Source organism: Brevibacillus invocatus, from assembly GCF_003710915.1.
Taxonomy (GTDB): domain Bacteria; phylum Bacillota; class Bacilli; order Brevibacillales; family Brevibacillaceae; genus Brevibacillus; species Brevibacillus invocatus.
Window position 1 is genome coordinate 1 of sequence record NZ_RHHR01000040.1, and the last position, 52699, is coordinate 52699.

The window sequence follows — 52699 nt, forward strand, 5'->3', positions numbered from 1 at the left end:
GCAATTATGAAATTGATTCATCTAATAACGAAGAATTAGAAGGTTATTCTGTATGCAATATTTATAACCTCGTGGATGCACTAGATTTGGCTAACTCAGATTATACAGAATTTGAATTAGATGAGAATGAAAAAGTCCTCTCTGTAAAAAAGTATGCGCTCAAATATAGTGAGTTGAAAGAAGTGCATCTTCTTAGACTAACTGATGATCCGTTTGGAATTTTTGTTTCGGAAATTGTAAAAAAAACGTTGAATGAGAATAATATTACTGGTTGCGATTTCTTAGAAGTAAGAGTTAGCTAAATCATTTTAGATCATTTCCCCCAAATGAGTAAACAACTACTTGTTTGGGGTTTCTTTTTGTTCATGCAGCCGCCCTCGAACAGGGGGTGGGGTAGCGAATGAATCACCTTACCTCTAGTTTAAGAACATAACCCTTGTTCTGTCCGTACCTATATTCACGAAATGGAAAAGTCTAAAACAATCTGGGGTAACGTACCAGTTTATATATAGCATTTGGGAAGGACATGTATAACGATAGCCGACTTTCCTACTTCTAAAGTGCTATTTATTATCTACGTTTTTTATCTCATCAATAGATTGTGTGAATGACGAACAATACAATAAAACATTGGAAATTAAGACGAGTGCAGGTATTGGGAGCTTAAGAGAAAGTTAGCGCACCAACAGATGTTACAAAAACACACAACAAAAAGTGAATCACAAACAAAACTTGTTCAATTAACACAAAAAACATTTAAAACCTTGACAAAATTGTTCAAAAAAAACATACTAACACTATAAAATGTTCGAAATGAACAAAGGGTGATGACTTTGTTACCACAAGAGCGAAGAAAATGGATTTTGGAACAGCTAAGCAAGGACGAGAAAATCGATATTGATCAACTTGCTGAACAGCTCAACGTATCAGCCATGACCATTCGCCGGGATCTCTCTACCCTGGAAGAAGAAGAGAAGATCATCCGTACATTCGGAGGGGCGATTCTCAACAAGCCCTTGATCATGGAAACACCTTTTCTCACAAAAGAGGGAAAATACAGCAGCCAAAAACGGCAAATCGCCCGAAAGGCTGTGACACTCGTTTCGGATCACTCGACGATACTATTGGATTCTGGAACAACCAACCTGGAGATTGCCAGATTGCTTAAGGATAAAAAACACCTGACTGTGATCACCAATGATATCAAAATCGCTGCCGAGCTGATGGACAGTGAGGTAAAGGTCATCGTGACAGGCGGGGAGCTGCAAAATGGTGTAGGCGCGTTGTTTGGCCCGCTCACGGAGCAGATCCTGAAAAATATCCACGTTGATCTGTTTTTCCTGGGTGCTCATGCAGTCCATCTGGACGCGGGTATTACGGTAACTACCTTTGAAAAGGCTTCCATTAAAAAAATGATGATAGAAGCAGCAGGAACCACCTGGTTAGTAGCGGATTCCAGCAAGTTTGACCAGAAGTCGTTTACGAAGGTCTGCGATCTTGCAAGTCTTGACGGATTGATTACAGATGATGGGTTAACAGCAGAAGACAAGGAAAAGCTAAAAGAACATCTGAAAGTTGTGACAGCAGAGGTGGGAGAGGCCACATGAAAATTGGAGTCATTGCAGATGACCTGACAGGGGCGAACGCGACTGGCGTGAGGCTCGCCCGGCAAGGCTTTGAGGCAGCGACGATGGTGCATTTCAACAATCATCCTACATCGGAATCGTACAACGCGGTATGCGTGGATACGGATAGCCGATATGCGAGAGCAGAAGTGGCGCAGCTGAGAGTCAAGACCGTTTTGGATAATCTCACAAAATGGGGCGCCGATGTCATCTGCAAGCGCATCGACAGTACAGTCCGGGGCAATATTGGTGTAGAAATCGATACCGTATTGTCCGAGCTTGGTGAAAAAGCGATTGCGGTGGTGGTAGCGTCCTACCCGGATTCGGGGCGAATTACCTCTGGGGGCTATCTGCTGGTAAATGGCATCCCCCTGCAGGCGACGGATGTAGCAAAAGATCCTGTCGCTCCGCTCACCGAATCGTATGTGCCGGCCATTGTGCAAAAACAAAGCAGCTATCCAGTTTCGTACATTCCGCTGGAGACGGTTTTGGCTGGCGCGCTGGAAACGGAACAGGCTATGCGCACGCTGATCTCAGAGGGCAAACGGATCTTGGTCATGGATGCCGTGACCGATGAGGAGATCGAATCGATTGCCAAAGCGATGGCCGCGATTAAGGATTACCAGATGATTCCCGTTGATCCTGGGCCGTTGTCCTCTATCTATTCCAAGGTGTATACCCGCCAGCATGCAAGCGACAAAAAGATTCTGGTGACGGTGGGGAGCATCACCTCCAATGCGGCAGGTCAATTGCAATATCTGGTGGAAAAAACGAATGCCCAACCGATCTACGTGGACGCTAAAAAGCTGGCGAGCATGAACGAATCGTGGGACGAAGAGACCAATCGTGTGATTCAGGTCGTTTTGGAGGAAATGAAGAAGCAGTCTATCCTGATCATCACGACGAATTCTCCCTTCGCCGAACCGCTGAACCTGAAGGAGATCGCCAAAGAGCAGCAGACGACACAGGAAAGTCTGGCGAAGCGCATTGCCGACGGGCTGGGGAAAATTACGCGCCTGGTGATTCAGAAGAGCGAGTACGAAATCGGCGGCTGCTTCACCAGTGGCGGAGATGTGACGGCATCCCTCTGCGCGATTGGCGGTGCAGAAGGAATCAAGCTGGAAGTAGAGGTACTCCCGCTGGTGGCATATGGTCACCTGATCGGAGGGTATCTGGATGGCATTCCTCTTGTCACCAAAGGCGGTATGGCAGGCGATAAGAAAGCCATCTACACAAGCATTCAATTTCTTTTGGCAAAATGTTAAGGAGGAACAAAAATGATGACAACACAGAGAGCGATTATTGCGATTCCGATGGGGGACCCGGCAGGGATTGGACCAGAGATTACGATGAAATCGCTGACGAAAAAAGAAATCTACGATGTATGCAAGCCGCTGGTCATTGGCGATGCCAAGGTTCTCGCCAAAGCCATTGAGATCGTACAAGCGGATTTGAAAATCAACAAAGTGAGCTCTCCTGCTGAAGGAAAATACGAGCTGGGAACAGTCGATGTCATCGACCTGGACAATATCGATATCGAGAAGCTGGAATACGGTCAAGTATCGGCACAAGGCGGCCAAGGCGCATTTGAATACATCAAAAAATCAGTAGATCTGGCCATGAATGGCGAAGTGAAAGCACTGGCGACAACACCGATCAACAAGGAGTCTCTGCAAGCGGCGAAGGTGCCTTTCATCGGTCATACCGAAATGCTCGAATCGCTCACGAACACCAAAGATCCGTTGACCATGTTTGAAGTGAACGGCATGCGCATCTTCTTCCTGACGCGCCATCTATCCTTGAAGGATGCGATTGCGCAGATGACCAAAGAACGCGTGCAGGACTACCTGGTTCGCTGCGATCAAGCTCTGAAGCGGCTGGGTGTCGAATCGAGGAAAATCGCGGTGGCCGGCCTGAATCCACATAGCGGTGAGGGCGGATTGTTCGGCAGGGAAGAAGTGGATGAAATCAAGCCGGGTGTTGAGGCAGGCAGACAGGCAGGTATTGATGCTGTAGGACCAGTACCAGCGGATTCTGTCTTCTTCCAGGCGCTGCATGGAAGATATGATGCCGTCTTGTCTCTCTACCATGACCAGGGACATATCGCGGCGAAAATGACAGATTTCCACAGAACCATCTCGATTACCAACGGATTGCCTTTCCTGCGCACCTCTGTTGACCACGGTACCGCTTTTGACATCGCTGGGAAAAACATCGCGGAGAGCATCAGTATGGAAGAGTGCATCAAGCTCGCAGCACAATACGCACCTAAGTTTACAAGCAATACGCTATAATTCAGGGACCGCGGGCTTGTTTGGCTAGAATGAGAGACTTGTGATGAAGGGCGAATAGCGCCCTTCATTACAAATCCATTCAAATGTAAACACTTTCACACAAAGGAGGATCAGAGGTATGGACGTTTCAGGAACGCAAATGGTGGTTGGCTTGGTTTTAGCGGTCGTTATCTTGATTTTTCTCGTATTAAGAACAAAGATTCATGCTTTTCTAGCGCTGATCATCGCAGCATCCATTGCAGGAATTGTAGGAGGAATGGCTCCGGTAAAAGTAGCGGACACCATTTCAGCAGGTTTTGGGAGTACCCTTGCATCCATCGGGATCATCATCGGTTTGGGTGTCATGATCGGGCGGATTCTTGAGGTGTCCGGGGCTGCTGAGACCCTTGCTTATTCCTTGATTCGATTTGTAGGCAAGAAAAAAGAAGAATGGGCGATGGCGATTGCTGGTTATATCGTTTCCATTCCGATCTTCGTGGACTCTGCCTTTGTTATTTTAAACCCATTGGTAAAAGCGCTTTCAAAGAAAACAGGGAAATCGGTCATCTCCTTAGGTGTAGCGTTGGCTGTCGGTCTTGTGATAACGCACTCGTTGGTGCCGCCTACGCCAGGTCCTTTGGGTGTTGCAGGGATTTTTGGAGTCGACATCGGACTGATGATCGCTTTGGGTCTGTTGTTCGGTATTCCGATCATGATCGTGGGCGTTTTGTATGCGAAATGGCTGGGCAACAGGATTTATCAAATTCCGGATGATTCAGATGCAGGTTTCTCCAGACCAGATACCAAAATCGCGTACCAGGAGTTTTTGGATTTGGCTGATAAAAAATCGGCTGAGCTGCCTTCTTTGTCAAAATCCTTGCTGCCGATTCTCATCCCGATCATTCTTATTTTCCTGAACACCACGCTTTCCGCGATGGAGCTGACTACCGGTTTCTATGAAATTTTGATCTTCTTGGGTAAACCGATTATCGCCGTCAGCATTGGCTTGATCGCAGCTATCTACGCGTTGGCTGGACATCTGAGCCGTTCCGCGACACTCGACCGGATGGAAGAGGGAATCCAAACAGCCGGGATCATTATTCTCGTTACCGGTGCAGGTGGCGCTCTTGGTGCCGTATTGCGTGAGAGCGGTGCAGGGGATTTCATCGCAGGTAAAATTGCGGAATTGCCTCTGCCAGCGATTCTCATCCCATTCTTTGTCGCTACGCTCGTCCGTCTGGTTCAAGGTAGCGGAACCGTAGCGATGGTGACAGCAGCTTCTATTTCCGCGCCGATTCTGGCTAACATGGAAGTGAATATGGCACTGGCAGCTCAAGCGGCTGCGATGGGTTCGATGATCTTCTCCTATTTCAACGACAGCTTGTTCTGGGTCGTAAACCGTATGCTGGGTATTAAAAATGTAAAAGAGCAAATCATGGTTTGGTCTGTTCCGACTACGATTTCCTGGTTTGTCGGTCTGGTTTGTCTCTTGATCGCGAATATGTTTATGTAAGACAGGCACTACGCACCCCCTAGCAGGACATGGGTATCACCTTTCGAGGTTGATCCGCTGTTCCAGCAGGGGGTGTTTTTTGCGTTTTGATCGGATGCGGAAGAGGCACATCTTTGCTTGAATAGCACAAAAATTTCGTTAATAGTTTGACAGAGTACTTAACGAACGCATACAATATGATTAATTAATTTCATGGTTAAGAAATATTTGAAAAAAATATTTCAAAGCAAATCAAGGGGGTAGACGATGAAAAAGACTGGCTTTCGATTTGGGGCATTTCTTCTATTATCTATGACTTTGGCTTTGACTGCTTGCAGCGGGGGGCAAGACTCTTCGGCTGTGCCGGGTGGAGGAGCGGCCAAGCAGGATGACTTCCGAACGGATATTCAGATTGGGACTGGGAGTACAGGCGGTACCTATTTTCCTTTAGGTCAGGAAATCTCCAATCTGCTGAATGCGAATGTGAAGGTGGATGGGTTTAATTCCAGTGCTGTTGCTTCTGGAGCTTCGGTAGACAATCTGGCGAAAATCGGGCGCGGCGAGATGCAAATGGGAATGACCGTGCATTTAACTGCGCTGGGAGCAGTAAATGGCAAAGATGATTTTGAGGGAACAAAGGTAGAAAACTTCGGTTTTATGGGCCACATCTACCCGGAGGTTATGCAGGTCGTTTCCTTGAAATCCAAGGGAATTCAATCGATTGCTGATCTGAAAGGCAAAAAAGTGGCAATCGGGCCAGCGGGGAGCGGAACACAATTCGCAGCAAAGCTGGTGTTGGAGGCTTACGGGATCAAAGACGGAGATTACGAGGCATTCCAGGAAGGCTTCGGCGATGCAAAAGGCAAACTGCAGGATGGGGTCATTGATGCTTCTTTCGGATTGCTGGGATTGCCCGCCTCCAGCATCGACGAGCTGCAAGCCCAGACGAAAAATGTGCAGTACTTGCCGATCGAAGGGGATGCACTGAAGTACGTGGAGGACCATAGCGATTACGGCGCATTTGAAATTCCGGCAGATACATACACCTGGTTGGATAAGCCGGTAAGCACGGTGTCCGCATATGCCATTATGGTAGGTTCCACCAACCAGATCAGCGAAGAGCTGGGATATGAGATTACCAAGGCCATGTTTGAGAATGCCGGGCAAATCACGCATCAGCAAGGAAGCAATCTGACAAAAGAAAATGCGCTGAAAGGCTCTGAGGGACTTCCTTTTCATCCAGGTGCTGAAAAATACTTTAAAGAAGCAGGAATCTTGAAGTAGCTTGCAAGAATGGACCGGATCGCTCGCTATCCGGTTCTCTTTGTTTGAACAAGTAAAAAAGGGGTGATTTGGTGGAAAAACGACACGAAGAATTGCAACAAGAATTGCTTGCGAAATACGATGCGGAAAGCGCCTATCGCACACAGCTGGGAAAATTCGCGGCGGTGGTTACGCTGCTTGGCATATCCTTGACTTTGTTTCACCTGTATACGGCCTTTAGGGGGCCATACGTTTCCATTATTCAAGGAGCCATTCATGTAGGAACGGCGCTTTCCCTGATTTTCATCTTGTACCCAGCGAAAAGATCGCTGCTGAAAAAGGGCGGCGTTCCCGTATACGATTTTGTACTCGCACTGGCTGCCATTTTTGCAAATTTTTATATTGTCTTTCATTATGAACGAATTACAACCAAAGCGATTATTCTAGGGTTTACATCGCTGGACATCGCAGTGGCGACGATCGGGATTCTCTTGCTCCTGGAAGCGACGCGTCGTTCTGTCGGCATGCCGATCGTCATCATTGCTGCGCTGGCCATGTCCTATGGATTATGGGGGAAAGGCATTCCGTATTTCGGGCATGCAGGCTTTAGCTGGAAGGTTCTGTCGACAGAGCTTTTCTTCAGCTCCAACGCAATCTTTGGCATCCCCATTCAAATTTCTTCTACCTATATCTTTCTGTTCTTATTTTTCGGCGTCATGTTAGCCAAGACTGGAATCAGCCAATTTTTCAACGACCTCTCTTTTGCGGCGACTGGAAGACTGACAGGAGGGACAGCGAAAGCAGCGGTCACGGCAAGTGCCTTGCAAGGCATGGTGACGGGGAGCTCGGTGGCCAATACGGTCGGCTCCGGTTCTTTTACCATCCCGATGATGAAGCGAGCTGGATTTAAGCCCGAATTTGCGGCGGCGACGGAGGCTTCTGCTTCAACAGGCGGGCAAATCATGCCGCCGATCATGGGCGCAGCTGCCTTTATCATGGCTGAGTATACGGGGATTCCGTACAACGAGATCATGATCATCGCCATCATTCCCGCTCTTCTCTACTTCATCGGCATTTACTTTGGAACCCATTTTGAAGCCAAAAAACATGGCATTTTGGGACTTCCCAAGGAAAAGCTTCCTCGTTTTGAAGGATTGTTCAAGAGAATGGATCTCCTGCTCCCGCTTCTGACCATCATTGGACTACTGCTCGTAGGCTACACGCCAACCTATGCGGCGCTTTGGGGAATTGCAGCTGCACTTTTGGTAAGCTCATTTCGCAAAGATACGCGATTATCCTTTCGCGAGCTGCTCGCTTCGCTAGAGCAAGGAGCGAGAACGGCATTGTCGGTGATTGCCGCTTGTGCAACGGCTGGAATTATTGTCGGGATTGTCGTGCTTACAGGTCTTGGCGGAAAGATTGCCGGAGGGATTCTGGAACTCGCCGGAGGCAGCTTCTTTTTGATCCTATTTTTCACGATGATTGCCTGTATCGTGCTGGGGATGGGACTCCCAACCACAGCGAATTACGTGGTGACTGCTACCATGGCGGCTCCAGCTCTAATGGAATTTGGCGTCCCGATGATCGCGGCCCATATGTTTGTGTTTTACTTCGGTATCGTAGCCGATATTACGCCGCCGGTATGCTTGGCTGCCTATGCCGGGGCGGGGATCGCCCAAGCCAACCCAATGAAGACAGGGTTTATTGCTGTAAAGCTGGCGATTGCCGCATTTATCATTCCGTATGTTTTCGTCTTTAATCCAATCCTACTATTAGAAGGTGAATCACTCTGGTTCCTGATCGTTCCTTTGATTACCGCTTTGATCGGCATGGCAAGCATCAGTGCGGGCATTATGGGCTACTTGATCCGAACCGCTAGTGTGTTTGAACGGAGCCTGCTGGTGCTCGCCGGATTGATGCTGGTGTATCCAGAGGGAATACTGGTCTCATTGATCGGGCTTGTGATCATGCTGGCTGTTGGCTTTTTCCAGTATCGCAAGGACAGAAAGCTGGAAGTCAGTGTAGGTTGATAAACGCATAGAAAGAATAGGAAATCCCCCTCCCTGAAAAGGAACAAAGAGGGGGATTTTCGCTTTTCTTTTTTTTATGCGATTGGTGCGTGCATCATCGCTCGCTCCAGTGTCACGAGATTTTTCTGTGTAATCTCTTCCCGACGAGGAATCGCTGGAAATGGTTCATCGAAAAGGTGGACGGGGAGTGGCAATTCGCTCTGAGGCTGCCATTTCTCTCGCCAGGCATCTGGAATCTTTGTCTCATCCGGCAGCTGCTGATCGCTCATTTCGCTCCACAGCAACGTCCAGGCTCGCGGAACGACGCGCCAGATGTCATAGCCACCGCCGCCGACGGCAATCCACCGCCCATTGCAGTAGGTATGGGCCAGCTGATGAGCCAGCCTAGGGATCTGCTGATAGATTTTCATGGAACAGGAAAGATGTGTCAACGGATCGTAGGCATGGGCGTCACAGCCGTTTTGCGTCAGGATCACATCCGGTTTAAAACCGCGCACCAGTTTGGGAATCAGCTCCGAATAGAGATCAATGAAAGACTGATCCTCCGTAAACGCTTCCAGCGGGATGTTGACGGAGAACCCGTATCCATTGCCATCGCCGCGTTCGGTTGTATTGCCAGTGCCCGGAAACAGGTATTTGCCTGTCTCGTGCAGGGAGACGGTCAGGACGTTGGGATCGTCGTAAAATGCCCATTGCACCCCATCTCCGTGGTGCGCATCGGTGTCGATATACAAGATTCGCGCATCCCAGTGCTTGCGCATATAGGCGATCGCGACGGAACAATCGTTGTAGATGCAGAAGCCGGAAGCCCGTCCGCGAAAAGCATGATGCAAGCCACCAGCTGGATTGAAGGCGTGATCGGCTTGTCCGTTCATGACGACATCTACAGCTTGCAAGGTTCCACCCACGATGAGCGAGGATGCTTCATGCATGTTGAGAAAGCAAGGCACATCTTCTGTTCCCAATCCATAGCTGGCAGCCAGCGGAAGAACCTCGCTCTGATGTCCCTGATCGCGTACGAACTGGATGTAGCGAGGATCGTGCACCAGCTCCAGTTCCGCTTCTGTCGCTTGACGGGGAGAGAGGATGTCCTCGTCACGGAGAAGCTGGTATGCCTGCATCAGTTCGTGGGTGAGCAACAGGCGGCGCTGATTGAAGGGATGGTCATCGTGAAAATAGTAATCCGTGTAGTTCGGCGAATAGATGAGACGAGCTTGGCGACTCACAAGTCAATCCCTCCATCCGTAGGCCCGACCACCGTAAAACCGCGATCAGCCAGCAATTGAAGAATACTCCTCGGATCGAAGGTTTGTACGCGGAAAACGAGATTTTTTGTAGCGGGCTTTTTCCCAGGATAGACGACCACGCTGTTGACATTCACCTGCGCTTCCCGAAAGATCTGGCTCACTTCTGCAAGCATTCCGACACGATCCTCCACTTCCACCTCAATGTGAGAGCTGGGCTTGTTGACGCCGAACAGCTCGATGAGACTGTTGAACAGATCGGATTCGGTGATCATGCCGACCAGGCGAGTTCCTTCTACGACCGGCAGGGAACCGATTTTGTTTTCGTAGATCTGTACGGCAGCATCCTCGATGAAATCAAGCGGGTGGGCCGTGATGACGTGTCTGCGCATGATGTCCGAGACGGGCTTGTGCAGGATCGTATCATCGTCATCGTGCGCGATTAGTCGAGAGGGAAGGGCATCTCGCAAATCTCGATCAGAGACGATCCCGATGAGCTGCTCTTTATCCAACACAGGGAGATGACGGATTCGGTTGATTCTGAGCAAAAGAAGGGCTTCACCAATGGGAGTGGCCGGATTCACCGTAACCAGATTTTTTCGCATCATATCTTCAATGCGCATGAAAGATTCCTCCATTGATTTCAGATAGGGAGAGGACTACTTTTAATATAAAAAGCGATTCTGAAAACGCATGGCATCAAAGGCTTCAACACTTTCTGGAGGTACGCGCCCTCCGATCTTCGCCATCAAACAGTTGGCCGGATGGCTGCAAATCTCCGGGTCGTCTGTAGCCAGCCAGATCATCCCGACACTTCCCATCACTTTTTCCATCACTTTTCGGTACTGCCAGACATCCAGTCCGGTTCCTTTCAAATCCCAGTGCCAGTAATACTCTGTCGTGATAATGATGTAGTCTTCCATCGCATCGTCGAGGAACGAGACCTCCAGCAGCTTTTTCGCCACTCCACCTGCTCGCACCAGGGGACTGATCTCGATAGCTCCCAGCTCCAGAAGGTCGGGCAATTTGGCTTGCGACCATCGCTCCAAAGGATCGGGATGGAGAAAGGTTACGTAGCCAAGAACGAGATCTTCTTCACGCGCTACGATGATCCGACCTTCGGGTAGATCGGCAATTTCCACTAAAGCTTTATGTTGCATTTCCGGTATTCGAAATGCTTTTAATCCGTCATCAAAACGATAGGCAGCCAATTCTGCACCAGAGATGGGACCCTCGATGATCAATTCTCTGCCGTTTACCTCCAAGGGTAGAGAATAATACCGCTTGATGTGATCCATCCGTTCACCTCCCAAAATGTAGAAAAAGAGAGATGGTGTTATCGCCATCTCTGCTCATTCTCGTGCGCTATCTATTCATGGTAGTCGTCCAGTTACGTTGTTTGAATGCGGTGACTCCCCGTAACTGTTCACTGCGGTGATGTAGTAATTCGGATTATCTACTCCAGCAGCATGGGTAAAGGTCGTGGTGGATACGGTCCCCAGGAGCAGATAACCACTGCTTGGATCAGGACTGAAGTAGACGTTATAGGCAATGACCTGTTCTGATGCTTTGTTTGCTCTCCACTGCAATTTCCAGCCGTTACCTGTGTCTGCGATCGTCACGGACTGTGGTGCAGATGGCGGCAATGTAGATGGTGAATCTATCGGATTCCCCGTATTGGGCTGCCCCAGAATTGGATCTGGCAGCTCGCCTGGATCTGTACCCGGTACCGTTCCTCCGTCAATCGGATTGTCGGTCGGTGATTGCGGCAGCTCCCAAGTTGTCGAAGAAGAGCCGACTGAAGCGATGATCGATGGTTGTGATTCCACTCCAGTAAGATCTACTGCGGTCACATAGTAAGCGGAATCGCCTTGCGAATTGGCGTCCGTGAGAGTGAGAACCGCAGGATCCTTGACGGTGCCAATGTGCGTGAAGCCGTGCAAGGCGTTTGCGCGATAAATGCGATAGCCGACCAGATCGGGTTCTTTTGCTGATTGCCAGGTCAACACGGCTTGCGTACCTGTCCGGTTGGCAACAAATCCGGTTGGCGAGGAAGGAGCACCGGCTACTTCTGTGCGCGGATCTTCGGCGTCTGGCAGCCTTTGCTCCCAATCCGGCGGTCTGACAGCTACCTTCGAATTGCTGGCCTGAATTATCTCTTTTGTCGGGAGCGGATCAGGGGAGCGGTAGAAGATGCCTTCCGTCACAAAGTCGTCAGGCGTACCTTCCTTGGCGAGATAACGCTCTCCTTCGTAGGTGATCACTCTAGCCTTCTGATGGGAATCGTCCACCTCTGACGGAACAAATTTGCGGTTAAAGATGTCGGAGATGACGTGGCCGGCTTCCTTGGAAAGCTCGCTTGGCAATTTTCCGGATTTGGAATCGACAGAAGCGCTGACGATACCCTCCGGTTTTTTGAATGTAGCATCAGGGGGTGAGAGGTTGGGATGTGCTTCAATTACTTCTTTCATCACCTTGCCCCAGACGATCATCGGTACGTACTTGTCGGCATCCGGCATCGGGTACGGTTCATCAAAGCCTACCCATACGCCCATCGATACCTCAGGTGTATAGCCGACAAACCACAAGTCGTTACTGCTATTCGTCGTACCTGTTTTCCCTGCGACGTCCACTTTGCGCGGTACGAATTTGCGGATATGGGTTCCGGTACCGGAGTTCACTACTGTGCGCATCATGTCGGTAATCAGGTATGCGGTTTGTTCGCTATATACCTGTACAGGCTGTGTCTGATGGTGGTAAATGACCTGTCCCCGGCTGTCCTCAATCCGTTCGATCAGATAGGCATCTACGAACGAACCGTTGTTGGCAAAGGTCGCATAGGCATTTGTCATTTCCTCTACAGTCGTACCGTAAGTCAAGCCTCCGATTACCCCGGTCTGCGCGTAATTGTCTGCATCAACCAGTGTGGTAATACCCGTTTTCTTCACGTATTCCAGTGCAGTTGGGATGCCCACCTTCAGATACGCTTTGATCGCCGGAATGTTCCAGGACTGACGAAGAGCTTCACGCGTACTCATGATCCCTTGCCATTTGTTGTTCCAGTTTTTCGGTAAGTGAGATCCTTTTTGTCCGTCACTGAGCAGCACAGGTGAATCGTCCAAAGGAGAGGCTGGCTGCAGCAGTCCCAGCTCAAAAGCGGGAGCGTAAGCGGCCAGTGGCTTCATCGCAGAACCAGGCTGTCTGGGTGCGGTAGCATGGTTGGTCTGCTCGACTGTAAAGTCTCGACCGCCGATCATGCCTAGGATCGCACCAGTCCGGTTGTGGATCATCATTGCGCCTACTTCTTCAAGCGCGTCTTCGATCTTCTCTGTCTTTCCATTGGAACGTTTGATTGTATAGGTCCGGTTTTTACCGAAATTGCTTGCGTCAGATGCCACAGACTGCATGATGTTATGTACGTTTTTATCAAACGTGGTGTAAACCTTGTAGCCTCTGCGCAGGATATCGCGGCGTTTTTCCTCGACCAGCAGGCGATACTCGTTGCGACCGATTGTTGATTTGTCTCGGCCCTTTTCCTTGAGCTCCGCGTCAACCAGCTGACGTGCTGCCCGTTCTTCAATCTCCATCATGAGGAAAGGAACTTCCCGATACGCTTGCTGTGTCGGTTTAGCCAATTGCGCTTTTAGATCGACAGCCAGAGCCGTATCGTATTGAGATTGCGTGATGTAGCCATTTTCCATCATGCGGTCGAGAACCATTTTTTGCCGCTCTTTACCGCGTTCGTAGCTTTCATTTCCAAACGGGGAGTAGGCACCCGGATTTTGAATCATCCCGGCCATATAAGAAGCTTCACTCAGGGTGAGTTCTTTTACTTCTTTGCCAAAGACACCCTTGGCGGCTGCCTGGACGCCGTAAATATTGGAGCCGTTGGCGTTCTTGCCCAGGTAGATTTCGTTCATGTAGGCTTCCAAAATCTCATCCTTGGAAAACATTTGCTCGATCCGCAGGGCATTGAAGATTTCACGCGCTTTTCTGGCGTGGCTCACTTCATGGGTCAGGATCGTGTTTTTGACGAGCTGTTGGGTAATGGTACTGCCGCCTGTCACGACTGGCTGATTGGTCAACTCCTGGTAAGTAGCTCGCAAGGTAGACTGTACGGCGATCCCTTTGTGCTGGTAATAGCCTTTGTCTTCTGTTGCGATGATAGCATTGATCAAATAGGGAGAAACGTCAGCCTTTTTCACCAAACGCCGGTCGCCTTCTTCAGCACGCAGCTGACCGATGAGCGAGCCGTCGTTGTAATAAGCGAATCCTGTCAAATAGTTGGTGAAAATTTTCTCTTCCAATTCCGCTTTGTTGCGAACGGGCTCGTCTTTAACGAGTGCTGCAACATAACCTGTCACGATTCCTCCGGCCATCGCCGCACCCATCAAGCCGAGCAAAAAGATCAGCTGGACCATGATCCAGACCAATCGTCTGCGACCACGGCGACGTTTTTTCTTTTTCGGTTCAGAGGAAGATGTTTGGTTATTCGACATAGATCTACGACCCCCTAGCATACAGCCTGATTATACCATAGGAGGAACGTGTAGGATAGAAATTGCGAAGCTGGCAGGGGAGAGAAGCTCAAGAAGTACAAAATCTTTACAGTCAGTGAATCAAGCTTCTGCACCGCTGCAGCTGCATTTTCTTGCTGCTCACAAAGGGATTCCTGTTATCGATCAGCCTTATGTAGTCATGGTTGATGAGGGGAGCGGCGATATCGTTGGCTTCCAGGGTGGATTTGCCCAGAAGCAGGTTGCGTTGCCTGATCCCCAAAATGCAGTGGCCGCTGAAATTGCTGTGGAAAAGATTTTAAAGGAGTCGCCGCTTCATCTGGTTTATGTCTGGTCCAAGCAGCTCGACAAGCCTGTTCTCGTCTACAAACCTTTGAAGGGATTCGCGGGCAATGTTTATTTCGATGCCATCAAGGGAGAATTCGTATCGATTGGTCCCTGAGCTATCACCCACGACCACCTGTGCCATTGTTCGCATGGGTGGTTGTTTTGTTTTTGCTAGGATTGGTGGAAATATCGCTGCACGGCCTGTTGCAGATATTGGTATTGTTCTCCATTCGTATCCGTAAAGGCTTCCTCGCGACTGGACGGAATGTCGTCATAGCTGATTGCTTCGGCAAACTGGGAATCTGTAAAATCCATTCGCTTGCCGGAAATCTCGTTGTAGTAGTGCCAGCCTTCTGAAAGCCGCGTTTTGCGGATCTCGCCTCCGAACAGGTCATGGATGACCAGAGCTGTCACACCGCATTGCCCTTTTGCCGGATTGGCGGATGTCCATTTCGTGCTGGAATGGATGGACCAGGACTTCCTTAATACTTCCCGTATCTCTTCCTCATGAAAGCTTGGCATATGCATCACCCTCCTTTTCCCAAATAAAAAAGAGTAGACCGATAAACGGCGCTACTCTTTTTACGATCAATCGATTAACGGCTGTAGAACTCAACGATCAGAACTTCGTTGATTTCAGCAGGCATTTCTTCGCGATCTGGCAGACGAGTGTAAGTTCCTTCCAACGCTGCATCATTGAATGTAACGTAGTTAGGCAGGAAGTTACGGCTTTCCAGGGAATCCTTGATCAGTTGCAGACCACGGGATTTTTCGCGAACGGAGATCACATCACCCGGTTGTACACGGTAGGATGGGATGTTTACTTTTTTGCCGTTTACCAGGAAGTGACCATGGTTTACCAGCTGACGAGCAGCAGGGCGAGATGGAGCAAAGCCCATGCGGTATACCAGGTTGTCCAGACGGGATTCCAGCAATTTCATGAAGTTTTCGCCCACTACGCCAGCCATTTTGTTAGCATGGTCGAAAGTGCGACGGAATTGTTTTTCGTTCAGGCCAAACATATGGCGCAGTTTTTGTTTTTCTTGCAACTGGATACCATACTCGCTGATTTTACGACGGGTGTTGTGACCGTGTTGACCAGGAGGGAAGTTGCGTTTGATATCCTTGCCAGTACCATCGAGGGAGATTCCCAGACGACGAGCAAGTTTGTGGCGTGGGCCTGTGTAACGTGACATGTTTTCAGTCTCCTTTAATGTGGATTCGCAGGTGTTTACTTCCGACAGGTTAGTTCCATCTTTATCTACACGAACTTCAGACGGTAGCGTTTCCGCATCGTGCTCCTCACAGATAGTTCAGCCGCTGCCTGTAAGGGAGGGAACTAAGAGGGTCGAGCCTTTCGTTTTTACCTGCAATCAATGCTACCCTGTACACATACACTCAATAATACTAGGCGAGATAAGGCAAAGTCAAGAGGTGAATAGCAAACGCCATCCAGCAGCATGAGCGGGATGGCGTTCCTCGAATTCCTTGATAGACAAGCTTGAAACGGCGTTTTTACCTATCTATACAGAATGGGTTTGGTGTCCTGTTCACTGCGCTTTTCCAGGAAGCGACTAAAGGAGATCGCAGCATCTGCTCGACTGACGCTTGCAGCAGGCTGGAACTTCTGCTTGTCGGTCGGAATGATGCCCAGCGTGGTTGCAATCACGATTGAACCGCGCTTTTTGGAATTCGCAATATCACTTAGATCGCTTTGGAACATTTCGGAGTATTGGGCAAGGTTGTGATAACCCAGGGCGCGAACGATCATATCAGCCAGCTCTTCTCTGGTAATCGCTTCGTCCGGATTGAGTTTAGACGATTGCTTGTCGAGAAGCCCCCTGTCTACTGCGCTTTCGACGGCGGCAAAGTAGCGGGATTGATTGGAAACATCGCTGAATGACGCTTTTCTTTCCGCAGAATAGACCGGGAAGAATCTTCCTTGATTGATGCTGATCATCAGCATTTCGATCATTTCTCCGCGAGTGATCGTCTTCTCGGGCACGATCTTGCCGTCGATGAGGGAAAGCGCGTCGTATTCATACATCAAGAGCAGCTCCTTGGCAGCAGGATGACCTTCTAGATCGCTTGGAGCAGCGCGATGCAGGGCAACGGTTTTTCCTGTCGATTGCGAACGCCAGTCTCCCGAGACCGCATCGAAGAAGTAGGGCTCATCGAAGAGCGTGGCACTGGCGCGATAGACAAGCTTGGCTTCCCGTTTTGGAATGTAGGATGGCTGTGTCTGAATTTTTTTCTGATCTTCCGGGCTGAGCTGCTCCATGACATAGACAGCTTCGATTTCAGCCTCATCCCACCAAGCATCAGCAGCCTTGTCAGCAGAGAGGTGCTTCGGCGGCTGAGAAGGGTACTTCTCCTTGCCAATCTCGGCGTGGTAGGAAACAATCTCGCCCGTTTGCGCATCGAAGGTGACGGATGCAGAGCCAGATGCGGCAAGAACATCTCCTACGTAACGCTGGAATACCAGTGTCTGTTCACTCGAATCGCCAGGACGAACATTCGCTGCGGAGTGCTCATTCCAGTAGAATTCGTGTGCAGTAGTAGGCGTCCATTTGCGGATGCTGTCCATCGCCTGTTCTTTTAGGGCATCAGTGTCCAGCTTGCGTGTCGTTCCATCTTTCGCCAGTGGTTTGTTCGGTCTCTTTGAATAGGAGTAGATATCTCCGGTTGCAGCATCGATGGACACATGTGCGTAATCATAATCCTGGCTTCCTTTTTTCTCATAGGAGAGATCCCAGACAGGACGATTTCCACGGTATTCACTTTCGCTGTATTGGGCAGAGCGCAGTTCGTAGCCGGAAAGGTTGAAGGTTTGCGAAGCCATCCTGATCGCTTCTTCCTGAGACAGGGCCTTGCCCTTGTGACGAGCGGATAGAGACTTGGCGCTGACTGGCTCAGGGTCACTAGCTTCGCTGCGCGGCGCCAGCAATTGGTTCAGAGCCGTTCCATCTTTTGCGTCAATCACAAATTGAAACGGATTGGTATACGCGAGCACAGGCTTTTCGCGCATTTCTCCTTGTGCTTCCCACGGAATGACGTAGGCGAGAGAAGGCTTCGTCTCTTCCTTCAGCAATTCCTTGGCCTCATCCTCAGAAATCGGTGAAGACGGTTTGTGGAATTGAATGTCATCGTTCCACATCAACGAGTAGCCAACTACCTTACCTGCGCTATTTACCGATACCTCAGCACTGTTTTCAATAAACCAGATCCCATCCACGACTCGGGCAAAACTGAAGGAATAGGTAGAATTGGCGTACAACGGTGTTTTGGGAGTTGGCGCCGAGCGCAGATAGAGCTTTGTTTGTGCTGCTTTTCCAGCGTTGTAGGTTGCAAGGAAGCTCTCGGCTTGTTTTCGTGCTTCATCATAAGAAATCCGTTTAGCGTAAGGGAGGTTGGCGTTTTCCTGATCGTGGTAGGAATAGGAGGTTAGTTCTCCGGTGTTCGCGTGGATACTGACGCTGTAATACGTTTGGACTTCATTTTTATCTGGTACTTTTTTCTCCCAACTAAAGGACCATTCAGGGAAGTTTCTCCAGCTGTCCGGTGATCGAAAAGATACAGATTTCAACTCCAATCCTTGGCTTGGAACAATGCGATTGGCGATGGCGAGTGCAGCATCTTTAGACAGCTTGGCGTCCTTGGATGCAGCCAGAGCAGCCAGATTTCCTTGAGCCGAAACGGAAACCGCTTTATTTGCAGCAATGGTATTTGCGTGTGCCGATGCAACAGGCAGGAGTAGACTGGTGGTAAGGAGAATAGCGCTAGAACGGTATAAAAATGGTTTCATAGTGATGACCTCCGATGTAGTTTGTGTCAACTTATTACGTGTGACGCACGATATATCGCTCCCGTTTCAGAGGTTGAAAAAAAGAGATGTACATTTTGGAAGGTTTCGTGAAGGAATGGGAATTTTGTCCCAAATGTTACGGGATCAATCTAGAATTGAGAACCGGCATCTTATATAATAAGAATTATTATTCTAATCAAGCTGTTAAGAAACCTCTAACGGGGTCTTCCCGAGGTTGAGTGAAGCGACGACCGCGTTTTAGAGTTATTCTTGCAGGTTCGGAAAGTGTTGCTCCTAGAAGTGTGTCCTTTCCGAAACTGTCAAAAAAGGAGATCACAGCCCTTGGAAACCATCATGTACCTTATTCGACACGGAGAAACGGACTGGAACTCATCTCGGCGTATCCAAGGACACAGCGATATTGAATTGAATGAGCTGGGATTGCACCAAGCCGAGCTGGTAGCTGGGAGATTTAAAGCCGAGGAATTTCATGGTATTTATTCCAGTGACCTCAGCAGAGCAAGAGTAACGGCAGCACAAATTGCAAAGCATAAAGATTTTGAAATCTCGACACACATTGCACTGCGTGAGCGTTGCTACGGCAGACTGGAAGGGCTCACTTATGAGGAGATCCGGGCTACCTTTACAGAGCAGGACGAAGCCGCACACGGCATCGAGACCTTCGAAGCCATGCAAGAGCGTGCAGTCACAGCTTTAACGGAAATAGCCAACAAGCACACCAATGAGGCCATTGTCGTTGTCTCGCACGGCGGGCTGATCAACAGCTTCCTTCATTATGTGACAGGAGGTTTGCAAGGTACGGGAATCACAAAAATTGACAATACAGGTATTTGTGTTTTCCGCTTTGCCGATCGACGTTGGGAAGTCCTACAAGTGAACAATACGAATCATTTGGAAGCTTGAGAAAATGTTGAGAGAGGGAGTATCTCGTGTCAAGTAAAATGTTGGGGAAGTTAGAGACGGTCTTTTCCTATGCGGCCCACTTTATCCTGCAATCATGGCCGGAAAAGCGACCGGGCATCCTTTTCTTGACAGATTCCACAGGCCGTTTAATCAACACCATGAACATGCAGGTTGGCCGACCCTGGAACCCTCAAGGACTTGACCTTTCGCTACACGCTATGCCTGCCGGAAAAGCGTCCGAGCTGATTTTAAAAGCGTTGCAAACAAGTGAAATTGTAGTAGAGGCTGACGCAGATGCTCTTGTCTACGCGGCGTTTCCACTCCGGGAGCAGGACGGTCACGTACGCGCAGTGATCGGTATCGTTGCCCCTACGGTGGAAATCTCTTTTGATCTTGCTTCCTATCTGCGAGGACTGGAGCCGCTGATTCGCATGGGGTATGACGCGTATATCCAGCATGCTACCAGTCATATCATCGTGGAACTGAGCGTGTACGAAACGACACGCGAATTGTTGAACAGCCTGACCCGACAGATTCAAGACATCATCCAAAAAGGCTATTGCTCCGCTGTCTGCTTGTCAGAAGAAGGCACAGTGATGATGCACGACATGGTGACTACAGAGGATGCTCCAAGAGGCCAAAGCCATATTGAGCAGATCGTAGCCGAAATGGGAACGACACCGATCGTCGCTTCCATTCTGCGTGAAAACCGATTGGTTATGGTCCCTATCAGCTGGAACAAAAGAATGTTGTACGCTCTGTTCCTTCACCTCTCACCTGATGAAACGGACTGTTTATTCGACGAAAGGGACGTTGCGTTTTTGCAGGAAGTGGCAGAAAAAGCAAGCAGTGCATTGTGGCGTGTCATGATGTCTGAGGATCTGCGTCGTGAGGCGAACAAGAAAAATCTGTTATACCAGCTTATGTCCAAAATACAGGCATCCATCGATGTAAACGATGTCCTGCATGAGATTGTGACCAGTATCCCCAGTCTGTACCCCAACTACTCTGTCGAATTGTTCCTCACGGTAGAGCCCGACGCTACGACTCCGGTCAAGCAGCTTTCTCTGCAGGAGGATGAAGGCTCTACCAGCACGCGAGCTTACCTCGAGGGGAAATTAATTGTTGAGAATATAGAAGAAAATGATCAAAGAAAGACTGTTATTGCTGCGCCATTACTGGGAAAGCAAGGAATTTACGGAGTCCTTCAGGTCACCTCTGATCAAGCTGTGTCCCCTACCCGATATGAGACCGACTACATCTCCATTTTGGCTGATACAGCGGGAAAAGCATTTGAAAATGCGCAGTTGTACCAACAGTCTCGCAATCTGATTCGCGAGCTGCGATTGATTAACGAGATGGCCAGACAGCTAAACCGCAGCCTGAATTTGTCAGAGATTTTAGAGTTTGTGACGACCATGATGCGGGCGACCTTCGATGCCGAATTTTGTGCGATCATGCGGAAGCAAACCGATGAAGAGCATTTCCAAGTGCTCGCATCCTCCATGCCGGAGTACGCGGGTAAGCTATTGTCAGCCAGTGAAAAGCCATTTCAGCAAATCCTGCAAAACAAGCAGACACTCATGCTGGCTCAGCCAGGTTCAGGAACTCTTCCTTTTTCGCTCATGCCAAGCAGTTCCCTGATGGGAGTTCCGTTAGTCGTTGAAGGCGAAGTAAGTGGCATTCTGCTCGTTGCTGATCCACGCTATCATTTTTTCAGTTTTGATGATTACAAATTATTGGAGATTTTTGGGCAGCACGCCAGCCTGGCGATGACCAATGCTGTCCTGCATAACGAGATGGAACGGATGGTAATCACAGATAACCTGACTAACCTGTACACGCGCCGATACTTGAACGAGCGCGTCAAAGCATCGCTGGAACAGGATAGCTATGGTTCACTGATCCTGATTGATATCGATTACTTTAAAAACGTAAACGACACGTTCGGCCATCAGGTGGGTGACGAAGTGTTGATTCAAGTTTCCAATCTGATAAGGCGCAGTATACGCGACAGTGATATTGCTGCGCGATGGGGAGGAGAAGAGCTGGCGGTCTACCTGCCTCGCGTAGACAAGACTACCGCCCACGCCGTCGCTGAGAGAATTCGGCGTTGTGTAGAGAATGAGACATCCCCGCGCGTCACGATCTCGTCAGGTTTAGCCAAGTGGAGCAAGGAGCACGACAGCAACCTGAGCGTAGAAGCGCTATTTCATCAGGCGGACCTGGCTTTGTACGAAGCCAAGAATTCAGGCCGTAACCAAGTTGTGCTAGCATAGAGCCAGAGAATGGCTCTATTCTCTTTTTTTGCAAGACCTCATTTTAAAGAGCTGTAATCAATCTCAATCAGGATAGGATAGATGGAGGAGCCAATATGACAGTGCTGGGAAAAAGGAATGTGGCAGAGGAAATGGCGCCGGGTGTATTTCGCATTGAAGTTCCGACGCCTTTTCACGTAGGATCGGTCAATTTGTACGTGTTAATAAAGGCAGAAGAGGTAACCTTGGTTGACGTGGGGCCGTTGACGGAGGAAGCATGGCAGACCCTGAATGAAGGGCTTGCTTCAATCGGTATCGGTTTGGAGCAAATCTCGCAAATTGTCCTGACCCATCACCATGTCGACCACGTCGGTCAACTGGAACGAGTAAGACGTGCTTCAGGCGCTCGGACGCTGGCACACCCTCAGGCTGCTCCCTACGTGCAGATGGACGAAGATTTCATGGTTTATCATGATCAATTTTTCAAGGAGCTGTACCAAAAAAGCGGTGTTCCCGAAGAAAAGCTCATCATCATTGCGAAGTTTCAAAAGCTGATGAAAACCTTCTCTGCGCCCAGCCAAATCGATGGGCTGCTCAAACATGAACAAGTACTTCCGCTTTTTCCGGAATGGCAGGTTCTGTATACACCAGGACACAGTCAAAGCCATCTTTCCTTGTACCGTGCGAAGGATCGCGTCCTGATCGGTGGAGATCATATTATCAAGCACATCTCCTCCAATGCATTTATCGAACCTCCACGCGATCGTTCCCGCAACAGGCCATTGACACTGGTGCAGTACCGCACAGCGTTGCAAATGTGTGCGGATATGGAGATTGATCAGGTTTTTTCCGGTCATGGCGAGCGTGTGACGCATCATCGGGAATTGATTTTATCGCGACTGCAAAAAAATTGGGAGCGCACAGATACATTGCGACGCTTGCTGGCCTCTGGTGAGAAGACCGCGTACGAATTGACGGCACTGCTCTTTCCCACCCTGTATGAAAAAGAGTTGCCGCTCACGATATCGGAAACGATCGGGCACATCGATCTGTTGATGATCTTGCATCAGGTAGAGGTGGAAGAGCGAGACGACGTGCTCTACTATCACCTGTGATCGAACCCGTAGAATAACCCTTTTCCTCCCCGGAAACGCTATAGGAGACTAGCTGTGAAGGAGGACGAAAATGAGAAAGGGTTGGATCATCTGTCTGGTGGCATGTGTTGCCATGTCGCTTGGCGGCTGTGGCCAAATGGGCGTGAAGCAAAACGCGGGCACGGATTTTGAGCAGATTAGGGATCATTTTGCCAATCAACAAGGGTACGAATTTTACGGTCGAACCAAGCTTTTGACTGATAACAGTGCGAATGCAAATATGGTGAATTTTTCAGGACGCAAGGATGGAGACACGGTCTTTATGAACGTGAAGCTGTCAGTTCCTGAGAAAAAGCGGGTTGAGACGCTGACGCTTTTGGATCAAGGAACGACCTTGTACACCAAAAAAGATGGAGCCCAAGAGTGGGTGCAGAGTGCAGGGGATGATGCTGCCCTTCGCCAGGAGATGGAAAACTGGAATCCGGCATTCGCCTTTCAACAAATGAGTGAGATGAGAAAAAATGTGTATCCCATCCAAGACAACAACGTGAAGGACGATCAGGCGATGATCCGCGTCGTGATGGATTCTGCCAAGCTGAAAGGCTGGCTCGCGAGTCAGCTGCAAGGTCAAAGCGGCACTCACATTCAGTCCCTCCCCTCCATGAATAGACACCAGCCCAGTATGAAGCTGGCCATGTCTCTCACAAAGGGAGATTGGAGACAGCCGGGGGAAGGCGTGAGTATTCAATCGACTGGAAAGACAGACGTGCAGGAAATCGTAGACCAGATGGACCTGGAAGCGGAGTACACGATTCTATACCAGAAATCGAACAAGCTGCCAATCAGAATGACGATGTCGATCCGATCCCAATATGATTATAAAGACCAGCGTATTCAAGAGCATTCGCAGGTCGAGACATATCTGCAAAATTACGGAAAGGTAAAGCCCGTTCCTGACCCCAAATCAGTACCAACAGGAAAAGGTCATTAATTCTTCTCGGAGCGCTTCTCTACCCTGGATCTAGGGTGAAAGAGCGCTCCTCTTTTGCGTTTTATTCCTGCATAGCCAGCGCATTCGGTTTAATCTTCATCCAAAGAGGGAAATGATCGGATGGGCCGATCGCTGGAGCGGCAGCTTCCACAAACAGTAAATTCGGAGAGAGCAAGATCCGGTCCACTTCTTTGAAGGAATGCTTGCCTTTCAACGTGATGAGCCTCTGCTCCTGCCGATGCAGCGGGTCATCGTACACCGTGCGCAGAGAATCTAGCAGGGGATCGTTTGGCAGTATATTGAAATCCCCAAGCAGGATTCCTGTATTCTCTGAGTTTTCTTGCAAATGGGAATGCAAAAATGCGATTTGTTCGGGATGTTCGGACTTATGTACGCCCAGATGCGTCACATAGACATGTAAGGGCGTGCCATTCCAGTCCAGTGTCACGTCAAGCAGGGAGCGGGGTTCCCAGGAACCGGGCAGTGATAGAACTTCGGCATGGAGGATCGGATGCCTGCTCAGCAGGGCGTTGCCGTAGGTGCCGATTACCAGCGAGAGCGATGGAGCGTATACGTAGTTCATCTCCAAGCTACCTGCAATGGACGCCACCTGGTCGACAAACCGGGAGCGGGGAAGACGGTAGTCTACCTCTTGCAGTGCAATGACATCCGCATTCAATTCTGCAAGGACAGATGCAACAAGCGATGGGTCAGCAATACCATCATCATCTCTGCAGCCGCGAATGTTGTACGTAACGATCGTCATGGCAGAATCGTCTTTACTCTGCGAATAAACAGAGGAAGGAACCGCATGATAAATCGTCACATCTGTAGGAGAGAAGACGAGCGGGGTGAGGCACAAGGTAAGTCGTCGCATCCATTTGGTTCGTATGGTCTCCACATCCCTAGTTTTTTATGAGTAAAAATATTCTGTCAAAATACAACCCACTGAAGCAGGCGTGGATATTGGTTTTTTTATCATAGCAAGGAAAGTAGCAGGAGGAATACTGGAAAACATTGTCGAACATAGAACGAGACTATCTTTTTTCGTCGAATGCTTTGTAAAATAGATGAAGGTAGATGGGAACGATACCTGACATGCTGAAGGCATCTCAACATTTGAGAGAGCCGAGCAGGAGGGAAAGATCGGCAATGGATCAAACCAAAATGCGAATTTTGTCAGCGGCGGCCAAGCTGTTTGACATATATGGCTATAAAGGTACTTCCGTCCGCAAGATTGCCGAAGAGGCACAAGTCAATGTCGCACTGATCTCCTATCATTTTCAGGGGAAGCAGGGCGTTTTGGAAACCCTGATGGCTTCTTACTTTGAGACCTTGTTTCGTTTGGTCGAAGAGCAGGAGGCTGCTTATTCGCATGTACCTGCGAGGCAAAGACTGGAGCAGGTAGTCGGTCTGTACGTGCAGTTCCACTGCGAGCATGCTTCTATTACTCGGCTGATTCAACGTGAATTGAGCGTAGAGTCGATGCTCGCCAGGGAAGTCATGACCCTTTATATGAGCCGCTACAAGCACGGCCTTGCGAAGGTGATCGAAAGCGGCATGAATACGGGTGATTTTCAGACGGTTTCGGTCGATCGCATCGTTTTGGCGATTACCAGTCACATCGTCTATCCTTTTTTGCACCCGCAAATGGTTAGACAAGTTTACGAATTGGAGCCGGCATCGGAGGATTTTGCCCGATGGCTGCATCGCTCGATCATGGAGTATCTGCGTGTGAATCTCCAATCTGATACCGAGTAGCACCCTCTCCCATGAATCTATACGCTAAGGGGTTGTATGTGAAGTGAAACGAAAACTATTCATGCTCTGTCTGGCAGGCATGTTACTATACACAAATCCAGTATTTGCAACACCATTCCCGGAAAAAACGGATCAAGTCGTACAGGATCAAGACCAATACCTCAAAAGTGAGAATACAGCGAATTTCATAGAGGCACTAAAGGATATGCCAGGTGAGTACAAGGTTGTCGTAGTGGAAAGCACATCTCCGGAAGCAGACAGTCCGGATGTCTATGCTCAAAAGCTCTACGACAATTTCAATCTTCCTGACAATGCCATGATGATTGTGCTCAATATGGATACAGAGGAGCTCGGCGTTTTTGCAGGGCTCGAATTTCAGCAAAAAGGTGCCACAATGGAGCTGATTCATGACAAAATCGCTTCCTATTTTGTGCCATTTCGCAACCAAAAGCAGTATCTGAACGGAATTCAAACCTTTATTCTCGAATTGAACATGGAATTGGAGCGGCAGCAAAACAAACCGATGCAGCCCGCCCAGGCAGCAACGGACCAGCCAGAAGGTGCGCAAGAAGAGGAAGCATCGTCATCATCGCTTCTCAGTGGGATCCCTTGGTGGATTTATTTGATCGGCGTCGTGTTTGCTGGGCTGTCGATCGCTTTAGTCTATGCGATGATTCGTCGCCGCTCTATCTTTGCCCAGGTGGATGATGTAGAGGATTGGAAGGACGAATTGGTTGAAAAAATCCACGTCATCGAAGTTGAAAAGCCGCTTCGTCGTTCCAGCGGCATGACAGAGGTTCGGTACCATCAGCTTGCTGACAAAAAAGAAAACCTCCTGCGCATTCGTGTTCCGGATATCGAAATGATGATTCTGGATGCGGAGGAAGCGTGTGATCGCTTCCGCTTTGCGCTCGCTTTGGGCATGCTGGAAGAAGCGCGAGAGGCCCTGACGCTAATCGAGCAAGAGCTCGCAGAATTGAAGGAAGACACCACCAAGGTAGCTGTCACGAAGCAAGAAACCAAGGTCGTCGTTCCCGAGATTGGCAAACTCGTGGAACAAGTAGAAAGACGCTTGTCTGATATGCGTCTGGATTACGGCCTTTCTTTTCATGAATTAAAAGCTACCCTCGATGAGGTAGAAACGATGCGCAGCCTGGTGAAAACCGCTCGTGCAGCAGGCGATGATGTCCATGCTTACGAGACGACCATCAAGGCGCAAAAAATCCTCGAAGGCATGGTTCAATCGCTGGAGCAGGTCCCGGCGATGGTAGACCGCGTCAAAAAGGAATTGCCAAGGGAGTTCAAGCAGCTAGAAGAGGGGATCGACCAAGCGACTCAGGATGGCTTTGACGTGAATATGGACGGCTTGGACAATGCCATGATGCAGGCCAAACAGCTTCTCAGCGCAGCCAACAGCGCGTTGGAGGAAGGCAATCTGCAAACAGTAAACACGCATGTTAAGGCATTCGAAGTACTGATCGAAACCACATATCAAGGCTTGGAAGAGGCCGTTATCGCCAAGAAGCAAGCAGCCGCTGCTTCTGCCGCTTTGGTAAAGGAACAGGAAAAAGCCAAAGCAAAAGAAGAGATTGCTGCAAAGGCAGAAGATATCACATTCCCGACAGCCGCACCCGTTATCGAGGAAGTGTACACACCGGTTCCTGCCGTGGAGCACCCTGTACAGCCAGTAGTAGAGGAACAGATCGGCACCGTTGCGCCTGTTGCTTCCGTGATTGCACCAGCAGCTGAGCAGATTGAGGAACGGATAGAGGAGCTTCTTTTACCTGAACGTGAGACTTTTCGTGAAGTCGAATTCACCGAACCACAGCCGGTTCAGGAGCCAGAACGCTACGAGGAGTCGATCAGCCAGGCGGAGCGTGAAGTGCTCTTTGCTGCGAAGCCGAATTCTGCTCCACAAGCGTCCGGAGTTACCGAACAGGAAACCGCGTATGCTGCGGAAGAGCAGGATGGCGAGGAAGAAGAGTACGAGCTGGTGATTCCCAAACAACCCCAGGATTTCGACGAGGAGGAAGTGGAGGAGCAAAACCAGCTTGTCATCGAGACGGAGGATGATGCCTTAGATGAATTGGAGCGCATCTCCAACACGCTGATTCGACTTCGTCAGCAGATCAAGCGAAGCTATTTGCCGGGCTTGCCGGAGCATTTGAAGTACATGTTTGAAGAGGTGGTCCAAACCTTGGCCCACGTCAAAGCGATCATGGAGCAATATCGCTACGACCTGGAAGAGGTGGCGATTTTGCTACAGGATGCGAGTGATCAGCTGGAAGAGACGGAACGTGTTACAGAGCGGGTCATCTCTACTTGTCAATTAGCGGAGGGAGCCATTCAGTACACGAACCGGTACCGCCGTCAGAATCGCCAGGTAAACGAACTGCTGATCAAAGCCGAGCAGTCGTTTAGGCAGCTTGCTTTTGCAGAAGCGTATCAATTGGCGGAGGATGCCCGTCTGGTGGTAGAAGGAGCGCCACCAGAGCCGGAATCGGGATGGTTATTGCGACGCAAGAAAAAGGGGTGAGCTGGACATGCTTTATCCACTCTTTCTGCTAGCGGCGGGCATACTGGTGATGATACAGCCGCGAACCAAGCGCTGGCAGACGCGCATGCACGCTCATTTCAAAGGCAATGAACAAAGGATCAAACAACGGGCAAACACGTTCTTTTTGCTTGGTTTTGCGTTCATTATGGCTGGGTTGGCGTATTTGTATCGATCTGCTGTTTCTTCTTAGGAAATCCCTCTCCCGTGCTTTGTTCACGTTCAGAGACAGGTTTTTTCGCGACGAAAACACAAAAAACATCCGTGACGATTCGTCTGTTTACGGGTGTTTTTTGTGTTTTCGTCGCGCTTTTGCAAAAAAAAAAAGAAGCGTCGTCATAAGACGCCGCTCCAGATTAGAAAAGATAAAGGGAGTAGAGGTGTCACGATCAGCCCAGACCTGCTCGAATGACAGACGGTATGATCACTCTTTTCGGGAAAAGAGTACCTGTCTACTAGACTTCCCATGTTTTCCGGATGATAAACTTCTTTTTTACATGCGGGAGAAATGAAGGCTATACAGTCAGCTCTTTAGCCAGCATCGCGCTGTTCGTTCCGGCCACATATCCGGATGAAAAAGCGATGGTAATATTGTAGCCTCCAGTGTGGGCGTGTACGTCCATGACCTCGCCAGCAAAAAACAATCCTTCCATGCATTTGGATTGCATCGTGCGCGGATCGATTTCTTTGACACTGACTCCGCCTCCCGTAATGAAGGCTTCTTCGAGGGACAAAGTGCCTGTAATGGTCAAAGGCAATGCCTTCACGCTCTTGGCAAAGGAAGCCCAGTCCTGCTTTCGCATATGGCTCCATGTCGTATCTTCCGAAATAGAGGATAGGGAGAGCAGCAAGGGAATGATCCGTTCGGGCAAGAAGCCTTTGAGCACGTTTTTGACTGCCTTTTTGGGCTGTTCCTCCAGGAGGCGCCAACTCTGAGAGGAAATCTCCTCAGCGGTTTTTTCTGGCATCAGGTCGATGGTGAGGGCAAGAGGAACACCGCCGAATTTGCGCTGGGAAATGGATACGTAGTGCCCCATGCGAAGAGAGGCTGGACCAGATATCCCGAAATGGGTAAAGATCATGTCGCCTTCCTGCGTGTTCACTTTTTTTCCGTTGGGCGCGTAAAGGGTCATCTCGATGTCGCGTAAAGAAAGTCCCTGCAATGATTTGTCGCGAATATACGAATCGTTGGCAAGTAAAGGCACTTCGGTCGGGTACAATTCCGTAATCGTATGCCCAGCCTCCCTGGCCCAGGTGTAGCCGTCACCCGTAGAGCCAGTCTGGGGAACGGAGCAGCCGCCGACGGCGATGATCACACAGGGGGCAGATAGTGTTTCGCCTGATTGGAGGGCAATTCCGGTTGTCTTTCCCTCCGCGTACAGAACGTTTTTAACAGGGGATTGCAGGCGAATGGCAACGCCCTGTCTTTTGATCCGGTCGATCAGGGCTTGGGCAACTGTAACAGCCTTGTCCGTCACGGGGAACATACGGCCGCGATCCTCTTCCTTTAAGGCAACGCCCAAGTCTTCAAAGAATTGGATGATCTCCCGGTTGCCAAACTGGGAAAGCGCACTGTACATAAAGCGTCCGTTGCCGGGCATTTGCTTGATCAGCTCATCCTGCTCCTTGGCATTGGTCACATTGCACCGCCCACCACCGGAGATGATCAGCTTGCGGCCCAGCTTGGCCCCTTTTTCTACCAGGCAGACCCGAGCGCCTTCGCGGGATGCCGCCATTGCAGCCATCAGACCGGACGGACCACCGCCGATGATGATGACATCGTAATCGTATTTGGATGGTTTCATAGTCAACTCGTCCTTTGTCGTATAAGGTAGTGCATAGCTCATTGTACCACAATGGGCGAGTCATTACGCTGGATCCGAGCTTGGGGGCTGTTACGCTTGGCCAAGAAGTTCGGAGAGTGGTCGATTTTCCAAAACATAGTACACCACATCCTCCGATCGGATCAGGTGAGTGACAGTATAGCCGCGAGCAAAATAGCTTTGAAACAGCGAGCGAGTCTTGTCGCGCCATGCTGCTGCAATACTCATGTCGGCTCGCTTTACCGCTTGGAAATGGGCGGGAACAGGCAGCAACAGGACAGGCTCCTGCCGATCCAGCTCCATCTGCTCTGGGCTTGGCACGCCTTCTTTCATCGCGAAGTGCAGGATGTGAGGCGCACCCTCTGTCATGGGGACTGCTGTCTCTCCAGTGCGATACCCGTCTACGCGTTTGCTGTCAATATACCAATCGACGAGAAAACGGTCAGTCGGCAGGCCGCGATTGAAATCGTCGTCCAACGGCCCATAGCAGTTGGGGTAATAGGAGCGAACGACGCCCCCGAGCTTTACGAGATTCAGAAATCCGTTCACAGTCTCCAAAGGATCATAGGTCCAGGTTATTTTGGTGTGTCCACGGCGCAATGCTTCTTCCTGCTGGAGCCATTTCATTTTTACGCCCAGACCCTGCTTCCGATAGGCAGGCAAAAACCCCATCATATGGGAGCACAGATGGGACTCGCCGTTGGTGAAACCAGGAAAGCTGTACAAGAAGCCGATCATGTCCTCATTGTCATAGGCGCCGATAAACAGACCGCCAAATTTGGCGATCGTCAGCGTCATATGGTGCGGAATCGCCGAGTCTTCGCTCCATACAGCTGCCTCTAAAGGGACAAGCTGCTCTAATTCCTCTGGTGTAGTCAAAATTCGAAACGTGATGCTCATGTCTGGTAAACCTCCCACTCCATTTTGCTACCTAGATCATTCGTGGAAAAAGCGTGAAATCCTGCCATCTGGCAGTTGCATCCATCCGTTCCCTCCATGATAATAGAGGACATGAGACTGCTTTGAATGAAAAAAGGAGGTGGCATCATGAACGCGGTCATCTTATATACACGGCGAATCGAAGAAGCCACATCTTTTGAATTTAATGTGTTTGACAACCAGTTTGCTACCGAAAATTTGGCTGTGCGCAAAGTGATGATGGCGATGCTGGAATCCGTTCATCCTTACCTGACTCAACTGGAGATCGAATACAACGACAGCATGCTGGTCGAAAAGCTCGGTGCGCGTCGAGCCGGTGAATTGCTTCGATTGCTGGGAAGTACAAAAGAAAACACCCGTGAACATCGCAGCAACGATATTGTTGTCAGCCGTTCCTTTCACAGTGAGATGTCAGAAGAGAAGTATCAGTATTTCTATCACATGAAAGATATCGCGGAGCTTCCGCATTACCGCCTAAAAGAAGGAAACGAAGATCGCATTGTTTTCTACTTCACGCGTTATCTTCAATTGATTGCACCAGATCAACAGGTAGCAGCTACGTTTTTAAACAAGCTGTCTTCATTTTCCCTGCCTTACAAGCTGGTTGCCATTGAATGAAAAAAGCCATTTTGCTCGAGATTGCGGAGCGAAATGGCTTTTTTTCTTTAGGGCTAACCGCGTATGGGCTGCTGGGTGTAGACGACTTCCGTATCATCGACAATGGGCTGTAGAAGCTCATTGGCTCGTGAGATATGGTGAGCATGGCGATACGTTTCTTCAGAGACGCTTTGAAAGAAGGCATCGACAACCTTGGGACAAAATTGTGTTCCAGCGTTCTGGATGATCTCGTCACAAGCGGTGGAAAAAGAAAGACCTCTGCGATATGCACGGGAGGAAGTCATGGCGTCAAAGGAATCTGCGACGGCTGCTACGCGTGCCATAATCGGAATTTGTTCTTCCTTCAGCTGGTCAGGATAGCCGGTGCCATCAAAGCGCTCATGGTGGTGACGTGTAATCATCAGAATGTGATGGATATGTGCGATATCCTTGCTGGCTGCATGGGCGTAAAGCTTGCGGAGCAAGGCCTCACCGCGAACTGGATGGGATTTGATGACTTCGATCTCATCCTCGGTCAGTCGCCCCGGTTTGAGCAGGATACTGTCTTCGATTCCGATCTTGCCGATATCATGCAAAAGACCACCTGTGTACATGATATCCAGTGTATTCTCGTCCAGGCCCATGCTTTTGCCGATGACACGCATGTAGTAGGCAACTCGCTGGGAATGGCCGGAAGTGTAGGCGTCACGTTCTTCTAGAGCAACTGCCAGGGTTTTCAGGATGCTTTGGTTTACTTCGGCCAATTGGACGCTGCGAAGTTTGGAGGAAACAAATGCTTTCTCTTTTCGATAAGTGCGGTAAAACAGGATGGCAGTAATCAAATAACTGACAGAGACAAGCATGATTAAAAACGATTTTACCTGGCTTAATTGTTCATAAAAGCTGGACTCGTCCGATACAAGGGTGATGTACCAGTCCCATTGGGGAAAATATTTTACCGAGGCAATTTTATTAACCTGTTGGGAGGTATCGGGTTCACTCCAGGTGTAGGTGACAACCCGGTTGCCTTCAAAGAGTACTTTTTTTGCGAAGTTATTTCCTTGAAAATTGCCTATATTAAATATGTTCTGTCCCTCTTTGGAAGGGTGGATGACGAGTATCCCTTGTGAGTTAAAGACAAATAGCTCGTTACCTTCGACAAGCGTTAGATTTGCTTGTGAAATGTCCAATGTGCCATCCGTTTGTTTTGGAGTACTCAACAACTTTCTGATCCGCTTTTCAGCTTCAGTAAAACTATGTATTCCTGTCTTAACCTGTTCGTTATGCATATTCATGATTTGAATGACATTGTTTAATTGTCTGTCCATTGCAGCGATCCCTGATTGGTAGTAAACCATCTTGGATTGTGAATACCCTAGAAAAACGACCACTGTAAACAAGATAGGCAAAAACACAAGGAAGAGGGAAAAAAAATTAGATTTGGTCGTCCATTTTAGTGGCAAGGTCCTACGTCCCTTCCGTTTATTGGTAGGTATTCCGTCTCATCATAATAGGACATAATGGCAGAACCTTCAAGAAAAGACCGAAGTTTGTCGAAAAATAGGAGGGAGCTGAATCAGACAACCCCCTCCTGAAAAGCGATTATGTGGAAGGTCGATTGGGTCCTTCCAGTTTTTTATCTCCATAGCCGGGGGCGTCATTGTGCACAGAGTCTGGCTGCTGATTTGCCTCTTCGTGTTGTCGGTTTTGCGAGGATGTGTTGCTTCGATCCGTTTTCCTCATACCCATCTCCTTTCACCTATACGGCACCTTCTCTACGTCCAGGTCCTGCTTTCGGACGAGAGGGCGGTGCTCCTTTTTTATGTCGTGCCGTTGCATAAATCGCGAACAGACCGAGTATGGCAACCAAAAAGAGAGTGGCGATGCCATACGCGATCCAAGGACTGGCACTCGTCACCCCTCCGAGACGCTCTACCAGCGTCCCGCCAATGCTTGTTCCGAGAGCGGTACCAATCCCTGAGACAAAATTGGAGAAGCCAAAATAGGAGCCTAGCCACTTTTCCTGGGCGAAATAGCCCACGAGGCTGTCCTGGACGGGCATGAACAGCATTTCCCCCATGATGAAGAGTAACGCTGCTCCACTCAGGGTGACAAAGTGGTTGGCCAACCCGAGTACCGTCAATCCGACTCCAAGCATCAAAGTACCGATCGTAAGCGAGAGATAGGGACTGACGCGCTGGAGCACGAAGCGGGAGACGACACCCTGGAACAGGACTACGCTCACAGAATTAATGGTCCAGATCAACCCGATCATGGTGGCCGAATGTAAGACGGCCTCTCCGCGCAGCGGCAAAATTAATGTGAATTGCGCGTACAATGCCCAGATCAAGAGCATGATCCCGGAAAACAGCATAAAGCTCCGGTGTGTGAGGATGTGCTTGTACTCCATCATTGGAGTGTTTGGACGGTCTGTGACCCTGGATCGGTCGGCGGGCAAGCTGATGCGGGTCAGAATCGCCAGTACTGCAAACACGAGGGCGGAGAGCAGAAAAGGCTGCTTCCCCAAGGAGGTTAGCCAGGTGATGAGCAGTCCTGCTACGATGATGCCGCTGTGGGCGAAAATACCGCGCCAGGAGAACGCAGCTGTCCGATGATCCGCATGCACTTGGTTGGTAATCATCGTTTTGATGGTTGGAGCTAACAGTCCGACCCCGAGTCCATTGACAGATGAAAACAGCAGAAACCAACCAAATGAATGAGAGTAATGGTAACCTGCCATTGCACTTCCCTGCAGAATGGCTCCTGCCATCATGACAAAACGTCGACCAAAGCGGTCAGGCAATGGTCCTCCTAAAAGACTCCCCACCTGATAAGCAATACTGCCTGCTCCAAGAATCAAGCCTACCTGTGATAGCGAAAGCGAGCGCGCCTTTTGCAGAAATACAGGGAAGACTGGAACGATCAGATAAGCAGCAAGATGCATGAAAAACACAAGGATCAGCAGCATCATATACCGTTTGTTGCGCCATAGCGCACTTTTCGAGGCTTCCATAATCGCCTCCTTTTTTCTTCGTTCTCCTAGGTAGTATGAGTGGAACAGGAGCGACTCTATGCACTCAACTTGGGCAAGCGCGGAAAATCACCCGTCACAGGCAAAGGTACAATCCAACAGATGCCATGCGTCATATACCTATAAGGAAGGGCGCTGTGGGCGGAGAGCCAGGTGCGAGGATCGCCATTTTGCGAAGGGGGGACGAACGTGAAAGGTTTTGGTTTTTTTAACCAGGATGGCTTTGAAGTGGTGATCTGGATTCTCGTGATCATCTTTCTCCTCTCCATATTTTTTGACGAAGGGATAGATTAAGATGAGAGGAAACCGACCTGTTCGTCGCTTGAATGAACATTACAAATCCAATCAGGGCTTCAAAGCTTGGGTAAAGGCCAACGAGCAATGGTTTAAAGAGAATCCGGAGGTATTCCAACAGCTTTTGAGCAATCCCAATATGGTCAATCTTTTTATGGATCTGATGGTGATGAACTCTTCTCGCATTCAAAAAAGGCTGCGCAAAGCGGGGCGAAAACAACGCTAGCAGAGGACGGCATGCAAATCAAACAGGCATGCCGTTTTTTTGTTTGTCGAGCCAAAGCGTTTGGGCTCTCATCATATTTGCCAGACAAGCTGCGTACTGATAATCATACGCAGCTTGTCGGGGGGATGAATACGGGATGGCGCAGGTCATACTGACATTTTTTGTGGCATATGGCATTGTCGTGGGAGGTTCTCTTTCTGGAGGATTAGGTGCTTTCTTGACAGACAAGCCGCCACTGCTGTCGATGGTTCAACTGGCCGATCAGTTGAAAATCTGGGGGATTGTAGGCGCATTGGGCGGAACGTTTGATTCATTCTTGCAGATTGAAAAAATTCTGATGGGCAATTTTTCACCCGTGATCAAGCAGATGGTCATGATTGTCGTTGCCTTTTGGGGAGCGCATATCGGTACCATCTGCGTCCAATGGCTCGTGCAGGTGCGTTCATGAGCGACAAGCCTTGGAAGCGATACATTGCGCTTTTCATGATCGGCAGCATGATCGGCGGTGCAGCGATCTTGTTCGTCTATGGCAGGGAGATGGAAGAGATGATGCTTTTGTCCAAAAGCCTGGAGATGCAAAATAAAAAGCTGTATGAAGAAAACCAGTCTTTGAAGCAAAGCCAACGCGTCTCTCGCAAGAAGCAAGATACGATAATCGAGGAGATTCGTGTTTCAGTGATGGACCCTAAGCCACATCCGACGATTGAGGTGCAGATAGTCGGACAGATGGAAAAGGACCTGATCTCCTTGAAAGGAAAAAAAATCGAGCAGGTGGCAGAAGTGCATCAGGTGCTGCACGAGATGCTGCGCCGGCGTGAATACGTCTTGACGGATGGTTCGATGACCGAAGTACGAATCAAGACAGTCGTGATCAGTCGCACTCTTCATTTATTTGTGACGGCAGAAGTGAAAAAGGAGGACGTCTTGAAAAAGGTCGCGCGAAACTTTCTGTTTATAAACTCGTATTATCAATCAGAACAAACAAATGAGCATTATGGTCAAGGGTCACCGTAAAGGAGAGGTTTCGCGTGACGATATTTAAAAAACTGCTGGCCAGCGTCGGGATCGGTTCCGCTAGAGTCGATGCCCGCTTGACGCAGGATTCCCTGGTTCCCGGTGATCATGTTACCGGAGAGATTCATTTGACAGGGGGAGAAGTGGCGCAGGACATTGATGAGATTTACATGTATGTCATTACACATTATGAACGGGAAGACAATCATAAAAAAATGAAAGTGGAGTGTACGCTGGCCAAACATCGACTGACGGAGAAAATTTCGCTCCAGCCAGAAGAGAGACTGGTCTTGCCATTTTCCTTTCCTTTACCTTATCAGACGCCACTCACCATGGGACGTCAGCCTGTCTATATGCGGACTGGCTTGGATATCAAACTGGCGATTGATCCGGGTGACTCCGACTTTATCGACGTACGCCCACATCCTTATATGGAAAAAGTACTGGATGCCATTCAATCCATCGGTTTTCAGCTCTATAAAGTAGATTGTGAATACAATCCCTATTTGGGTGGAAGCTATCCTTTCGTTCAAGCTTTTGAATTCCGACCGATCGGACCCCTGCGCAGCCGAGTCGAGGAGTTGGATGTATTCTTCTTCCTTCGGGGTGGCGGGCTAGATTTGTACCTGGAATTGGACAGACGAGCACGTGGCTTTTTAGGTAAAACAGATGAAGCGTTCGATCTGGACGAGCGCTATATCCGTCTTCATCTGTCCGAAGAGGAATTGAAGAAATCGATGAGTGAAGTTGCTCACCTTCTCGAAAATGCCATGCTCACGCAAATGAAATAAATGCATACACAATAGAAAGCCGTCTGATTCTTCTCGATCAGGCGGTTTTCTATTGTGAAAAACTTAGCGGTTACGCTCGTTTTTGCATGAAGTCTCTTTCTAATGTTTTGACTTGCATGTATAGACCTGGATTTTTCTGACAATACTGTGAGCATAAGAATCCAAGGAGGAAATAGATCGATGAATTTATTGGAAAAAACGAGAAAGATTAATCTAATGCTGCAAAAAACGATGGGAGGAAGCGGTGTCGGCTATCAGGATCTGGCACGTCTGCTCTCCGAGGTCATTGCTGCCAATGTATACATCGTGACAGCAGATGGAACGGTGCTGGGGAATGGACTTCATCAGGAGATTCTCTTGAGTGAGGATGACCGTAAAACCAGTCAGCTCCCGTACGAAACCAATCTTAAACTGCTGGAAGTGAACCAGACTCTCGCAAATGAACCGATTCAGAGCCCATACAGTCTGGTTCCGCAAGAACTTCGCTCATTGTTCCCGCAAATGATGACGACAGTCGTTCCGATTAGCGCAGGTGGAAGCCGCCTGGGAACACTTGTTCTTTTGCGCGCGGTGGGTCTGTTTGAAACAGAAGATCTGATTTTGGGTGAAATCGGCGCAACGGTGATCGGCATGAAAATTGTCCGTCAACGTACTGAGCAGATTGAAAATGAGGTTCGGGATAAAACCTTTGCCAAAATCGCGCTTTCTTCGCTGTCCTACAGTGAACAGATCGCAATCGAAAAAATCATGGAGCAGCTGGATGCCAAAGAAGGCTTGCTCGTAGCCAGCCAACTGGCCGATCAAGCAGGTCTGACACGTTCCGTCATCGTAAATGCGCTGCGCAAGCTCGCAAGTGCCGGTGTATTGGAATCCCGTTCTCTTGGCATGAAAGGGACGTATATCAAGGTCCTCAACGACAAATTCCCATCCGAATTGGCCAAATGGAAAACGTCTTAATTCCAGAAATCAGGTAGTACCACGGGCTCATCTCTACGTCTCGTTGCAGACGCAGGGATGGGCTTTTTGCGTAAGCCATTCTCGATGCACCAGCACGACCTTTCCTTACCATCGTATTGTGTTCACATCGGGTTAGAGGTACGATAAAAGTACTATTTTCTGATAACACTGAAATGGATGAATGTTTCAGCGTGAAAATGATGCATCGCCAAATTGGATAACGAGGAGTCGAGAGAGATGAATATCGAGCGCGTTGAGCTGCAGCATCTGCAAATGCCGCTGAAGTTCCGTTTTGAGACGAGCTTTGGAAGTACGACCCTGAAGGATTTCTTGCTGGTAAGCGTATATGGTGATGGTGAGGTAGGCTATGGCGAAAGTGTAGCCATGCCAGATCCTTTCTATAACGAGGAAACAACGGAGACGGTATGGTACATGCTGGAGAAGTTTTTAATTCCGCGTCTTTTGGCGAATCCGGTGGAAACTCCTGAAGAGGTGGCACGTCTATTTGCTCCAATTCGCCGCAACAACATGGCGAAATCCGCGCTTGAAGGAGCGGTTTGGGATCTCTCTTGCAAACAAAAAGGAATTTCTCTCGCCAAAGCCTTGGGTGGAAGCCGATCCGTGATCGATGTGGGCATCAGTATCGGGATTGAGCCTACAGTGGAAGAAGTGCTGGAAAAAGTAGGACAGTATCTGGACGAGGGGTACAAGAAGATCAAAGTGAAGATCAAGCCTGGCTTTGACGTTCAGTTGATTCGAGGCATTCGGGAGCGCTTTGGAGACCAGGTTCCGCTGATGGCCGATGCCAACTCCGCTTATACACTGGATCAGATCGATATTATGAAAGAGCTGGACCAGTACGGCCTGATCATGATCGAACAACCTCTCGCCCATGACGATATTATCGATCATGCCCAGCTTCAAGCGGTGCTCTCCACCCCAATCTGTCTGGACGAAAGCATTCATACTGCAGAGGATGCAAGAAAGGCCATCGAGCTGAAAAGCTGCGGCATCATCAACATCAAGATTGGCCGTGTCGGTGGCTTGACAGAAGCCAAGCGAATCCATGATCTTTGCCAGGCACAAAACATCCCTGTCTGGTGTGGAGGAATGGTCGAGTCAGGAGTGGGCCGTGCCCATAACGTAGCCATTACCTCCTTGCAGAACTTTACGATTCCTGGTGACACTGCGGCTGCCAGCCGATATTGGGACGAGGACATCGTCGAGCCGGGTATTGAGCTGATCGCGCCTGGACAATTGGCTGTGCCAGATGGTCCGGGGATTGGCTACAAGGTGAATCAACAGGCTGTAGGAAAGTACGTACTACGCTCCGCCAATTTCCGTCCATAATCGTGAAAAGGAAAAACGCACAGGCTGCAAGCGATCCGTTTGCTTGGTAGCCCGTGCGTTTTTATGTGCTCAAGAAGACAGAGGGGTAGATTCTTGGGAGATTGTCGTCACAGGAGTCGCCCAATTAGGATGCTGCTCAGCCTGGCGAAACGCACGGAATAGATACAAGCTCATTCCGACCAAGGCCAATGCTATTCCGCCTGCAAGCAACAACGTACCCGATGTAGCGAGTTTGTTTTCCAGTACAAACGAGCAAATCGCGTAGCTGACCGGCCCCAATCCAATCGACATCAGGGAGAGCAAGGACATCACTCGCCCCAGCTTATCGGAAGGAACGATGCTCTGAATATAGGTAATCAACGGAATATTGGTCAAGCTAAGGGTCATTCCCACAATGATCATAGAAGCAATTCCCATCGAGAGCTGCTGCATGAAAAAAATGGAGCTGGTCGCGGCTCCCATCACTCCAAGGAAGACGGGGAGGATCATGAATTTTCCGCGAAAGCCATTGCATAAACCGGTAATGATCCCTCCAAGAATGGTTCCGATTCCCATCGTCATTCCGAGTGTACTGTATGCGCTGCCGTCCCAGCCCAAATCTTTGACTAGAAGCGGCAGGCCCATATTGATTGGACCGGAGAACATCATGTTCATGATGAGTGAGGTGCCCAGAATGATGGCGAGGACCGGAACGGAGAACGAATAGCGAATCCCGGTCCAAATATCCTTCAAATAAGAACCAGAAGCTGCCTTTTCCGTTTCAGCCAGATTGTTGGTTTCTGCTTTGGACGTGTTCAGACGCAAAGTGAGCAGAAACACAGCGCCGGCAAAAAAAGAAACAGCGAGAATCGTGAACATCAGCGGATAGTTTTGCGATCGGATGAGAAACGCTGCAGCCAGAGGACCACATACCATGCTGATCTGCTGCGATATTTCCATCAGGCTATTGGCCGGAGCTAATTGTTCACGCTTTACCAGAAAAGGCAGAATGGAGCTTCGAGCTGGCCAGAAAAAGGCGTCCACGGTACCGAACAAAGCGGCAAGTACGTAAGCGGAGTAGGGCAGCCAGCTGCTTCCTTCACCGAGAAGCAACAGGCTGAATCCCACCAAAAGCAGGCCGCGTAACACCATGGAGATGGTCATGATCCACTTTCGGTTCCACCTGTCAGCTGCCACCCCTCCTGCCAGCATAAAGAGCAGACGTGGGATGGACATGCAGATTAGGGTGGTGCCGAGCATCGCTTCCGATCCCGTGACATCGACAATAAACCAGGAGAGGAGTATGAAAAAAGCGCCATCCGCTAGGGCAGACAGGACCGCACCGCACCAGAGCCGGACAAAGGAGCTGTTTTTCCAAAGGGCTTGTTTGTCTCCCTGACTACTAGTCATTACCTTGATCCCCTTTCTTCTTGCGGTGAATGACGACCTTATCCGTCAGGTACTTGAATTCGGATGGAGCATGCTCATATTCTTCGGGCAAGGATTCGTCTTCGGCTTCAAAGAATCGTTCGTTCGTCATGAAGCCGACCGTAACCAAGTAAAAATTTTCCTCGGTATCCTCAACTTCTCCAGCCTCGATTCGGGCGAGGTGCGTTCTTTCCAGCTGCCCCAGTTCATCCATGAGCGCCTGAAATTTTTTCAGCCATTGCTTGATCTCATGGCGTGGAGCCTTGATTTCTGAACTGCACGCCATAGCAGGAGGGCGCTTATCCTGATCTGCAAACTGCAAGAAGGATTCCTCGGGTGCATTGTACAAACGGGTGATACTGCTTCGCAAATGGTTCAGCATCACTTCCTGCAGGAGCATCGTATCCTCCTGTATGGAGGGGAGCAGAGCGTCGCTGACTTTGAAATCATAGGCTTTGGCACGGAAAAACTTTTGCACGATACCATTCTTTTCTTCCGTCCGCACCACTTCGACGAATCCGTAATGCTCCAGTTCTTTTAGGTGATAATGCACTTTGGAGGGAGAAAGAGACAACAGCGTAGCCAACTGCTTGCCTGTATACTCTTCCTTGACCAGATGAGTGATCATCTCCATACGGAGGGAATCGCTGATCGCTTTTAATTGATCCAATGTCTCGAGAACAAGAAATCGTTTCAAAGGAACCTACCTCATTTCGGATGAACTGAACGATATTTTAAATTTTAAACGTTCAGATTTATTTGAACGTATTGTATCAATTGAATTGGCAGTTTAGCAAGAGCCACTTTTCTGTTTTCCATGTAGATTTTTTCACGACAAGTGTTACAATACGGAAAAATGCGGTGAGAGGTTGGTTGTTCTTCTATGCATCTGTTAAAGCATCCCGTCTTTCTCCGTCTATATCTCGCACACATCGTTCATATCATTGGAAACGAGTTTACGTTTATCGCAGTGGTCGGACTTCTTCATGACCTGAGCGGCTCCGGACTTTCTTTTGCGGCGGGTACTGTTTTTCGGCAGGTGCCCTACGTCCTGACCAGCATTGTTTCCGGGCCATTGCTGGAAAACTGGAACAAAAAACGCGTCATGCTAGTGGTTAATCTGTTGAGGGGGATTCTTGTCAGCCTCTTTTTCTTCATCACTTCGGCTTCTTATTTGTGGGTGGCCTTTTTGCTCTTGATTTTGGTCAACATCTGCAGTGCATTTTTCCAGCCAGCGATGCAAGTGGCTATCGTCAATTCGGTGGAAGAAAAGGATCGATTATCGGCAAATTCCTTACTGCAAGGTACGACCTCCTTCCTGATTATTGTTTGCCAGGGGATCGCAGCTGTACTCGTCTTTCTCTTTTCTTACCGGTACAATTTTTTGTTGGATGCAGCGTGCTATTTTATATCGTTACTCATTTTGCTTCGTTTGCCGTCAATGCTAAACGAATCGCTTCAACGAGCATCCACCAGCTTCCTGGTTCGTTTAAAAGAAGGATTCCAATACATCGGCCAGCAGGGAGAAATCACGAGAGTCATTCTGTATCAGATGGCAGAGCGGATTTGTGCGGCGTATTACATCATGCTGATGTTTTACATCTTGCAGGAGAGAGGACAAGGGCTGTACGTCTTCGGCTTGCTGGATATTCCACTCGGACTGGGCGGCGTTTTGGCTGGAATCATTGCAGCCAAGCTGGCGGACCGTTATCCGGATAGCAAGCTTTCTATCGTCCAGGGCTGGGCTCTGGTAGCGATGGGGATCTGTATTTATGGCGTTTTCCATATCCAACCACTGCTCGGGATAGCTGTCGTCATCCTGTTTTGTGCATTCGCGTCGTTTATCTCCTCAATCCTCTCAGTTACGAAGCTTCAACGATTGACCGACCCAGATTTTTTGGCACGTGTTTTCTCGATTCGCGAGATGGCGACGATGGGCAGCTTCTCCGTAAGCTGTCTGATTCTAGGCTTCGGTGCCGAAAAAGCGGGGAGTGCTGTCACCTCGGGATGGTTGGCGGTATTTGGGATCGTAGCGGGAGCAGTCTGGCTTTGGAGTCACAGTCGTTTGCAAAAGAGAAAAGAGACACAGGTATCCTGATCGTCAAAACCCCTTTCTACGGTGATGCAGAAAGGGGTTTTTTATGGAGAGGGCTTCTAAAGAAGATTGTGCAAAAGCTATTAATATATATAATAGTTGAATAAGTATGATAATGATTCTATAATGATGGAGACAGCTGGTAATAAGGAGCGTTTTACATGAAGGAATTGTGGAAGCAGAGGCCCTTTCGCTGGTATTGGCTGGGGCTGTTTTTATCCGGGTTAGGCGACCAGATGGGATGGATGGCTCTGAGCTGGTATGTGATGGAGCGAACCCAATCCTCTGTAGCGATGGGCGGGATCATCATGGCGTATATGCTGCCAGCTGTGTTCGCCGGTTTGGTTGCGGGTGTTTTGCTAGATCGCTATGATCGCAGAAAGCTGATTGTCGTCGATAACATCGGACGCAGTCTGATTTTTCTAGGGCTTGTACTTCTGCTTGCCATGGAAGTGATTCCGTTGTACTTCGTCTACATACTCGTTGTCTTAGCGGGTATGTTATCTCCACTTAGTTCAGCGGGTGCCCAGACCTTGCTGCCCAGATTGGTGCCCAAAAAGGAACTGCTGGTTAAAGCGAATGGTGTGATGGAGAGTCAATGGCAGATAGTCTACATGTTGGGCCCGGCTGTCGCTGGTGTCCTGATCGGCTGGATCGGACCAGCTAATGTCCTGATTCTGGACGCAATCGGCCTCCTCATTTGTGCATTTTGCTTCTCTCGTCTGCCCAGGCAGCTCGTTGGCAGACAGGAGCCATCTGGGGCAGCCGAAACGAAGGCGGGTCAAGTGGGGCCCTTTTTACGCTCCCTCTGGACGGATATGCGTACGGGGTATCGCTATTTGTTTGGACGCAAGCAGATGCTGATGCTGGTCATCTTCACGTTCTTGTTCAATATGGGATACGGCCCAGTCGAGGTAGCGCTGCCCTTGTATGCCAATCAGAATTTGGAGGCAGGAGCTGTCGGGCTCGGCATGCTCTGGTCTGCTTTGGCTGTTGGTGCGCTGCTCGGCTCCCTGCTGTTTACCTCAATTCGCTGGAAGGTTTCAACTGGGGTGACGCTAGGCGGAATCATTGTGATCTGGGGCTTGGCAACATTGCCGTTAGCTTTTTTTACTCGGCTGGAGATCGCTATGCTTGCGATGGGGATAGCGGGCTTGAGCTTTTCACCCTACAACATCATCTACCGCAGTTACCTGCAAAGGGAAGTACCTGACGAGCTGTTGGGTCGGGTCATGACCAGTATTCGCACGATCACGGGTACGGGAATGCCGGCAGGAGCGGCCGTCTGTGGTGTGCTGATCCCATTAATGGGAGTCCAAGGACTTCTTGGTGCAGGAGCGGCCGCCTGTGTGGTGATTGGAATTGTTGCTCTTGGGTTGTTGCGGGGGTTGGATCGCGCATCACTTGCGATTGATCAGGGGAGCAGCGATGCGCTTCATCCAGTTGGGCAGAAGGGCATAGAGCTTGGAGAGGAGCGAAAGCCGTAGGGGCATCGCTACCTCAGGCTGTCTTTTATCTACGGCTATTAGGATGCGCTCTGCTGTTTGCTCGGGTGTCAGCAGGTAGCGACTGATCTTGCTGCGATAAACACCCGTGTGATCAGCTCTATCCAAAAAAGGAGTATCAATGGGCCCTGGCATGGCACAGGTGACGTGTACGCCTGTGTCAGCGAGTTCATGGCGGAGGCCTTCACTAAAGCGAATGACAGCTGCTTTGCTTGCGGCATAAACGGCAGCTTTCGCAGTGGCCACCTGTCCGGCCAGCGATGCGACGTTGACGATATGCCCGGATCTGGTTTGCAGCATCATGGGTAAGAAGGCACGTGTCAGATACATCACGCCCGCGATATTCGTATGGAGAGTTTCTTCCAATTCCTCCAGACGCATGTCGGTTAGCGGGGTGAAGACAGCAGTGCCTGCGTTATTGTATAAAACCTCGCATCGCCCAAAGCGTACCTGCACCCATGCAGCAAAATGGCGTACGGCATCATTGCTGCTTACGTCCAAGGGGTGGACATGCAACCGCTCGTGGGACGAAAATTGCTGAGTCAATGCATCTAAGGCTTCTGGACGGCGGCCGGTGGCAATGACCAGATCGCCTTTTTCCAGATGAAGACGGGTGAGGGCACGCCCCAATCCTCCGGTGGCTCCTGTAATCACGACAATTCGGGGAGAAGTCATAGGTGGCAGGGTCTCCTTTTTTTGGTCGATGGGAATAGTTAAACACGTCATCGCTTCATTCGTCTATGCAGTTGGCTTTCATGCCTGCACGGGTTTGGCAAGTATAAGCTCGCACATTGAGGTGAAGGATAGCCCCTAGGGGGTGAATCGTATGCCGCAAGTAAACTGTAGCGTGGCAAACTGTGAATACTGGGCACAGGGAAACAAGTGCAGCGCCGACGAGATTTTGGTTGAGATCGACGCACATGCACAACAAAACCTCAGAGTAGAATTTGCTGGTGAGTATGGTCAAGGCAGCAGCACTGATACTAACCACCAGGATACAGCCAAACATTCCTCCGAAACCTGTTGCCTGACGTTCAAGCCGAAGTCTCAGGAGAAGTAGTAAGAAAAGACGTATCCGCCTATTTGGGTGAGATACGTCTTTTACTGTGAAAAACGTCCATGTATCTACCCTCTTAGGCTGTAGGACGCTTTGGGAAACAGGCTTTGCATCATGCTATTCACTTCTTCCCAGGTATGGACCCGATGAATTCGCTCGGGCAGGGTTCCCTGGTTATAGGGCGTATCAAACAGAAACACGGGGATCTCCAATGCATCTGACAATTGCAGGGCATTTTCCAGACGATCCTCCAGAAAAAGGTCTACATCCCACTTGCGTGCTGAAGAAAGCTTGTCGTGGGAACCGATCAAATCCACTTCATGGTAGGGGATTTCGTACCTGGAAAACCAGTTCAATGTCACATCGAGATGCCGGTATTCCCGTGCACTGATGTAAACAAGCTTGTGCTTTTGATGCCAAAGCCTTAATATCTGATCGGCTGTCCCGTGTACAGGTGCCTCGTCGTAAAGCCGCTCGCCGTACTGATCGAGCCAGATGGCAAACTCTTCATCCGTAATATTGTAAACATTGGCCAAGTTGTACTCGAAACAGTCTTCATATCGTAAATTTCTGCCAAAGCTTTCATTCATGAGCGGTACAATACTGCTTGGTGAGGTTACTGTACCGTCAATATCAATGCCAATCGTTAGGACTTTCTCTGATTTCATCCTCTCGCCTCCCGTTTAAATTGTACACCCTCAGCAGAGAATAAGGCTACTTCCTTCACCAACAAATCCTTTTCCATTAAAGGGGCTGAGCATGCCATGACGGACCAGGAAGAACGTATGACTGCGAAGCGTAAGGAAGATACCGGTTTTTCTGAGACGGTGGATCTGCACGATACGGAGATTGCTGCCGATACGTGGACTCGCGCCGCATTGTCGGATGATACTTCTGCTCCCAAGCGGAAAATCGAGTACGATCCGTATACACAGACAGAACGCTACACAGGTGAACTGGATGGTGAAGAAGTAGCGTATTCCGAGCAGACGGAAGAGGAGAGTCGGCCTACGAAGCACTTTACCGCTCGTGGGGTACACGACGCCGACGTCGAGACGGCGGCCGAAATCGCTGAACCGATTCGTGGACGGACGCGCCAGTCGGATGATGAAGACATCGATGGCAGCCCACAAAGTGGAGCCAGCGGTGTCGGCGTTACGGGACTGGTGCTGTCTATCCTCTCACTCTTCATGTGGCCGTACCTGCTGGGAATCGTGGGAATCGTGCTTGGTATTATTGCGTATCGCCGCGATGCGAGAACGTTGGGTGGATGGGCAATAGCCATTGGCGTTATCGGGATCTTGGGTGCCTTGGTCATTTACCCGTACTTTACGACGCGATAACCATTAGCCACGTTTCCGGGAAAAGCCTCTCCACTTAGCTGGAGGGGTTTTTTTCATTGATAGAAAGCAGAAACAAAAGGCGTAATCGCAGCCGTCACGGCTTGCTCGAATACATCAGCACGCTTGATCCGCCCGTCTGTCAACAAGGCATAAGCGCCTCCCTGCTGATTGCTGCCGGTCGTATTCCCCCACTCATCGATTACGGTACGCAGTTCAATTCCTTCGCGCACGATACGTTCTGCAGCCTGTCTGGGAATCGGAAAGCTGAGACCTTTTCCGACATACAGCGACTCGCCATTCCAGGCAGCACATATGGAGATTAAATACCACTGCTGTGTAAAGCGATCATCGTACATCAGTCCGCCTTCCAGACCGAGCCCGATGTCGTTGCCAGGCATTTGAGCGAGTACCGCTTTCGCACGATTGATCGCTCCTTGTACAGTCTCTTCCTCGGAAAGAGGCTGATCGGATACTCCTGAAGGAACGGATAGACAGGCAGGCTCTGCACCGGTAGCTTGTACCACTGCTAATTTTTTGGCTGCGTTGGTCGTTCCCAAGGCATAGCGGAACTGGGAAATATCCATATCAACTTGCTCCTTTATTTGCTTGTTAGGGAGTAGTATACCATTACATCGAATTTCCCACGAAGGTTGACCAATGTGTTAAGATAATTCTTACAAACATAAGCGACCTAAACAGGGAAAAAAGAGGAGTAGAGGAATGAAGTTTACGAAAATGCATGGATTGGGCAACGACTATGTATACGTCAACTGTTTTGAGGAAGATTTATGCAGTGTAGATCTTCCCGAACTGGCACGGCGGGTAAGCGATCGTCATTTCGGGATTGGCGGCGATGGGCTTATTTTGATTCTTCCCTCGGAGCGGGCGGATTTTCGCATGCGCGTGTTCAACAATGACGGCAGTGAAGCGAAAAACTGCGGTAACGGCCTGCGCTGCGTAAGCAAATATGTCTACGACCACGGATTGACCTCCAAACAGACATTTACCGTAGAAACACTGGGCGGGATCGTGACACCGATCGTGTATCCTGGCGAAGATGGAAAAGTGGAGCAGATCAGCATTGACATGGGCGAGCCACGTTTTGAGCGTTCTGCGATTCCGATGACGGGCATTCCGGAAGAACAGGCTGTGGAGGAAGTCATTGAGGTCGAAGATGTGACGTTCACGATGACAGCGGTTTCGATGGGGAATCCACATGCAGTCATTTTCATGGATGAAGTAAATGAAGAGGAAGTCCGTCTCTATGGTCCGAAAATTGAGTTTCACGAATGGTTTCCCGAGAGGACGAACGTCGAGTTTATTCAAATCGAAAATCGCCAGGAAATCCATTTTCGGGTTTGGGAACGCGGGACAGGTGTAACCCTTGCCTGTGGAACAGGTGCATGTGCTGCAGTAGTGGCAGCCTGTCTAAGCGGAAAGACGGATCGAAAAGTGACCGTCCATCTTGCTGGTGGAGATCTGTTTATTGAGTGGCGGGAGTCCGACAATCGCGTCATCATGACAGGACCAGCGACGGAAGTGTTTTCCGGTGTCTATCTGGACGCGATGCCTCGAAAATCTTGACATGTACAAGCATACAGAGAAACAAAAACAGCGTGATGCCAGCTCCTGAATTTGAGCTGAGTGTCACGCTGTTGATATTTGTGTACGCTTAAACATTACCCGTTGTACATTTCGTTAAGATAGGCAACTTCTGATCGATGGTATAAGGGCGTATTTTTTTTGTTCATCTTGGCTAGTTCGGCTTGCAGTTTTTTTATCTCTGCTTCCATTTTGGTGATTTTTTCTTGCATGGCTTGAGTTGTCATGGTTGTTCTCTCCTAAGTTGTTTTTATCTAAATTTATTGACTATTCTAAAGAAAGCGATCAATGAAGTAAAGAGCCTATTTATGGATGTAAGCGGTTACTTCGTGAAAGAAATGTGAACAACCGCTCAATCGATGGATAAAATTGGCTATTTGTGCGGAGAAAGGTGGGGAAAATAAGTATACAGACTGCTTTTTCGCTATATGTGATCGGGGAAAAGTCGTGTTATGATGAAGCGAAGACTAGGGCACATGCCCTCAGGAAGGTGTGGACTAGTGATTTATTTGGACAACAGTGCGACTACCCGTCCTCATCCGCAAGTCATTGAGACGATGAGCCGGGCGATGGCAAGCTATTATGGCAATCCCTCTTCCCTGCACCGCAAAGGCTTGGAAGCAGAAAGCGTGCTCAAGCAGGCCAGAGAAGTTGCCGCCAAGTATCTTGGATGCAAGCCAGGAGAAGTCATTTTTACTTCAGGCGGCACGGAGAGCAATAATGCGGCAATAAAAGGCGTTGCCTTCCAATATCAAGGTAGAGGAAAACATATCATTACTACGCAGGTGGAACATCCGGCTGTTTTTGATGTTTGCAAGCAGCTCGAATCGATGGGCTTCACAGTGACCTATGTGCCTGTCGATCATGAAGGTCGGGTCAGACTGGAGGATGTTCAGCAGGCGATGCGTCCTGATACGATTTTGGTATCGGTGATGCATGTGAACAACGAGCTGGGCACGATTCAACCAGTTGCGGAGATCGGCAAGTGGCTGAAGCAGTTTCCAAAGGTTCTTTTCCATGTCGATGCCGTTCAAGGAATTGGAAAGGTACCGTTGAAGCTCAAGGATTCAGGGATTGATCTGCTGAGTGTGTCCGCCCACAAATTTTATGGCCCGCGAGGCGTAGGCATTCTCTTTAAAAGAGAAGGATTGATCATACAGCCTCTTCTGATGGGTGGTGGCCAGGAAGCTGGGGTTCGTTCCGGGACTGAGAATCTGCCGGCAATCGCAGGATTGGCCAAGGCCATCCGCATCTTGGAGGAACTGGGCTCGGTAGAAACGGTACGATTGCAGCGTTTGCTGGAGCAGCTGCGAGAAGGGATTTCCCAAATTGAAGGCTGTCAGGTGAACACGCCAAAGTCAGGCGTAGCGCCACACATCATGAATCTGTCGGTGCCTGGCGTGAAGGCAGAGGTCTTGCTGCATGCGTTAGAGGAGCGGGGATTTTACGTTTCCACGAAATCTGCATGCTCGTCGAAGGCAAATGAGCCGAGTCGAGTCCTTATGGCGATCGGCATTGAAGCAGAGTGTGCGCTGTCGTCGCTGCGGATTAGTCTGGGCCGTGAAAATACGGCAGACGAGGTTAACCAGTTTGTTGCAGCCTTGCGAGAGTGTGTGAAAAGCCTGCGTGCTTACATGAAGACGGAAACAAAAAGCGTAACTAGATAAGGAGACAAGCATGAACTACGATGTCATTTTAATTCGTTATGGTGAATTGGCTTTGAAAGGACGCAACCGTGATCAGTTCGAGGAAGCACTCGCACGAAGCGTGAAAAGTGTGCTGCGTTCCTTTTTTAAAGTAAAGGTAAGACGGAATTACGGAAGAATGTATGTAGAATTGCACGGTGAAGACGCCTACGAGGTAATGGACCGACTCAAGCGCGTATTCGGGATCTCTTCGTTCAGCCCTACCATTCAGGTAGATGCGGACATCGAATCCATCAAGGAAAGAGCACTGGAGTTGATCCGTCAGCTGGACCCGGAACCGCGGACGTTTCGCGTAGTGACACGTCGTGCAGACAAGCGCTATCCGATTCCTTCGATGGAAGTAAATCGTATCGTGGGAACGCATATTCTGCGGGCATTGCCCAAAATCAAGGTAGACGTGCATGAGCCTGAAACAATTGTCAACATCGAGATTCGCACAGAAGGAACGTACATCAGCTGCGAAACCATTGCTGGTCCAGGAGGGCTGCCTGTAGGGGTGAGCGGTAAGGTACTGCTCCTGCTTTCCGGTGGCATCGACAGTCCGGTAGCGGGCTGGATGATGCTGAAGCGCGGAGTTACGCTCGAGGCGATCCATTTTCACAGTTATCCGTTTACAAGTGAACGCGCGTTGCAAAAAGTACGCGATCTCGCCCACAAATTAACCAAGTGGGGCGGTACGGTAAAGCTTCATGTGGTGCCTTTTACCGAGATTCAGACTCAAATTCGGGAAAAGTGTCCAGAGGATTACTTGATTACGATCATGCGCCGCTTTATGATGCGCGTGTCTGAGCGAGTAGCTGCAAATACGGGAGCGAAGGCTTTGGCTTCAGGGGAAAGCTTGGGACAAGTAGCCTCGCAAACGCTGGAGAGCATGGATACGATCAATAAAGTAATCTCGATCCCGATGCTGCGTCCGCTGGTTGCGATGGATAAAATCGAAATCACGGACATTTCAAGAAAAATTGATACCTATGAACTGTCCATCCTGCCTTACGAGGACTGCTGCACGGTGTTTACGCCTAAAAATCCGGTGACGAGACCCAAAGCCTATTTGGCAGCGCGTTTTGAGGAGGCACTGGATGTAGAAGCTCTTGTAAACGCAGCGGTGGAAGGAACGGTCATTGAAGAAATTACATCGAAAACGAATGAAGCAGTGAACGATTTATTCTAAAGATAGAAGGGGTACCGGGGGAGGATTAGGGCATGATTATTCGATATGAGCGCAATGGCAAGATCAAGCATGGCTGGATGGTCGAAGAAGAGAACAAGGTTCGTGTCATCGAAGGCGATATTTACAAGATCCATTCAGCCAAACCGATTATGACAGGTCTGGAGCTGCCGCTTGAGGAAGTGACACTGAAAGCGCCGACTGCCCCCAGTAAAGTGGTCTGTATCGGGGTCAATTACCGGGATCACGCTGAAGAGATGGGACTTGAGCTGCCGGCCGAACCATTGATGTTCCTGAAGCCATCGACAACGGTTGTAGGACCAGGAGAGCCTATCGTCTATCCGAAGCTGACGGAAAATCTTCATTATGAAGGTGAACTGGCTGTCATCATCAAGAAGGAAGCCAAGCAGGTCAAGGCAAAGGATGCTGACGATTACATCCTCGGCTTCACTTGCGCGATCGATGTGACGGCTAGGGATCTGCAGATGAAGGATGGGCAATGGACACGTGGGAAAAGCTTTGATACGTTCTGCCCGCTAGGCCCTGCAATTGCTGCCAAGTTAGACTATCAAAATCTGCGGATCGTGACACGCGTAAATGGAGAGGTGCGCCAGGATTCCAACACGAATCAAATGGTCTTTACGGTCCCACAATTAGTGGAAGCTGTATCGGCTGTGATGACGCTTCTGCCTGGCGATGTGATTTTGACCGGTACTCCTCCCGGTGTCGGACCACTGCAGGTTGGAGATGAAATCTCCGTATTCATCGAAGGAATCGGTACGTTGTCTACGCGAGTTCAAACAGAAGAATAATCTAATATGACATGTCAAAGTAGAAAAGCCCCTGTTACAGGGGCTTTTCTACAGTCTTTTCTATTCTATTTCATCTGGCTCATCATGTGTCGGATGTGCACCTGGGTACTGACGAGGCAAATCTTCGTGCATTTGTCTCGTCTCGTAAGTAAAGCGGGTGGTGGTGGAATGCTGTCCTGGTTCCCAGCCTGTTGCTTTCCCTAATTTCGCTTCGTTCGTTGCCGAGCCATAGGGTCCTTCCGGGAATTCTTCCTGGAGGATTTCATTTCTTTGTGATTCTACTGTAGAAAGTTCATTGTATTGCCCGTTTTCATATTCCTCATAGGTTGGTTTTGGAGTCACAGGTACACCGCCTTTTGCTGAGATATGGAGAAGCCGTTCTGGATAGTTTGAAGTAAAGCATGAAAAGGTATGCATATGCGTGTTGACTTCCATTAAACGTTCATGTATATTTAACTTCTGCACTTTGCAGATAGTTTCATTGAAAAAAACGAGCAAAAAAAATTAAAACAATCTTGACTTCTGCCTTGTCGATTTGATATATTAGTTGTTGTCGCCGCTGAGTTGTCAGGCGCGGTTAAAAAAACACTTGCAATCGACTGGTGAATGGTGTTAAGATAAAAAGGTCGCCCACGAGCGATTGTGAATAAAAAATGCTCTTTGAAAACTGAACAGCGAAAGCGTTGATGAGTCTATCATGAAATGATTTGCCAGCTTTGAACCAGATACAAACTTTATTGGAGAGTTTGATCCTGGCTCAGGACGAACGCTGGCGGCGTGCCTAATACATGCAAGTCGAGCGAGGGTCTTTAAGACCCTAGCGG

General features: G+C 49.4%; 50 protein-coding genes and 1 rRNA gene. 31 read left to right on the forward strand and 20 right to left on the reverse strand.

What is annotated here, in order from left to right:
- From EDM52_RS19360 to EDM52_RS19390, 7 genes are all read left to right on the forward strand, one after another.
- The coding region (locus EDM52_RS19360) for an imm11 family protein (RefSeq protein WP_338068333.1) at positions 1 to 302 on the forward strand (302 nt) is incomplete at its 5' end.
- A gap of 531 nt (positions 303 to 833) precedes the next feature.
- On the forward strand, positions 834 to 1607 hold the full coding sequence (locus EDM52_RS19365; RefSeq protein WP_122910596.1) for a DeoR/GlpR family DNA-binding transcription regulator: 774 nt from the start codon (positions 834 to 836) through the stop codon (positions 1605 to 1607).
- Complete coding sequence (locus EDM52_RS19370; RefSeq protein ID WP_122910597.1) at positions 1604 to 2890, forward strand: four-carbon acid sugar kinase family protein; 1287 nt, start codon at positions 1604 to 1606, stop codon at positions 2888 to 2890. Before EDM52_RS19365 ends, EDM52_RS19370 begins: the two co-directional genes overlap by 4 nt.
- Positions 2891 to 2905: 15 nt before the next feature.
- The gene (gene pdxA, locus EDM52_RS19375; protein ID WP_122910640.1) at positions 2906 to 3919 is read left to right on the forward strand and encodes a 4-hydroxythreonine-4-phosphate dehydrogenase PdxA; all 1014 of its coding nucleotides are present in this window, start codon (positions 2906 to 2908) and stop codon (positions 3917 to 3919) included.
- A 118-nt stretch (positions 3920 to 4037) separates the two neighbouring features.
- Entirely contained in the window at positions 4038 to 5411 is a 1374-nt protein-coding gene (locus EDM52_RS19380; RefSeq protein ID WP_122910598.1) for a GntP family permease, read from the forward strand.
- A 246-nt stretch (positions 5412 to 5657) separates the two neighbouring features.
- Positions 5658 to 6674, forward strand: a complete 1017-nt coding sequence (locus EDM52_RS19385) for a TAXI family TRAP transporter solute-binding subunit (protein WP_122910599.1) — start codon at positions 5658 to 5660, stop codon at positions 6672 to 6674.
- A gap of 68 nt (positions 6675 to 6742) precedes the next feature.
- A complete protein-coding gene (locus EDM52_RS19390) occupies positions 6743 to 8683 on the forward strand; it encodes a TRAP transporter permease (protein WP_415783100.1) in 1941 nt (646 codons plus the stop codon).
- 74 nt (positions 8684 to 8757) lie between these two features.
- Here EDM52_RS19390 and EDM52_RS19395 read toward each other — a convergent pair whose 3' ends face one another.
- The 4 genes from EDM52_RS19395 to EDM52_RS19410 form a co-directional block, all read right to left on the reverse strand.
- Positions 8758 to 9909, reverse strand: coding sequence for an acetoin utilization protein AcuC (locus EDM52_RS19395; protein WP_122910601.1), 1152 nt, complete (start codon positions 9907 to 9909; stop codon positions 8758 to 8760).
- Complete coding sequence (locus tag EDM52_RS19400) at positions 9906 to 10550, reverse strand: CBS and ACT domain-containing protein (RefSeq protein WP_122910602.1); 645 nt, start codon at positions 10548 to 10550, stop codon at positions 9906 to 9908. Before EDM52_RS19400 ends, EDM52_RS19395 begins: the two co-directional genes overlap by 4 nt.
- A 42-nt stretch (positions 10551 to 10592) precedes the next feature.
- Positions 10593 to 11225 (reverse strand): N-acetyltransferase, encoded by a 633-nt coding sequence (locus EDM52_RS19405; protein WP_122910603.1) that lies wholly within the window; start codon positions 11223 to 11225, stop codon positions 10593 to 10595.
- A 75-nt stretch (positions 11226 to 11300) separates the two neighbouring features.
- Positions 11301 to 14426 carry a penicillin-binding protein 1A gene (locus EDM52_RS19410; protein WP_122910604.1) on the reverse strand — a complete coding sequence of 1042 codons (3126 nt, stop codon included), beginning with the start codon at positions 14424 to 14426 and terminating at the stop codon, positions 11301 to 11303.
- 115 nt (positions 14427 to 14541) lie between these two features.
- Here EDM52_RS19410 and EDM52_RS19415 point away from each other — a divergent pair, with 115 nt between their 5' ends.
- On the forward strand, positions 14542 to 14886 hold the full coding sequence (locus EDM52_RS19415) for a hypothetical protein (protein ID WP_122910605.1): 345 nt from the start codon (positions 14542 to 14544) through the stop codon (positions 14884 to 14886).
- Between the two features lie 56 nt (positions 14887 to 14942).
- Here the strand turns inward: EDM52_RS19415 and EDM52_RS19420 are convergent, their stop codons facing one another.
- The 3 genes from EDM52_RS19420 to EDM52_RS19430 all read right to left on the reverse strand — a co-directional run bounded on the left by EDM52_RS19420 (position 14943) and on the right by EDM52_RS19430 (position 18576).
- Positions 14943 to 15293, reverse strand: coding sequence for a YunG family protein (locus tag EDM52_RS19420; protein ID WP_122910606.1), 351 nt, complete (start codon positions 15291 to 15293; stop codon positions 14943 to 14945).
- Between the two features lie 74 nt (positions 15294 to 15367).
- Positions 15368 to 15967: a 30S ribosomal protein S4 gene (gene rpsD, locus EDM52_RS19425; RefSeq protein WP_122910607.1), complete on the reverse strand. Its 600-nt coding sequence runs from the start codon at positions 15965 to 15967 to the stop codon at positions 15368 to 15370.
- A 323-nt stretch (positions 15968 to 16290) separates the two neighbouring features.
- Positions 16291 to 18576 (reverse strand): S-layer homology domain-containing protein, encoded by a 2286-nt coding sequence (locus tag EDM52_RS19430; protein WP_122910608.1) that lies wholly within the window; start codon positions 18574 to 18576, stop codon positions 16291 to 16293.
- Positions 18577 to 18918: 342 nt separating this feature from the next.
- On the opposite strand from EDM52_RS19430, the gene EDM52_RS19435 reads away from it, so the two are divergent.
- From EDM52_RS19435 to EDM52_RS19450, 4 genes are all read left to right on the forward strand, one after another.
- Positions 18919 to 19500, forward strand: a complete 582-nt coding sequence (locus tag EDM52_RS19435; RefSeq protein WP_122910609.1) for a histidine phosphatase family protein — start codon at positions 18919 to 18921, stop codon at positions 19498 to 19500.
- A gap of 38 nt (positions 19501 to 19538) precedes the next feature.
- A complete protein-coding gene (locus EDM52_RS19440) occupies positions 19539 to 21779 on the forward strand; it encodes a sensor domain-containing diguanylate cyclase (RefSeq protein ID WP_122910610.1) in 2241 nt (746 codons plus the stop codon).
- A gap of 95 nt (positions 21780 to 21874) precedes the next feature.
- A complete protein-coding gene (locus EDM52_RS19445) occupies positions 21875 to 22873 on the forward strand; it encodes an MBL fold metallo-hydrolase (protein ID WP_122910611.1) in 999 nt (332 codons plus the stop codon).
- Between the two features lie 70 nt (positions 22874 to 22943).
- Positions 22944 to 23843: a hypothetical protein gene (locus EDM52_RS19450; RefSeq protein WP_122910612.1), complete on the forward strand. Its 900-nt coding sequence runs from the start codon at positions 22944 to 22946 to the stop codon at positions 23841 to 23843.
- A gap of 61 nt (positions 23844 to 23904) precedes the next feature.
- Here EDM52_RS19450 and EDM52_RS19455 read toward each other — a convergent pair whose 3' ends face one another.
- Positions 23905 to 24744 carry an endonuclease/exonuclease/phosphatase family protein gene (locus EDM52_RS19455; RefSeq protein WP_183185202.1) on the reverse strand — a complete coding sequence of 280 codons (840 nt, stop codon included), beginning with the start codon at positions 24742 to 24744 and terminating at the stop codon, positions 23905 to 23907.
- Positions 24745 to 24995: 251 nt separating this feature from the next.
- Here EDM52_RS19455 and refZ point away from each other — a divergent pair, with 251 nt between their 5' ends.
- The 3 genes from refZ to EDM52_RS19470 are packed head-to-tail and all read left to right on the forward strand — an operon-like array spanning position 24996 to position 28351.
- Positions 24996 to 25604 (forward strand): forespore capture DNA-binding protein RefZ, encoded by a 609-nt coding sequence (refZ, locus tag EDM52_RS19460; RefSeq protein ID WP_122910614.1) that lies wholly within the window; start codon positions 24996 to 24998, stop codon positions 25602 to 25604.
- Positions 25605 to 25647: 43 nt separating this feature from the next.
- A complete protein-coding gene (locus EDM52_RS19465) occupies positions 25648 to 28140 on the forward strand; it encodes a septation ring formation regulator EzrA (protein ID WP_122910615.1) in 2493 nt (830 codons plus the stop codon).
- Between the two features lie 7 nt (positions 28141 to 28147).
- Positions 28148 to 28351, forward strand: a complete 204-nt coding sequence (locus tag EDM52_RS19470) for a hypothetical protein (protein ID WP_122910616.1) — start codon at positions 28148 to 28150, stop codon at positions 28349 to 28351.
- Between the two features lie 322 nt (positions 28352 to 28673).
- On the opposite strand, the gene EDM52_RS19475 is transcribed toward EDM52_RS19470, so the two are convergent.
- Together EDM52_RS19475 and EDM52_RS19480 are read right to left on the reverse strand one after the other, a co-directional pair.
- Positions 28674 to 29963, reverse strand: a complete 1290-nt coding sequence (locus tag EDM52_RS19475; protein ID WP_122910617.1) for a BaiN/RdsA family NAD(P)/FAD-dependent oxidoreductase — start codon at positions 29961 to 29963, stop codon at positions 28674 to 28676.
- Between the two features lie 90 nt (positions 29964 to 30053).
- Positions 30054 to 30881, reverse strand: coding sequence for a GNAT family N-acetyltransferase (locus EDM52_RS19480; RefSeq protein ID WP_122910618.1), 828 nt, complete (start codon positions 30879 to 30881; stop codon positions 30054 to 30056).
- 147 nt (positions 30882 to 31028) lie between these two features.
- Between EDM52_RS19480 and EDM52_RS19485 the strand changes: the two genes are divergently transcribed.
- Positions 31029 to 31538: a hypothetical protein gene (locus EDM52_RS19485; RefSeq protein WP_122910619.1), complete on the forward strand. Its 510-nt coding sequence runs from the start codon at positions 31029 to 31031 to the stop codon at positions 31536 to 31538.
- 53 nt (positions 31539 to 31591) lie between these two features.
- Here the strand turns inward: EDM52_RS19485 and EDM52_RS19490 are convergent, their stop codons facing one another.
- From EDM52_RS19490 to EDM52_RS19495, 3 genes are all read right to left on the reverse strand, one after another.
- Entirely contained in the window at positions 31592 to 32932 is a 1341-nt protein-coding gene (locus tag EDM52_RS19490) for an HD domain-containing phosphohydrolase (RefSeq protein ID WP_148038784.1), read from the reverse strand.
- Positions 32933 to 33119: 187 nt separating this feature from the next.
- Entirely contained in the window at positions 33120 to 33260 is a 141-nt protein-coding gene (locus tag EDM52_RS24800) for a hypothetical protein (protein ID WP_183185204.1), read from the reverse strand.
- A gap of 16 nt (positions 33261 to 33276) precedes the next feature.
- Positions 33277 to 34530 carry an MFS transporter gene (locus EDM52_RS19495; protein WP_122910621.1) on the reverse strand — a complete coding sequence of 418 codons (1254 nt, stop codon included), beginning with the start codon at positions 34528 to 34530 and terminating at the stop codon, positions 33277 to 33279.
- A 313-nt stretch (positions 34531 to 34843) separates the two neighbouring features.
- On the opposite strand from EDM52_RS19495, the gene EDM52_RS19505 reads away from it, so the two are divergent.
- The 6 genes from EDM52_RS19505 to menC all read left to right on the forward strand — a co-directional run bounded on the left by EDM52_RS19505 (position 34844) and on the right by menC (position 39180).
- Positions 34844 to 35068 carry a hypothetical protein gene (locus tag EDM52_RS19505; protein ID WP_122910622.1) on the forward strand — a complete coding sequence of 75 codons (225 nt, stop codon included), beginning with the start codon at positions 34844 to 34846 and terminating at the stop codon, positions 35066 to 35068.
- Positions 35069 to 35204: 136 nt separating this feature from the next.
- Complete coding sequence (locus EDM52_RS19510; RefSeq protein ID WP_122910623.1) at positions 35205 to 35516, forward strand: YtrH family sporulation protein; 312 nt, start codon at positions 35205 to 35207, stop codon at positions 35514 to 35516.
- On the forward strand, positions 35513 to 36082 hold the full coding sequence (locus EDM52_RS19515) for a sporulation membrane protein YtrI (RefSeq protein ID WP_122910624.1): 570 nt from the start codon (positions 35513 to 35515) through the stop codon (positions 36080 to 36082). Before EDM52_RS19510 ends, EDM52_RS19515 begins: the two co-directional genes overlap by 4 nt.
- A gap of 14 nt (positions 36083 to 36096) precedes the next feature.
- Positions 36097 to 36873, forward strand: a complete 777-nt coding sequence (locus EDM52_RS19520) for a sporulation protein (RefSeq protein WP_122910625.1) — start codon at positions 36097 to 36099, stop codon at positions 36871 to 36873.
- A gap of 180 nt (positions 36874 to 37053) precedes the next feature.
- Positions 37054 to 37830 carry a GTP-sensing pleiotropic transcriptional regulator CodY gene (gene codY, locus EDM52_RS19525; protein WP_122910626.1) on the forward strand — a complete coding sequence of 259 codons (777 nt, stop codon included), beginning with the start codon at positions 37054 to 37056 and terminating at the stop codon, positions 37828 to 37830.
- Positions 37831 to 38067: 237 nt separating this feature from the next.
- Positions 38068 to 39180: an o-succinylbenzoate synthase gene (gene menC, locus EDM52_RS19530; protein ID WP_122910627.1), complete on the forward strand. Its 1113-nt coding sequence runs from the start codon at positions 38068 to 38070 to the stop codon at positions 39178 to 39180.
- A gap of 69 nt (positions 39181 to 39249) precedes the next feature.
- Here menC and EDM52_RS19535 read toward each other — a convergent pair whose 3' ends face one another.
- Together EDM52_RS19535 and EDM52_RS19540 are read right to left on the reverse strand one after the other, a co-directional pair.
- Positions 39250 to 40569, reverse strand: coding sequence for an MFS transporter (locus EDM52_RS19535; protein WP_122910628.1), 1320 nt, complete (start codon positions 40567 to 40569; stop codon positions 39250 to 39252).
- The gene (locus EDM52_RS19540; protein ID WP_245997155.1) at positions 40562 to 41257 is read right to left on the reverse strand and encodes an ArsR/SmtB family transcription factor; all 696 of its coding nucleotides are present in this window, start codon (positions 41255 to 41257) and stop codon (positions 40562 to 40564) included. The genes EDM52_RS19535 and EDM52_RS19540 overlap by 8 nt, the downstream gene beginning before the upstream one ends.
- A gap of 213 nt (positions 41258 to 41470) precedes the next feature.
- On the opposite strand from EDM52_RS19540, the gene EDM52_RS19545 reads away from it, so the two are divergent.
- A complete protein-coding gene (locus EDM52_RS19545) occupies positions 41471 to 42685 on the forward strand; it encodes an MFS transporter (protein WP_122910630.1) in 1215 nt (404 codons plus the stop codon).
- A gap of 158 nt (positions 42686 to 42843) precedes the next feature.
- On the forward strand, positions 42844 to 44169 hold the full coding sequence (locus EDM52_RS19550) for an MFS transporter (protein WP_122910631.1): 1326 nt from the start codon (positions 42844 to 42846) through the stop codon (positions 44167 to 44169).
- On the opposite strand, the gene EDM52_RS19555 is transcribed toward EDM52_RS19550, so the two are convergent.
- Positions 44083 to 44862 (reverse strand): SDR family NAD(P)-dependent oxidoreductase, encoded by a 780-nt coding sequence (locus EDM52_RS19555; RefSeq protein ID WP_122910632.1) that lies wholly within the window; start codon positions 44860 to 44862, stop codon positions 44083 to 44085. The genes EDM52_RS19550 and EDM52_RS19555 overlap by 87 nt on opposite strands.
- Before the next feature lie 151 nt (positions 44863 to 45013).
- Here EDM52_RS19555 and EDM52_RS19560 point away from each other — a divergent pair, with 151 nt between their 5' ends.
- A complete protein-coding gene (locus EDM52_RS19560) occupies positions 45014 to 45247 on the forward strand; it encodes a DUF1540 domain-containing protein (protein ID WP_122910633.1) in 234 nt (77 codons plus the stop codon).
- 65 nt (positions 45248 to 45312) lie between these two features.
- Here EDM52_RS19560 and EDM52_RS19565 read toward each other — a convergent pair whose 3' ends face one another.
- Entirely contained in the window at positions 45313 to 45912 is a 600-nt protein-coding gene (locus tag EDM52_RS19565) for a 5' nucleotidase, NT5C type (RefSeq protein ID WP_122910634.1), read from the reverse strand.
- Positions 45913 to 46008: 96 nt separating this feature from the next.
- Between EDM52_RS19565 and EDM52_RS19570 the strand changes: the two genes are divergently transcribed.
- Positions 46009 to 46587 carry a DUF4190 domain-containing protein gene (locus EDM52_RS19570; RefSeq protein ID WP_122910635.1) on the forward strand — a complete coding sequence of 193 codons (579 nt, stop codon included), beginning with the start codon at positions 46009 to 46011 and terminating at the stop codon, positions 46585 to 46587.
- Between the two features lie 53 nt (positions 46588 to 46640).
- On the opposite strand, the gene EDM52_RS19575 is transcribed toward EDM52_RS19570, so the two are convergent.
- The gene (locus tag EDM52_RS19575) at positions 46641 to 47171 is read right to left on the reverse strand and encodes a DUF84 family protein (protein ID WP_122910636.1); all 531 of its coding nucleotides are present in this window, start codon (positions 47169 to 47171) and stop codon (positions 46641 to 46643) included.
- Between the two features lie 136 nt (positions 47172 to 47307).
- Between EDM52_RS19575 and dapF the strand changes: the two genes are divergently transcribed.
- On the forward strand, positions 47308 to 48171 hold the full coding sequence (dapF, locus tag EDM52_RS19580; protein WP_122910637.1) for a diaminopimelate epimerase: 864 nt from the start codon (positions 47308 to 47310) through the stop codon (positions 48169 to 48171).
- Between the two features lie 95 nt (positions 48172 to 48266).
- On the opposite strand, the gene EDM52_RS24805 is transcribed toward dapF, so the two are convergent.
- A complete protein-coding gene (locus EDM52_RS24805; RefSeq protein WP_183185206.1) occupies positions 48267 to 48416 on the reverse strand; it encodes a hypothetical protein in 150 nt (49 codons plus the stop codon).
- A 273-nt stretch (positions 48417 to 48689) separates the two neighbouring features.
- On the opposite strand from EDM52_RS24805, the gene EDM52_RS19585 reads away from it, so the two are divergent.
- The 3 genes from EDM52_RS19585 to EDM52_RS19595 are packed head-to-tail and all read left to right on the forward strand — an operon-like array spanning position 48690 to position 51875.
- Positions 48690 to 49856, forward strand: coding sequence for a cysteine desulfurase family protein (locus EDM52_RS19585; RefSeq protein ID WP_183185208.1), 1167 nt, complete (start codon positions 48690 to 48692; stop codon positions 49854 to 49856).
- Positions 49857 to 49866: 10 nt separating this feature from the next.
- Complete coding sequence (gene thiI, locus EDM52_RS19590; protein WP_122910638.1) at positions 49867 to 51066, forward strand: tRNA uracil 4-sulfurtransferase ThiI; 1200 nt, start codon at positions 49867 to 49869, stop codon at positions 51064 to 51066.
- 32 nt (positions 51067 to 51098) lie between these two features.
- Complete coding sequence (locus EDM52_RS19595; RefSeq protein WP_122910639.1) at positions 51099 to 51875, forward strand: fumarylacetoacetate hydrolase family protein; 777 nt, start codon at positions 51099 to 51101, stop codon at positions 51873 to 51875.
- Positions 51876 to 51935: 60 nt separating this feature from the next.
- Here EDM52_RS19595 and EDM52_RS19600 read toward each other — a convergent pair whose 3' ends face one another.
- Complete coding sequence (locus EDM52_RS19600) at positions 51936 to 52217, reverse strand: hypothetical protein (protein WP_122910642.1); 282 nt, start codon at positions 52215 to 52217, stop codon at positions 51936 to 51938.
- 392 nt (positions 52218 to 52609) lie between these two features.
- On the opposite strand from EDM52_RS19600, the gene EDM52_RS19605 reads away from it, so the two are divergent.
- Positions 52610 to 52699: ribosomal RNA gene (locus tag EDM52_RS19605) — 16S ribosomal RNA — on the forward strand; the annotation flags it as partial.

Coding starts and splice junctions, on each gene's coding strand:
- thiI (WP_122910638.1), top strand. CDS start 49,867: ATGAACTACGATGTCATTTTAATTCGTTATGGTGAATTGGCTTTGAAA.
- EDM52_RS19565 (WP_122910634.1), bottom strand. CDS start 45,912: ATGAAATCAGAGAAAGTCCTAACGATTGGCATTGATATTGACGGTACA.
- menC (WP_122910627.1), top strand. CDS start 38,068: ATGAATATCGAGCGCGTTGAGCTGCAGCATCTGCAAATGCCGCTGAAG.
- refZ (WP_122910614.1), top strand. CDS start 24,996: ATGGATCAAACCAAAATGCGAATTTTGTCAGCGGCGGCCAAGCTGTTT.
- EDM52_RS19405 (WP_122910603.1), bottom strand. CDS start 11,225: ATGGATCACATCAAGCGGTATTATTCTCTACCCTTGGAGGTAAACGGC.
- EDM52_RS19445 (WP_122910611.1), top strand. CDS start 21,875: ATGACAGTGCTGGGAAAAAGGAATGTGGCAGAGGAAATGGCGCCGGGT.
- EDM52_RS19430 (WP_122910608.1), bottom strand. CDS start 18,576: ATGAAACCATTTTTATACCGTTCTAGCGCTATTCTCCTTACCACCAGT.
- EDM52_RS19515 (WP_122910624.1), top strand. CDS start 35,513: ATGAGCGACAAGCCTTGGAAGCGATACATTGCGCTTTTCATGATCGGC.
- EDM52_RS19380 (WP_122910598.1), top strand. CDS start 4,038: ATGGACGTTTCAGGAACGCAAATGGTGGTTGGCTTGGTTTTAGCGGTC.
- EDM52_RS19545 (WP_122910630.1), top strand. CDS start 41,471: ATGCATCTGTTAAAGCATCCCGTCTTTCTCCGTCTATATCTCGCACAC.
- EDM52_RS19475 (WP_122910617.1), bottom strand. CDS start 29,963: ATGAAACCATCCAAATACGATTACGATGTCATCATCATCGGCGGTGGT.
- EDM52_RS19560 (WP_122910633.1), top strand. CDS start 45,014: ATGCCGCAAGTAAACTGTAGCGTGGCAAACTGTGAATACTGGGCACAG.
- dapF (WP_122910637.1), top strand. CDS start 47,308: ATGAAGTTTACGAAAATGCATGGATTGGGCAACGACTATGTATACGTC.
- EDM52_RS19595 (WP_122910639.1), top strand. CDS start 51,099: ATGATTATTCGATATGAGCGCAATGGCAAGATCAAGCATGGCTGGATG.
- EDM52_RS19420 (WP_122910606.1), bottom strand. CDS start 15,293: ATGCCAAGCTTTCATGAGGAAGAGATACGGGAAGTATTAAGGAAGTCC.
- EDM52_RS19550 (WP_122910631.1), top strand. CDS start 42,844: ATGAAGGAATTGTGGAAGCAGAGGCCCTTTCGCTGGTATTGGCTGGGG.
- EDM52_RS24805 (WP_183185206.1), bottom strand. CDS start 48,416: ATGACAACTCAAGCCATGCAAGAAAAAATCACCAAAATGGAAGCAGAG.
- EDM52_RS19470 (WP_122910616.1), top strand. CDS start 28,148: ATGCTTTATCCACTCTTTCTGCTAGCGGCGGGCATACTGGTGATGATA.
- EDM52_RS19385 (WP_122910599.1), top strand. CDS start 5,658: ATGAAAAAGACTGGCTTTCGATTTGGGGCATTTCTTCTATTATCTATG.
- EDM52_RS19535 (WP_122910628.1), bottom strand. CDS start 40,569: ATGACTAGTAGTCAGGGAGACAAACAAGCCCTTTGGAAAAACAGCTCC.
- rpsD (WP_122910607.1), bottom strand. CDS start 15,967: ATGTCACGTTACACAGGCCCACGCCACAAACTTGCTCGTCGTCTGGGA.
- EDM52_RS24800 (WP_183185204.1), bottom strand. CDS start 33,260: ATGAGGAAAACGGATCGAAGCAACACATCCTCGCAAAACCGACAACAC.
- EDM52_RS19575 (WP_122910636.1), bottom strand. CDS start 47,171: ATGGATATTTCCCAGTTCCGCTATGCCTTGGGAACGACCAACGCAGCC.
- EDM52_RS19400 (WP_122910602.1), bottom strand. CDS start 10,550: ATGCGCATTGAAGATATGATGCGAAAAAATCTGGTTACGGTGAATCCG.
- EDM52_RS19410 (WP_122910604.1), bottom strand. CDS start 14,426: ATGTCGAATAACCAAACATCTTCCTCTGAACCGAAAAAGAAAAAACGT.
- EDM52_RS19510 (WP_122910623.1), top strand. CDS start 35,205: ATGGCGCAGGTCATACTGACATTTTTTGTGGCATATGGCATTGTCGTG.
- EDM52_RS19450 (WP_122910612.1), top strand. CDS start 22,944: ATGAGAAAGGGTTGGATCATCTGTCTGGTGGCATGTGTTGCCATGTCG.
- EDM52_RS19555 (WP_122910632.1), bottom strand. CDS start 44,862: ATGACTTCTCCCCGAATTGTCGTGATTACAGGAGCCACCGGAGGATTG.
- EDM52_RS19485 (WP_122910619.1), top strand. CDS start 31,029: ATGAACGCGGTCATCTTATATACACGGCGAATCGAAGAAGCCACATCT.
- EDM52_RS19440 (WP_122910610.1), top strand. CDS start 19,539: ATGTTGGGGAAGTTAGAGACGGTCTTTTCCTATGCGGCCCACTTTATC.
- EDM52_RS19480 (WP_122910618.1), bottom strand. CDS start 30,881: ATGAGCATCACGTTTCGAATTTTGACTACACCAGAGGAATTAGAGCAG.
- EDM52_RS19505 (WP_122910622.1), top strand. CDS start 34,844: ATGAGAGGAAACCGACCTGTTCGTCGCTTGAATGAACATTACAAATCC.
- EDM52_RS19370 (WP_122910597.1), top strand. CDS start 1,604: ATGAAAATTGGAGTCATTGCAGATGACCTGACAGGGGCGAACGCGACT.
- EDM52_RS19570 (WP_122910635.1), top strand. CDS start 46,009: ATGACGGACCAGGAAGAACGTATGACTGCGAAGCGTAAGGAAGATACC.
- EDM52_RS19495 (WP_122910621.1), bottom strand. CDS start 34,530: ATGGAAGCCTCGAAAAGTGCGCTATGGCGCAACAAACGGTATATGATG.
- pdxA (WP_122910640.1), top strand. CDS start 2,906: ATGACAACACAGAGAGCGATTATTGCGATTCCGATGGGGGACCCGGCA.
- codY (WP_122910626.1), top strand. CDS start 37,054: ATGAATTTATTGGAAAAAACGAGAAAGATTAATCTAATGCTGCAAAAA.